Here is a 56,547-nt window from a genome sequence, read left to right on the forward strand (position 1 = left end):
GGCCCCACCGACATCGACCACCAGTGGCACACCGTCCTCGCTCCCGGCGAGTCGTTCACCACGGTCCCGGCGTCGGTGGCCGTCTCCTCCGCCGGGCCGCACGGTGTCCATGGCGGCCTGCACGGCGTCCATGGCGGCCTGCACGGCGTCCATGGCGGCCTGCACGGTGTCCATGGCGGCCTGCACGGTGTCCATGGGGGCCTACACGGGGCGGCGGCCGCGCTGACCGCCCACCGGCGCGCCCTGGTGCGCCCCCATCAGGACCGGACCCGCCTGCCCGTGGTCTTCAACGACTACATGAACACGCTCATGGGCGACCCGACGACCGCGAAGCTGATCCCGCTGATCGACGCCGCCGCCGAGGCGGGCGCCGAGGTGTTCTGCATCGACGCCGGCTGGTACGACGACGACGGCGACTGGTGGGACAGCGTGGGCGAGTGGCAGCCGTCCCAGACGCGGTTCCCGCGGGGCATCGAGGAGGTGCTCTCCCACATCCGCGAGCGCGGCATGGTCGCCGGCCTGTGGCTGGAGCCCGAGGTGATCGGCGTGCGCAGCCCGATGGCCGACAAGCTGCCCGCCCAGGCGTTCCTGCAGCGCGGCGGCACGAGGATCGTGGAGCACGGCCGCTATCACCTCGACCTGCGGCATCCGGCCGCCGTCGCCCACCTCGACGAGGTCGTCGACCGGCTCGTGGAGCAGCTCGGCGTGGGCTACTTCAAGCTCGACTACAACATCGACCCCGGCGCGGGCACCGACGTCGACGCCGCCAGCCCGGGCGCGGGGCTGCTCGCCTGCAACCGGGCCCACCTGGCGTGGCTGGAGGCGGTCCTCGACCGCCATCCCGGCCTGATCCTGGAAAACTGCGCCTCCGGCGCGATGCGCATGGACTACGCCCTGCTGTCGCGGATGCAGCTCCAGTCGACCAGCGACCAGCAGGATCCCCTGCGGTATCCCCCGATCGCGGTGGCCGCCCCCCTGTCCGTGCTGCCGGAGCAGTCCGCGAGCTGGGCCTATCCCCAGCCGGACATGGACGACGAGCAGGTCGCCTACAGCCTGTGCACCGGCATGCTGGGCCGCCTCTACCTGTCCGGCCACCTGCCCACCATGACCGCCGCGCAGCGCGAGTCGGTCAGGGCGGCCGTCGCCGCCTACCGGGGCATCCGCGCCGACCTGGCCGAGGCCGCACCCGTCTGGCCGCTGGGGCTGCCGGGCTGGGCCGACCCCTGGCTCAGCCTCGGCCTCGCCACCCCGGACCACACGTACGTCGGGGTCTGGTGCCGCACGGACGAACCGGCGGCGGCCTCGCTGTCCCTCCCGCACCTCACCGGGCGCCCGGTCGGCGTCGAGGTCGTCTACCCCCGCCACCTGCCCGCCTGGGACGGGGAGTGGGACAGAGAGGCGGGCCGGCTCGTCCTCACCAAGCCGATTTCCGGCCCTTCTGCCCGCATATTGCGCGTTTCACCCGTCTCATCATCCTCGCCCGATTCATCCCTCCCGCTCTGAAATCCCGGGCCTGCGGTCCGGGCGCCCCCAGAAGAGAGATCGACCCATGAAGAAATGGCAGACCCTGGCGGTCGTCGCCGCCCTCGCCGCGGGGGCCGCGGCCTGTAGCGACCCCTCTGTGGACCCCTCTGTGGACCCCTCTGTGGACTCCGCCGCCGACCCGGCCGGCGGCACCGCGGGCGGCCCGGCCGCCGCCGCCTGGCCCGAGCCGACCGCCAGGCTCGACGGCGTCACCCTGACCATCTGGGCCGCGCAGAACAGCAACGCCGTCCCCAAGCAGGTCGTCGACGCGTTCGGCAAGGCCACCGGCGCGAAGGTCGACATCGTCACCATCCCCGACCCCTACGAGCAGGGCGTGCAGACCAAGGTCGCCACCGGGGACAAGCCCGACCTGGCGTTCTGGCAGCCGACCGCGTCCATGCTCACGGCCGTCAACGCCAGGGCCAACCTGCAGCCGCTGGACCAGGCCCCCTGGCTGTCCAAGCTCGCGCCGCAGCTCAAGGACATCACCGGGATCCTGGACGGCACGCGGTACGCCGCCCTCATCACCAGCCCGGCCGTCGAGGGCGTCTACTACAACAAGGAGGTCTTCGCGGCCAACGGGATCACCGAGACCCCGAAGAACTTCGACGAGATGATCGAGCTGGGCCGCACGCTCAAGGCCAAGGGCGTCACCCCCTTCTACGAGATGGCCGGCGACCGGTGGGCCACGCAGTGGTGGGTCCAGGTGCAGCTCGCCGACGCGGCCGAGGACGGGCTCTGGGACAAGATCAACAAGGGTGAGGAGACCTTCTCCAGCCCGGTCGTGCTCGACGCGATCAAGAAGTACAAGTCGCTGATCGACGAGGGACTGTTCAACAAGGACATCAAGACCGCCACGTTCGAAGACCAGGGCAGGGCCCTGCTCGACGGCAAGGCCGCCATGGTCGTGCAGGTCAACTCGTTCTTCGGCCAGCTCCAGGCGACCGCCGACACCGCCACGCTCGACAAGAGGATCGGTTTCTTCCCGATCTCCCCCAGCGGCAACGTCGGCACCTTCATCCCCGACCAGTCCAACGCCCTGGTGGCGTTCAGGACCGGCGACGCCAAGCGCGAGGCCGCCGCGCGCCAGCTCCTGTCGTACTGGATGGGTCCGGGCTACAAGGACTTCGTCGCCGACCGCAACACCGTCTCCCTGGAGACCGACGTGCCGAGCCCGGCCTCGGTGCCCAAGGCCCTGCGGCAGGTGCACGACTCCCTCGGCGAGGCCGTCGGCTCCATGCAGGCCCTGGCCGTGGCCAACCCCGACCTGTACATCAATCTCGCCGACATGATCACGGGCACCATGACGCCCGAGCAGGTGGCCTCCGCCACCCAGGAGCAGTTCGCCCAGCTCGCCAAGGCCGCCGGGGCGGCCGGTTTCTGACGTCCGACGACACCCGCCCGGCACCTGAGGACACGCCATGCTGACTGCCACGGACACCCCCGTCCCGGACCGGCCGCTCGCGCCGCCGCCCGCCCCGCGCGGTCCCGCCGGCCGCACCCGCCGCAGGCCGGACCGGACCCACCCGATGTGGTTCATGGCCCCGGCGCTCGCGATCCTGCTGGTGTTCTTCTTCCTGCCGACCGCGTTCAACTTCGTCTACGCGTTCACCGACTGGTCGGGCTTCAAGAGCGCCATCAGGCCGGTCGGCTTCGACAACTTCGCCGACCTCGCCTCCAGCGGCACGCTGTTCTCCGCGCTGCGCATCACCGTGGTCTACGCCGTGCTCGTGGCGGTCTTCCAGAACCTCTTCGGGCTGGGCCTGGCCCTCCTGCTGGAGCGGGACACCTGGGTCAACCGCACGCTGCGGGTCTTCTTCCTCATCCCGGTGCTGATGTCGGCCCTGGCCGTCGGCTACGTCTTCCAGGCCCTGCTCAAGCCGGAGGGCAGCCTCAACCAGCTCCTGTCGCAGCTCGTCCGTCACGACGTGGACTACGCCTGGCTGGGCGACACCCGATGGACCATCGTCGTGGTCGCCGTGGTCCACGCGTGGAAGTGGATGGGCCTGTCCATGCTCATCTACCTGGCCGGGCTAAAGACGATCCCGGAGGAGATCATGGAGGCGTCCCGCATCGACGGCGCCTCGCGCTGGCACGCGTTCCGGCGGCTGCGCTTCCCGCTGCTCGCCCCCGCGATCACGTTCAACGTCGCCACCGCCCTGCTCGGCTCCATGAACGGCTTCGACATCGTGCAGGCCACCACCGGCGGCGGCCCGGCCCGGACGACCGAGATCCTCAACATCTTCATCTATCGGACCTTCGGACAGGGCCTGTTCGCCCAGGCCACGACCATGAGCCTGGTGCTGTTCCTGCTCGTGTCGCTCATGGCCTTCCCCGTCATCCGCATCCTGCGCAAGCGCGAGGAGATCCTGTGACGCCGCACGCCCCCGCCCGCCGGAGCCCTGCCCGCCGGGGCCCCGCAGCCTCCGGGCGCGCCTCGTTCGCGACCCGCCTGCAGCCGTTCACCGCCACGGCGCTCGCGCTGGTCACCATCGGCATCCCGCTGTGGCTCGTCGTGGCGACCGCGGGCAAGTCGCGGGGCGAGGCCCTCATCCCGAACCTCACCCCGCCCACCCACTGGCACCTGCTGGAGAACCTGGGCGAGGTGTGGCGCGAGGGCGAGGTGCCCGCGGCGTTCTTCGGCAGCCTCCTCGTCGTGGTGCCCGCCGTGATCGGCGTCCTGATCTTCGGGTCGATGGCGTCCTGGATCCTCGCCCGGCGCGCCACCCGGCTCAACGCCGTGCTGTACGCGCTGGCCATCAGCGGCGTCATCCTGCCGCCCGCGGTGGTCACGGTCGTGCTGCTGCTGCGCCAGCTCGGCCTCGCCGGCAGCGCCGTCGGGATGATCGGCGTCTACATGGGCATCTACATGTCCACCGTGATCTTCTTCGTCACCGGTTTCGTCCGCACCATCCCCGTCTCGCTGGAGGAGGCCGCCCAGATCGACGGCGCGGGGCCGGTGCGCGTCTTCTTCCACGTCGTGCTGCCGCTGCTGCGGCCGGTGCTGGCCACCGCCACGATCCTCGTCTGCCTCTACGTCTGGAACGACGTCTTCTACGCCTTCTTCGTGATCGGCGGCCGTCTCGACACCCTGCCGCTCAACCTCTTCCGCGTCGCCAGTGCCGGGCTCTACCTCGACAACTGGCACCTCATCTTCGCCTACGTCATCCTCATGAGCCTGCCGCTCGTCGTGGTCTTCGCCGTCGCCCAACGCAAGATCATCTCGGGCATCACCAGCGGCGCCGTCAAGTGAGCGCCGCCGGATAGCGACGGCGGGCGCTGTTTTCGCCTCCGATCCCGGCGGTGCCCGTCGAGCCCGCCGTACCACCCCCTCAGGGGCGCCCCGCGCGTCCCGGCAACCGGAGAGGACACCCATGCATCGACAAAGGTCATTCCGCCGTGCCCGTGTGACGGCCGTGACCGCGGCCCTCGCCGCGGCGAGCCTGACCACCGGGCCCGTCGCCGGACCGGCGGGCGCGGACACCGCCTCCCAAACCGCCTCCCAAAGCGCCTCCGAAGCCGTCGCCGACCCCGCCGCCGACCCCGCCGCCGACCCCGCCGCCGACCCCGCCGCCGACGTCGTCGCGGTGGACTTCGCGCAGCGCACCGGGCCGGTCCACGGCGGCGCGACCGGCATGCTGTACGGCCTGTCCGACCCGGGCGTCCCCGGAGACAGCCTTGTGGCCGGCGCCCGGCCGCGTACGGTCGCCCAGAAGGCCCCGGACGGCGACCAGCATCCCAACGGTGACGCGCTCAAGATCGCGGACGGCTTCTTCTCCGCGGGCGGCGAGGAGATCGTCGTCTACATGCAGGACGTCTACAGCAAGTGGCCCTACGAGAACCTCGGCATCGACGACTACCTCGCCAAGGTCGACGCGATGGTGCGCAAGGTCGTCGCGGAGCGTCCGCAGGACAAGGGCAGGTTCGCGTGGGTGCCGTTCAACGAGCCCGACGGCATCTGGTATCAGAACTGGTCCACGATGAAGCAGAAGTTCTTCGCCGACTGGAAGGCGGTCGTCGAGCGCATCCGCTCGATCGATCCCGGCGCCCGCATCGTCGGCCCCAACGAGGCCCGCTACAACCCCGGCCGCCTGCGCGACTTCCTCACCTGCGCCAGGGACACCACCTGCGGCGGCAAGACCTGCCTGCCGGACATCATGGCCTGGCACGAGCTGTCGCGTGGCAGCCTCGCCGCCTACCGGGGCCACCACGCGGACTACCGGCAGATGGAGCGCGACCTCGGCATCGGCCCGCTGCCGATCAACATCGACGAGTACGGCAACCGGCGTGACATGTCCGTCCCGGGCCAGATGATCCAGTGGATCACCATGTTCGAGGACACCAAGGTGGACGCCGACATGGCGTTCTGGACCTACGCCGGCAACCTGTCCGACCATGCCGTACGCACCCGCCAGGCCAACGGCGCGTGGTGGCTGCTCAAGTGGTACGCGGACCTGACCGGGCAGACGGTGAAGGTGACCCCGCCGCGGCCGGACGTCCCCGACACGGTGCAGGCCCTCGCGGCCGTCGACCCCTCCGTACGGCGGGGCACCGTGCTGGTCGGCGGCGGCGCCGCGCCGGTCCGGCTCGACGTCTCCGGGCTCGATCCGGCGGTCTTCGGCAGGCAGGTCGACGTCGTCGTGTCCAGGACGACGTGGACCGGATATGAGGGAGACGCCACGCAGCCTCCGGTCGTCGCGGCCACCCGGACCACCCTGCGCGACGGCACGCTGCGTATCGACCTCCCGGGCGGCGACGTGATGGCCGCCTACCGGGTCACGATCGTGCCGTCGAGCGGCGGGGCGCCCGCGGCCGGCGCCCCGTGGAGCGTCTCGGTGGAGGCCGAGTCGGCCACGCTCACCTCGGCCCAGGCGTACGACCAGGACACCACGGCCGACCCGCAGCTCTACGCGACCTCCGGCAAGCGGGACGTCGGCTCGATGAACACGGCCCGCTCCGCCGTCACCTTCCCGGTGACCGTGCCGCGCGACGGCCGCTACCGTCTGGGGATCTTCCAGGGCGCGAACAAGGCCCCCGGCAGGCACGCGCTGTTCGTGGACGGGAAGCTCGACCGGATCGTGCAGTATTCGGCGAACCTCGGCTGGACCTACCGCGGCCGCACCGACGTGGAGGTCGAGCTGACCGCCGGCGCCCACGAGCTGTCTCTGCGCACGAGCGCCGACGGCACGACCACGCTGCCGGGCAGCGACGTCACGCTGGACAGGTTCGACCTCACCGAGATCACCGGGCCCGAGCGGGCGGCGTACCCGGCCGACGAGGCCCGGCTGTCCGGCGGCGCGGGCGTCGTCCGCGAGGGCAGGGGGGCCGCCGTCACCCTCGGCGGCGCCGCCCGGGCCACGTTCTTCGCCGCCGTGAGCGAGGACGGCTACTACGACCTGACCTTCTCCTACAAGGCGGCCCGAGCGGGCGATCTCGACGTCCGCGTCGACGGGCGGCGGATCGCGGGTGTGCGGGCGACCCGTCCGGGTGAGGCGGCCTCCCGGGCCCGCGTCTACCTCCCGGCCGGCGTCTCGGTGATCGAGGTGGGCGGCCCGGCCGGCCTGCGGCTGCGCGGCCTGACCACGGTCAGGGCCGAGGAGGCGGACGCCGCGGCCCACCGGATCGAGGCCGAGCAGGCACAACTCGCCGGAACGGCCCGCGTGGTCACCGTCCCGGCCACGAGCGGCTCGAACGCCTCCGGGGGCGCCTATGTGGGCGACCTCGGCAACGGCGCGGGCAACACGCTCACCCTCACCAGGCCCGCCGGGTTCGGCCCCGGCGAGTACGTCCTCCTGGCGCACTACGCCAACGCCGACAGGAACACCGGTCACCCGTACAACACCGATGTGATCAGCCGGTTCCTCGACATCACCGAGACGGGCGGGGCGACGACGCGCGGCGTGTTCCGGCACGGCTACGCGTGGGACAACTTCTGGTCCTAGGCGACGCCGCTCACCCTGACGACCGCCTCCGGGGCGCTCGTGCTCGGCAACGCGACGGCGTACGCGCCCAACCTCGACCGGCTCGAGCTCGCGCGGCTCGTGCTGGAGGTCGACAACCAGGCCAAGTGACCGGGCCGGCCCGCCGTGCCCCGCGCGGCGGGCCGTCCGCTGCCGCGCGGCGCGAGGGCTCGGGTGTGCGGCGGCTCGCCAGGATCGCCGGGCTGCTCGCGTTCGACGTGCGGGCGGCCGCCCGGATCATGGCAGCCGAGGCGGGACGGACCGGGGCGGCCGTCGCCGCGCGCCGCCGCCGGGACGTGACGACGGCCGGGCTGCGGGGCGGCGGTCAGCCGATGCGGAGGGGAAGCGTGCGCGGTCCCCGCACCTGACCGGGGGCCCAGGTCACCGCCGAGGGGTCGGCGAGGCCGAACACGGGGACCCGCTCCAGCCAGACCTCCAGGGCGACCCGGAGCTCCATGCGGGCCAGATGGGAACCGACGCAGCGGTGGATGCCGAGCCCGAACGCCGCGTGCCGGTTGATCTCGCGGTCGATGATCACCTCGTCGGCCCGGTCGAACTGCGCGGGGTCACGGTTGGCGGCCGGGAACGACAGCAGGACCCAGTCGTCGGCCTTCATGTCGACGCCGCGCCAGTGCATGTCCTCCTTGACCAGCCGCGCCATCGTGACCGGCGCGTACGCCCGGAGGAACTCCTCCATCGCGGTCGGCAGCAGCCCCGGCTCGGCGACCAGGCGCTCGCGGTCGGCAGGGGTCTTCGCCAGGTGCCACAGCGAGGCGCCGATCGCGCTCCACGTCGTGTCGATGCCGGCGATGAGCAGCAGGGCCATCGTGCCGGCCACGTGCGAGGGTTCGAGCTTGCGGCCGTACAGCTCCGCGTCGATCAGATGGGTGGTGAGGTCGTCGCGCGGACTGGCGACGTGGTCGCGGATCTGCTCCAGCAGGTAGTCGAACAGCTCTGCCATGTTCGCGACCCGCTGCTCCGGCGGCAGGTTGACGCCTTCGAGCGCGTGTTCGACGAACTCCCGGAATTTGGGCCCGTCCTCGGGAGGGAAGCCCAGCATGTCGGAGATGACCCGCATCGGGATGTGCTGCGCGTAGTCACGGGCCGCATCGACGATCTCCGCGCCCTCGAACCCGTCGATCAGCGAGTGGCAGAACGCCCGCGTCGCCTCCTCCCGCTTCGCCACCTCCTTCTTGGTGAACGCCGGGAGCAGCAGTTTGCGCGCGTCGTGGTGGAACGGCGGGTCGGAGGAGATCGGCGGCACGGCTCCCACCGGCGCGATCTCGCGGGGCGGCCGGTAGTTGCTCATGACGATCGCCCGGGAGGAGAAGTGCTCGGTGTCGTAGGCGATCGCCGCGACGTCCTCGTATCGCGTCGGCAGCCACCCGCCGCCGAACCTCTCCGTACGCGCGATCGGGCAGCGCGCCCGCAGATCGTCCTGGATGGGGTACGGATCGGCGGCCCACTCGGGCTCGGTGTGGGAGAAGTCGGTCGTCCAGTCGGAGACCGCGCCGGTGATGATCTCGCTGCGCACGCCGAGGGGCTCCTCCTGCCCCTCTCGGAAGTCCCGGACGAAGCGATCGTCGACGGTCATGTCAGGCCTCCTCGGCGAGGACGATCGCCTTCTCCGGGCAGTTGGAGGCCGCGACCCGCGCACCGCGCTCGCCACCCGGCGGCACGACGCCGTCGCCGGCGACCTGGCCGTAGCCCTCGTCGTCCTCGGTGAACAGGTCGGGCGACAGGTCGTAGCAGCGGCCGTGTCCCTGACAGCGCGCGGGATCGATCTGCACTTTCACTGGTGCTCCCCTTGTTTCGGTGGCGTCCTCGGAGTGGGGTCGGTCGGGGCGATGGCGGCGACGAGGCGGGTCAGCAGGGCACTCCACTCCTCGTCGCCGACGGCGTGCAGGTCAGGGGTGAGCAGCGCGCTGCCCATCGCGAGCAGGAGGCACAGATGGGCGACGGCGCCGGGTGAGAGCGCCGGATCGATCTCGCCGTCGTCCTGGGCGGCACGGACGAGCCCGGCGAGCCAGCCGGCCCGCTCGCCGACGTAGTCGTGCATCGGACGGGCCACGTCCTGGTCGCGGCGGGCCGCGACCAGCGCCTCGGCGATCAGGGAGCCGCGGGCGTCGGGACGGCGCGGGAGCCGGCGGCCCACGGCGACGAACAGATCCGCGACCGGCAGGCCGGGGTCGGCGGCCAGCATGTCGGCCAGCAGCCGAGGCCCGTGGGCGCGCAGCGCGGCCACGATCAGCTCGGCCTTCGAGCCGAAGTGCGCGTACAGGGCGCCGTTGCTCACCCCGGCCGCCGCGGCGATGTCCGCCACGCGGGTGCCGTCGTACCCGCGCCGGGCGAACACGTCGGCGGCGGCGCGCAGCAGCCGCTCCCGCGTCTCGGCGGCGGTGACACCAGCGATACGGCCCACGGCAGAATTAAATGGTCGTTCATTTGATTGCGTCAAGACCGCGCCCGGCCGCATACAGGTAATCGCCCGGCAAAAAAGGAAGGTCAATGGACCAGAGCACCGGATAAAAGTCGCAAAATAGCAGAGTGTTGAACAAATGGGACGCACATCGCGACTGGCTGGTCGACGTGGCTCTGGCCGCGGCCGTCATCGCGTTCACCATCCCCACGACGCTCACCGGTTACAGCTTCTCCCTCTGGGGCGGTGCGCCGGACGCGATCGAGATCGCGGCAGGGGTGCTCACCGCGGCGGCCATGATGGTGCGGCGCCGCACCCCCTGGCCCGCGATCGTCAGCTCGGTCGTGTGCGCCTGCGTCACCGGGCAGGTCGTGCCGATGATCCTCGCCGTCTTCTCGATGACGGCCGAGCACCGCGTGCGCCGGTGGCAGTACATCGCCCTGGCCCTGACGGTCTTCTACTTCGCCGTCGACTACCGCAGCCCGCACAGCGACCACTCGGTCTACCTGAACATCGTCCGCGCGGTGACCCTCATCTATCTGCCCGCGGTCGTCGGCACCTGGGTCAACGCCTACCGCCGGCTCATCCGGGAGCTGCGTCTCGGCGTACGCGAACGCGAGGAGATCGCCGCCTCCGAGGAGCGCCGCAAGATCGCCAGGGAGATGCATGACACCGTCACCCACGCGGTCACCGCCATGGTGCTCAACGCGGGCATGGCCCGCGACGCCACCGAGCCGGACGAGATCCGGTCGCTGACGGCGACCATCGAGGACAAGGGCGTGCAGGCGCTCGGCGAACTGCGGCAACTGCTCACCGTGCTCCGGCGCGACGAGGGGGACCTCGCCGAGGGCACCGATGCCATCGCCCGGCTGGTCGGCGAGGCGAAGGCGAGCGGGCTCAAGGTCGATCTGCGCCTCCACGCTCCCCCGGGGGCGCTGCCGCGGCAGATCTCGCACGCGTGCTACCGGCTGGTGCAGGAGGGGCTGAACAACGTGCGCAAGCACGCGCCGGACTCCCTCGTCAAGGTCACCTGCGAGGTCACCGGCGACGAGGTGGACGTCTCTGTGGTCGACACACCGGACCGCGCCGACCCCGGCGCGAAGGCGGTCAAGCCGGCGCCCTCCCTCGGCGGCGGCTATGGCCTGGCCGGCATCAGAGAGCGCGTCTTCCTCGCACAGGGCCGGTTCTCCTCCGGCCCGACCCCCGAAGGCGGGTTCGCGCTCGCCGCCCGGCTTCCCCTCCGGGTCCCCCACGATTGAAGCGGTTTTTCCCCCATCCCGCGGGGTAGGTGCCTGTCGTACCCGCGGGTACAGCGGGCACCTGAGCCCGATGACACAGCGGCCCGGAACGCATCGGCCGGTTCGCACGGGCCCGGTTCGCATCGACGCCGGGCCGCCGTCGCGGAAGCGGGGCGGCGCGCCGCTTCGCACGCGCCAAACGATCTCGTTTGAGGGTAGCCATGAAAGCCGTGGTCTACGAAGGCCCCCGACGGGTCAGCGTCACGACCGTGCCGGACGCCCGGATCGAACGGCACACCGACGTGCTCGTCCGCGTCACCACCTCCAACATCTGCGGCTCCGACCTGCACATGTACGAGGGCAGGACCAGCTTCCAACCCGGCCGGGTCCTCGGGCACGAGAACCTCGGCGAGGTCGTGGAGATCGGGGACGCCGTCGACCGGGTCAAGGTCGGCGACATGGTGTGCCTGCCGTTCAACATCTCCTGCGGCTTCTGCGCCAACTGCGAGCAGGGCCTGACGGCCTTCTGCCTGACCACGAACCCCGCACCGGGCCTGGCCGGCGCGGCGTACGGCTACGCCGACATGGGCCCGTACAACGGCGGCCAGGCCGAGCTGCTGCGCGTGCCGTACGGGGACTACAACTGCCTCGTCCTGCCGGAGGACGCGCGGGAGAAGCAGACCGACTACGTCATGCTGGCCGACGTGTGGCCCACCGGCTGGCACGCGACGACGCTCGCCTGCGTGCATCCGGGCGACACCGTCGTGGTCTACGGCGCGGGCCCGGTCGGGCTGATGGCCGCCTACTCCGCGCTGCTCAGGAACGCGAGCGGCGTGATGGTCATCGACCACCATCCGGACCGGCTGGCCAAGGCCGAGGAGATCGGCGCGATCGCGATCGACGACTCCCGGTCCAGCCCCGTCGACCAGGTCCTCGAGCTCACCCAGGGGATGGGCGCCGACCGCGGCTGCGAGTGCGTGGGCTTCCAGGCGCACGATCCGGAGGGCGGCGAGCATCCCAACATGACCCTGAACAACCTGGTCAAGTCGGTGAAGTTCACCGGGTGCATCGCCGTCGTCGGCCTGTTCGTCCCCCGCGACCCCCGCGGCGGGAACGACCTCTACAAGCGGGGAGAGGTGTCCATCGACTACGGCACCTTCTGGACCAAGGGCCAGACGATGAGCACCGGCCAGTGCAACGTCAAGAACTACAACCGCCAGCTGTGCTCCCTTATCCACGAGGCCGGCGCCCGGCCGTCCTGGATCGTCTCCCAGGAGCTGGGCATCGCCAATGCTCCCGAGGCGTACGCGCACTTCGACGCGCGGGAGAAGGGCTGGACCAAGGTGGTGCTGCACCCGAACGGGACTTCCTGACCGCGCGGCGGTCCGGTGTCGCGTCCGATCACGATCGGCCGGGCCCGTGATCGGCCGAAGCGGACGGACCCTACCCTTGGGGAGGAAAGCCGCGCCGCGGAGGCGTTCGGCGCGACCAGGAAGGGACAGGCGTGCTCACCGTCTGCGTGGCCCCGGCGCACCCGCCGCTGATCGTCGAATCCGTCCGTGCCGCCGGAGGCGAGGTCGTCGGCGATCCCCACCGGGCGGAGGCGCTGGTCTGGACCGACTCGCAGCCGGAGGGCGTGCGGGATTACCTGACGGCGAGCGTGCGGTGGGTCCAGCTCCCCTCCGCGGGTGTCGAGCGGTGGACGCGGGAGGGGCTCGTCGACCCCACCCGGGTCTGGTGCTCGGCCGCGGGGGCGTACGCCCCGCAGGTCGCCGAGCACGCCCTCGCCCTGCTGCTGGCCGGGGTGCACCGGCTGGCCGCCGCCGCCCGGAGCCGTACGTGGCATCGCGACCAGCCCGGCACGCTGCGCGGGAGCACGGTGGCCGTCCTCGGCGCGGGCGGGATCGGCAGAGCGGTCATCCCCGCGCTGCGCGCCCTGGGCGCCGACGTCATCGCGGTCAACCGCTCGGGCGAGCCCGTCGAGGGCGCGGGCGAGACCGTGCCGTTCGAGAAACTGGCCACCGTATGGCCCCGCGCCGATCACGTCATCCTGGCCGCGCCCGCCACCCCGGAGACCTACCGGATGGTCGGGCGGGACCAGCTGCGGGCCCTGGGCCCGCACGCGTGGCTGGTCAACGTGGCCCGGGGTGAGCTGGTCGACACCGACGCCCTGCTCGCCGCGCTGCGCGCCGGGGAGATCGGCGGCGCCGCCCTCGACGTCACCGACCCCGAGCCGCTGCCGGACGGGCACGGCCTGTGGGCCGAGCCGAACGTGCTGATCACCTCGCACAGCGCCAACCCGCAGGACCTCCTCACCGAGAGCCTCGCCGAGCGGGTCCGTGAGAACGTCGCCCGCTACCTGCGGGGAGAGCCGCTCCTGGGCCGCATCGATCCGGCCCGAGGCTACTGACACGGCGCTGCCAACACGGCGCTGCCAACACTGCGCTACTGACACTGCGCTACTGACACGGCGCTGCTGACACGGGGCTACCGACGCGGCAGCACCGCACGTTTTGCATGGTTATGCGGCTTGTGCGGCGTATGTGGACCGGGCGGGCGCGGTCTGCGCGGACAGGGTGGGGTTTGCACGGACAGGGTGGGGTTTGCACGGACAGGGTGGGGTTTGCACGGACAGGGCGGGCGCCGCGAAGATCGCCGGATGGCCTCTCCCAGCCCGTCACGAGGGCGATTCGCGCTCTTCGCGCTCGCCGCCGCCGTCGTCTGCGTCTGCTTCCCGCTGGCCGAACCGGCACTGTGGAACGCTGACGGGAGCCTCACGTCGAAGCTCCTCATCATGTCCGACCAGACCGTGGAGCCGGTCGCGATCCTCGTGCTGGCGCTGCCGCTGGGAGTGCTGATCGACCGGACGCGACCCCGGTCCGTCCTGGTGCTGTCGGCGCTGCTGGGAGCGGCGGCCCTCGCGTCCGTCCCGGCGGCGGGGGCTCTCGGCGCACCCACCTGGCCGCTCCTCCTCGCGGTGATGCCGGCGAGCGGCGTCCTGGCGATGGTGACGGGACTCGCCCGGGACGCGTGCCTGCCGTCCGTCGTGCGGCCCGAGCGCCTGCTTCCGGCGAACGTCCTGCTGCTTGCCCTGCTGCCGCAGATCGTCGTCGTGCCGATGAAGCTGACGGGGGCCGTCTGGCAGGGGCCCGCGTTCCTGTTCGCGACCGGGCTGGCGCTCGCCGTCGCGGCGGCGCTGTTCCGGGGCGTCTCCACCGTCGAGGAGCCGCCGCCGCCCAGGGCAGGGCTGCGGCGGGAGACGGCGGAGGGGATCCGTTTCACGGCCCGGCATCCGGCGCTGCGGGCGATCGCGTTCTATCTGGTGCTGTCGGCCCTGGTCGCCGAGATCACCGCCGCGGCGGCGGGCGAGGCGTGGGAGACGGCGTTCCGCGGCCTGAACGGGGCCGGCAGCGGGCCCGCCTGGTGGCTGATGAGCGCGCCCGCGTACGTCCCGCCCGTCCTCGGGGCGCTGGTGGCCCTGCTGCTGCACCGCAGGCTCGGGACCTTCCGTCTGGCCTGGTGGGCGCTGATCGTTACCGGGCCGTTCACCCTGCTGCTCGCCCTGTCCGGCACCGGGCCCGGGTGGGTCTGGTACGTCCTCGGGGCGGTGGTCCCGAGGACCGGAAGCCTGGTCGCCTCCGTCGCCCTGCTCAGTCATCGGCAGACCGTCACACCCCGCCGGCTGCTCGGACGGACGGGCGCCGTGCTGGTCGTCCTCACCAGCGTGGCCGACGGTGTGGCGGGCCTCCTGGAGGGGCCCGCGGAGCGGCTGGCCGAGCTGGGCGGCGTCGCACCCGCGGCAGTCGCCACCGTCGCGGCGCTCGCGACCGCCGTCCCGCTGCTGCGGGCGCGGCGGTCCGCCGATCACGATGCCACGCGGCCGCCGATCACAGGAGTCCTCTCTTCACGAGATTCCCCATGAGATCGCGGACTCCGAAGTTCCAGGGTTCGCACTCCTCGGCGTGCCGCACGCGGTTCACCAGGGTGCCGAGCGCGCCGGAGCTGATCCTGACGATGTCGCCGACCTTGTGCGTGAACCCCTCGCCGGGGCGGTCGCGGTCCTGGATGGGCGCGAACATGGTGCCGAGCATGAGGACCGCGCCGTCGGGATAGTGATGATGCGGGCCGATCATCTGCCGCACCAGCGCTTCCGGATCACGTGACATCCGCGCCATCTCCGATACGGTCTCAAGGCGGAAGCCGTCCACGCCTTGGATGTCCAGGCCCACCACGAGGCCGCGTACCCGTTCCAGGTCGAACCGCTCGTCGAAGAGCCGGATCAACGGCCCCAGCGCACACGACGCGTTGTTGTCCTTCGCCCTTGGCAACAGCAGCGCGGATCGGCCCTCCACATCCCGGAGGTTCACGTCGTTGCCGAGGGTCGCCCCCACGATCCGGCCGCTCGACTGGACGATGAGCGCCACTTCGGGCTCCGGGTTGTTCCAGGTCGAGGCGGCGAGTACGCCGACGGGGACCGCGGTTCCCATGGCGGAGAGGATCTGACCCTTGGTGAAGATCTCGGCATCCGGTCCGATCCCGACCTCCAGGTACTGACTCCAGATGCCCTCGGCGACGAGAAGGTCCTTCAGCCGCGTCGCCTCCTCCGAGCCCGGTGACAGGCCGTGCAGGTCGGCTCCGAGGCCGGCGAGGATCCGCCGGCGGATGTCCGCCGCGAGCAGCAGGTCGCCGCGGGCCCGTTCTTCGATGATGCGCTCGATCATCGAGACGGCGAAGGTCACCCCGGCGGCCTTGAGCGCCTGGAGGTCGACCGGTGTGAGCAGCCAGGGGCGGGTGCGGTCCCGGTCCGCGGCGCCGGTGTTGGCGAGCACGTCCTCGAAACTGCCGACCCGCCGGCCGTCGAGCCCGGACACCACTGCGGCGGGGTCCGGCAGTTCACAGACGTCGCGGATGGTCGGGAACTCGGCGCTGATGTCGAGGACGTCGCCGTCGCGGACGACGACGGGTGACGGCCCTTCGACGCCGGGATCCCAGATCCGGCCGATCAGGATGCTCTCCTCGGCGTCGTCCGGCAGCGCGTCGGCGGCCGTGCCGAACCAGTCGGCCTCGGCGGGGTACGTCTCGGACGATGCCCGGCTCATACGTCGTCTCCCAGGTTGAAGAAGGACCGCTCGTCCGAGGGCCGGATGTCGAAGACGGCGTCCTGGAACATCCGCAGTGGGTGGGGTGTGAAGGGGTGCCGCGCGATCGCCTCGAGATCGAGTTCGATGCCGAGCCCGATCCCTGTCGGGATGATGACGTCGCCCTCCTTCGTGAGCACGAGTCGTTCGTTGGTGATCTCCGGGCGCCATGGCACGTCGGTCGCCATGATCTCCAGGTATCGGAAGTTGGGCAGGGTCGCCCCGAGTTGCAGCGTCGCCGCGGTGCTCAGCGGCCCGCTGGGATTGTGCGGGGCGAACCCGACGTAGCTGGTCGCGGCGAGCGTCGAGATGAAGGCCAGCTCGGCGATGCCGCCGGCGTGCGTCACGTCCGGCTGGACGAAGTCGACCGCCTGGCGGGCGATCGCCGGCGCGAAACCCTGCCGGCCGAACCAGCGCTCTCCGGCGGCGATGGGCACCGGAGACGCCCGGCGGATGTCGACGAGGGCGTCGAGGTTGTCCGGGGGGCACGGCTCCTCGAACCACACCGGGTCGAACTGCGCGATCTCGCGTGCGACCTTGATGGCGTGGCGGACGTCGAACCGGCCATGGCCCTCGATGAACAGCTCGACGTCGCGCCCGACCGCGGAGCGGACGGCGTCGATCTGCGCGAGCACGCGGTCCAGCTGCCGGGATGTGATCGTCAGGTCGAAATTCTCGAAGGGATCCCACTTGAGACCGCGGAAGCCGCTGTCGACGGTCCTCCTCGCGGCGGCCGCGTAATCCTCCGGCGTGACGGCTCCCGAGAACCAGCCGTTGGCGTAGGCGCGCACGCGATCCCGGGTGGCGCCGCCGAGAAGCCGGGAGACCGGGACACCGAGCTCCCGTGCCGAGATGTCCCACAGCGCCATTTCGAGCGAGCTCAGCGCGGTCATGATGACAGGGCCGCCTCGCCAGTACCAGTCTCTCGCCAGCTCGTACAGGATGCCGGAGATACGGGTGGGATCGAGCCCCACCACGGCTTCGGCGACTTCGGCGACGGCCCCCTGGACGGCGCGCTCCTTGCCCTCCAGCGTCGCTTCGCCGAGTCCGACGATCCCCTCGTCGGTGGCGACGCGGACGATCACGAGATTGGTGCGGTAGAAGTCGACGACGAGGGTGTCGACCGAGGTGATCTTCATGCTCCCGTTTACCCCTTCACGGCGCCGGCGGTCATGCCGGCCACCACATGCCTCTGCGCGAACAGGTAGAAGACGACGGCGGGCAGCGTGAACATGAAGGCGACCGCCATCACCGTCTGGATCGGCGTGCCCAGTTCGCCGATGAAGTTCGCGATCCCCACCGAGGCCGGCTGCTTCCCGGGGGTGAAGATGAATGTCACGGCGAACACGTACTCGTTCCAGGCGTGGAAGAACGCGATGACCGCGGTGGCCGCGATGGACGGCGCGATCAGCGGCACGTTGATGCGCGTCAGAACGGTGAGCGGCCGTGCTCCGTCGACACGCGCGGACTCCTCCAGCGCGCGCGGTATGCCGTCGATCGCACCCTTGAGAATGAGGGCGACGATCGGCAGGACGAAGGCGGAGTTGACCAGGATGAGGCCGCCCAGGGAGTCGAGCAGGCCGAACCGCCGGAAGAGCGAGAACAGCGGCACGACCATGAGCGCCTCGGGAAGCATCTGCGTGAACAGCAGAAGCACGGTCACGACGGCCTTGCCCCAGAACGAGAACCGCGAGAGCGCGTAGCCGAGCGGAATGCCGAGCGCGATCGAGAGGGCTGTCGTGCCGGCGGCGATCACCAGGCTGTTACGCAGCCAGCCCAGCGCCTTGCCTTCGGCCAGCGCGTCGATGAAGACCCCGAAGTGGGAGAAGTCGGGGACGAGCCGAGCCTTCGCGGCGAAGAGATCCGAGTTGCTCGACAGCGCCGTGACGATCATCCAGTACAGGGGGAAGACGGCGACGCCGAGCACGACGAGGACGCCGAGGATGCGCAGAGTCAGACCGATGCGAAGCGGCCTCATCAGCGGGCCTCCCTTTCGGCGGCGCGGGCGACGAACCGGCTGCCGGCGACGACGATGAGCGACACGATCACGCCGACCATGCCGATCGCCGCCGCGGAACCGAGTTGCTTGGAGTCGAAGGCCTGTGAGTAGAGGTCGATGACGAGCGTCTCCGTCGCGCCGACCGGTCCCCCCTTGGTCATCAGCCAGATGAGCTCGAACCGCCGCAGCGACCAGATGGTCATGAGGATGGCGAGCAGTCCGATGGTGGGCTTGATGACCTGCCAGGTGACGGCGCGGAAGGTCCACCACCGCCCCGCGCCGTCCACCGTCGCGGCCTCGGTCAGGTCCGGGGGCACGGACTGCAGCGCGGACAGCAGCACCACCGAGGTGAACGGGAACAGCTGCCAGATGGTCGTGACGAGGATCGCCGGAAGGGCGTACGTCGGGCTGTCGAGGATGGCGCCGCCCGGGACGCCGAGGCCGACCGCGTCCAGGAAGCGGTTCACGATCCCGTAGTCCGGGTTGAGCATCCACGTCGCGATGAGCGCGACCGCGATGCCGGGCGCCGCCCACGGAATGGTCACCAGCGCGCGCGCCCACCCCCTGCCGCGGAACCCTTTGTTGAGAAGCAGGGCGACGGCGAGCCCGGATCCCACCGCGCCGACGACACACACGATCACATAGATGAAGGTGGTGAGAAGGGTGCGGCGGAAGTCCTCGTCACCGAAGATGCGGGTGAAGTTGTCCAACCCCACCCAGGTGCTGTGCGTGGGATTCAGCAGCGACGTCCGCGTGAAGCTCAGGAAGATCTCCTGAACGAGCGGGACCACCTGGAAGACGAGGATGAAGATGGCGGCGGGCGCCAGGAAAAGGTAGGGCGTCCATTTGCTTCCCCGTGGGCTGCCTCGACGCCGGGTCTCGGTTCGAGACCCTGAGGTCCGCTGTTGTTTCGGCACAGTCATCGTGTTCGGTCCTTGTACGAGTAGGACGCCGCCGGCGCGAGGCGCACTCGCGCCGGCGGTCTCGTCCGATCAACCCACCAGTTGGGTCGCCTGCTCCTGGGCGCGGTCCAGCGCGGTCTTGAGGTCGACCGTGCCCTGAAGCGCCGCGATGACGTTCTGCACGACGATCTTGCGGATGTCCGGCGTCTTCGCCTCGAATCCCAGGACGATCTGAGGCAGGCTCGATTCGGTGAGGTCGTCGAACACCTTGAGGAACGGCGTCTCCTTGAGCTTTTCGGCGCTTCGCTGGGTGACCGTCGCCACGCTGCTCGCGCCGAGGATCTCCTGCAGCTTCACCTGGTTGGCCGGCTCGAGCGCCCAGCGGATGAAGGTGGCCGCCGCCTCCTTCGCCGGACTCGCCTCGTTGATGACGATGGGCGCGAGGATCGCACCCTGGCTGCGGACCGGGAACGGGATGGGCGCGACGCTGAAGTTCAGGTCGGGGTTCTGGCCGCGGGTCGCGGTCACGTAACCGCCGTTGTTGAGCTCCATGCCGACCTTGCCCTCGGCGAACATGCGGCGGAACGTCGCCGCGTCCGCGCCCCGGGGGATCACCTTCGCGTCGTACAGGTCCTTGTACGCCTGCAGGCCCTTGAGGTTCTCGGGCGAGTTGATGGTCAGGTTCTTGCCGTCCGACCACTTGCCGCCGAAGCCGTAGACGTAGTTGAAGATGTCCTGCCAGACGCCGGCCTCCTCGGCCTCCGTCTGACGGAACGCCAGGCCGTAAACGTCGCCCTTGGTCAGCGATCGCGCCGTCTTGGCGAACTCCTCGTAGGTCGTCGGCGGTTTCGGGATCAGGTCGGCGTTGTAGAACATCGCGTAGTTCGACGCCTCGAAGATGATCCCGTCCCGCCTGCCGTCGTGGACCATGAACTGGTCCGGCTGCTTGAGCAGGTCATACTTGCCGACGTCGATCAGGTCGTCGAGCGGCGCGATGAGGCCGGCGTCCGAGGCGGCCTCGAACTCGGGCATGTCGAAGCGGATCAGGTCGGGCCCCTGCCCGCTGCCCATCTGGGTCAGGACGGTCTGGCCGAAGGTCGGGTACGGCACTGCCGCGGCGGACACCTTGATCGTGCTCTGGCTCTTGTTGAAGTCATCGAGCCACTTCGTGAGCAGCGGCCCGCGGCCGGGGTCGCCGAACGTCGAGGCGGCGAAGGTCAGCGTGGTCACGCCGCCGGATCCGCTTCCGGATTCACTGTCAGAGCCGCAACCACTCAGGAAGGCGACGGCCGTACAGATGAGACTGGTCGCCACAGCCAGGCTACGGCGAACGCGATGATGCTCCATTAGTTACTCCCGTTTTCAACCGTTCGTTCCCCCCGAAACGCCGTTTTCTGCAACGATCGTAGCGACATGTGCAACGCTGTCAAGAAGTGCCCGGTTGCGTGCTCTATGCTCTACATTGCGCATAGTGCAACGCAGGGAGGGCAGGAGTGGCACAATCCATCCAGCGTGCGATCAACCTGATCCGGGTGGCGGCGGAGCATCCGCTGACGCTCACTGAGGCCTCGGACGTGCTGGGCGTCCACAAGTCCACGGCTTTGCGGATCTTGCAAGCGCTCGAGGCCGCACGGTTCGTACGCAAGACAGGAGCGGGGACCTACGTGTTCGGAAGCGGGCTCATCGAACTGTCCGAGCTCGCGCTCAGTTCGATGGACCTGCGCCAGCTCGCGTCCGCGCACCTGCGCCGGCTCCAGCGGCAGACGGGCCATACCGTCCACCTGGCGCAGCTGACCGGCGACGAGATCATTTATATCGACAAGGTCGACAGCCCCGCGTTCGACGCGGTGAAGCTGCCGTCTCGGATCGGCCGGGCCGTGTCACTCTATGCGAGCGCCGTCGGAAAGGCGATCCTCGCCTACCTCCCCAGAGAGGACCGCGATCGCCTGCTCGCACACGTTACCTTCGAGCGGCACACCGGCACGACCATCACTGATCGCGACTCCTTCGAAGCCGAACTCGCCCAGGTCCGCGAGCAGGGCTGGTCTGTCGACAACGGCGAGCACGACGCCTACGTCATGTGCGTGGCCGCACCGGTCAGGGATTCACGGGGCAAGGTCGTCGCCGCCGTCTCCGTCACCGCGATCGAGGTGATCGAGACCTTGGACCAGTTGAAGGAGAAACTTCCGCTGGTGCTGGAGACCGCGACGCTGATCTCAGAAGAGGCCGGATACACGCCGGAGCCGCCGCCGGCGAGCTGAGCCGCGGCCTGTGGAGCACTTCGAAGTGCCGTCGGCGTTGGCCTGACACGCCGACTTCTCTCCAGGACCTCCCCAGGCCGCATGCTCAGATGGTCCGGCGACCTTGCCGTGGCGCCCCCGCAGGTGAGAGGCGCCACGGCAAGGCCCTGCCGGGTTGGCGGGAGGAACCAGATCAGTCGACGGTCACCTGCGTGCTCTGTGATGCGTTGAACAGTTTGTCGCCCGGGTAGCGGGCGACGACGGGGCCGTCGAGAAGCGCGCGGTCGACCGCCTTGCGGAAGGTGGCCACACCGTTCTTGACCGGTGCGGATCCGAGGTGGGTGTCACCGGCGTAGAACTCGGCCTTGCCGGTCGGGGAGGCGACGTTGGCGGTCACGGTGCCCACCGCGGCGGTCGCCGTGAGCCTGACGTTGTGGGAGTTCCCGGCGGGCGTGGCGGTGACGTCCAGGCCCGTCGTGGTGGTGCGGAACGCCACGTTACGCAGATAGAAGTCGAGCATCGGACGCCAGACATGCCAGGTGTGCATGCCGTCGACGTAGTACTCCTTGATCTCGACGCCGGCGGACCGCAGCGCCTCGGCGCGGGTGTGCAGGCTCTGGGCGCTGGTGCCGTCCTGCCGTCCGGTGCCGAAGAGGAGGCCGCCGGGCACCGTCTTCAGGCGGTCGATCTGCGCCTGCGAGGCGGCCGGCCCGCCGATGCTCCAGGCGGCGTCGTAGGCGAACAGGTCGGTGTTGTCGTACATGATGGTGAACGCACGGCTCCCGCCCGCGGAGAACCCGCCGAACGCGCGGTCCTCCGGCCGGGTCGAGACGTGGTAGTTCTGCTCCACGAACGGGATGACGTTGTTGCGCAGCTCGTCGGCGTACCCCTGGTTGCCACCGGGCAGGCCGTTGAAGTCGGTGGACACGACCACCATCGGCTGCACCACGCCGTCCTTGATGGCGTTCTCCACGATGTGGTGGGCCACGCCCTGCATCGTCCAGGCGATCGAGCTGTCCCCGGCGCCGTGGCTCAGATACAGCGTGGGGTAGGGCGTCGCCCGGTTCGGGTCGTAACCGTGCGGCGTGTAGACGACGATGTCATGCACCCCGGCGGGGTTGGTCGACAGCGGCGACGGATACCGCCGCGACTCCAGTTTCCCGGCCTGGTCGGCTTTGACCGGCGCCTGATAGCCGTTGTCGTAGGTGGGGAACTTCTCGCTGCCCGGTACGTAGATCGTGCTGCGCACCGCGCCCGGCGCGCTCGGATACTGGGGCTGCACTTCCCACCGGTTGGCCGGGTCGTCGTGCAGCGCGCAGCCGGTGGCCTCCACATTGGTGCAGTCGTGGGTGAAGGCGTAGCGGAACGTTCCGGCGGGTAACGGGACCGTGATCTCCCATATCCCGTCGGCGCCGAGCTGCATGGGCAGGATGCGCCAGGGAGTGGCCGCGGTGTCGCCCGGCTGCCACTGCGACGGCGGGCGGTTGTCGCCGACGTTGTCGGGCTGAGCGAAGAACCAGTCGCCGTAGATTTGTACGCTGTCGACACCGGCGGGCGCCTGGTATCGGAACGTCACCGCGTACCCGGTCGGGGGTGCGTCGGTTTTGACCAGCGCCGGACCCAGCGGCTTCGCCGGTGCCGCCGAGGCCGGAGTGGCCGGCACCCCCACCCCGGCCACCGCTGCGGCGACCGTCAGGCCGGCCAGGAGCGACCTCAGCCTTCTACCTCGTTGGATCCTCGGTGGACGATGGGGACAGGCGACGGGCACGTTGCTCTCCCTCCGAAGAGTGAAATGTGGTCAGACGTAACGAATCGGACCTGACCGCTGCCGTGATCGTATGTGGCTGATCAACGATGTCAAGAGCAAATTGCATATGACGTTCCATGCGTTGCAACATATGCAATGAATTCGGCGAGGACCGTCCGCATCCTGCTCGATCAGCACGCGGGTCCTCGATCTGCGCCAACTGCGACACGGCGCCGCGGCCCACCTGGGGCGAGACCTTTATCCCAGTCCAGCGCGACTTTCATCGGTTGACCCACAAAGTTTGCTTATGTTAACGCTATCTTTCGCTGCCTTCGGAGGTTATGGTCTGCGTTCAAGGCCCGGACAGGGTGCCTCACGTGTCCACGGCGACTGGATCAAGGAGAATCGATTGAGATCGCGACAACAAAGATCGCGTCGCAGGCTGGGTCGCGCAGGCAGAGGTGTCGCGGGCCTGGCGCTGGGTGCGCTTCTCTCGGTCTCGCTCGCGGCGACGCCTTCCCACGCTGCCGAGGAGCAGCTCGACGAGGGTCTGGTGCACCACTTCGCCCTCGACGAGACCGGTGGGACGACGCTGGTCAACTCGGGTAGCGCGGGCCCGGCGGCGAACGCCACACTCGTGCATCCGGAAAAGGCGACCTTGACCGGCGATGGAGTCAGGTTCAACCCCGACTCTTACGAGAGCGCACTCGACGGTGCGTACGTGGCTCTGCCGGACGACATCACCGCCGGCATGTCGAACCTCACCGTCGACTATGACGTGTGGATCGACCCGGCGAACGTCGGCGAGCACCAGATGTGGAGCTTCGGCGCGAAGTCCGGCTCGTGCGACGCCGACACCGGCGCCCAGGGCTCCATCTTCGCGTCGAACACCCAGCGGTTCCGCATCGCGGTGGGTTCGGCGAACCTCCAGCAGAATCGGGTCCGCATGCCCGAGCGAGCGTGGACGCACGTCACCTACACCCAGTCGCTGAACGCGAACGGTACGAGCTGGACCGGCAGGCTCTACCTTGACGGCGTGCTGCACGCGACGTCGGCGAACCTGACCACGCCGCCGTCGCTGAACGCCGCCGGGACCAACTGCAACTTCCTCGCTCGCTCGCAGACGTCGGGCCACTACTCGTTCCGCGGAACGATCCGGGACTTCCGGGTCTACGACCGGGCAGTGAGCCTCGACGAGACGCTCGCCCTGGCGAAAAGGACCGTCTCCGATGGCGTGCGCGCCGACGCCGAGGCCATCGACCTCGGTCTGACCAGCGCGATCGTACGCGACATCGTTCTGCCCAAGGTGGGCTCCGTGGCGGGCTCGGCCATCACGTGGACGAGTTCGGACCCGTCGGTCGTCGAGGTCCGCACCCCGCCGGCCCTCCCCAGCGCACGCAAGGTCGCGGTGATCGGCAAGATCACCCGGCCCGCGCAGGGACGGCCCGACGCGACGGCCACGCTCACGGCGACTGTCCGCAAGGGCGCCCAAGAGGTCACCACACGGGAGATTCCCGTCGTGGTGAAGGCCGAGTTCGACGACGCACAGGCGGTCGACCGTGACACGTTCGACCTGACTCTGCACGCCACCGACCACGTGCGGGGAAACATCGACCTCCCCGCCACCGGCGAGTTCGGCTCGGCGGTCACCTGGAAGTCGACCACCGACCTCGTCACCCCGACGGGTAAGGTGACCCGCCCCGCCTTCGGCCGTGCGGACGTCAACGCCGTCCTGACGGCGACCATCACCAAGGGCTCGGCCTCGAAGACGAAGTCGTTCCCGGTGACCATCACCGCCATGCCCCGTTCCGAGGAGTACGAGCGGTACTTCATGGGGTACTTCAAGGGCGAGGGGATCGCCGACGGCGAACAGATCATGTTCGCGACGTCCAACGGGAACACCGCCCTGGACTGGACCGGTCTGACCGGAGGCCGGCCGTCGCTCATCTCGCAGCTGGGCGACCAGGGCCTTCGTGACCCCCACATCGTCCGCTCGCCCGACGGCGACACGTTCTACATGATCGCCACTGACCTGAACTGGTACGACCAGGGCGGATACGCCATCAACGACACCCAGTACATCGAGGTGTTCGAATCGCACGACCTCGTGCACTGGACTCCCCAGCGACACGTGAAGATCGCGCCCGACAACGCGGGCAACGCCTTCGCACCCGAGTCGCTGTGGGTCGACGAGATCGGCGCCTACGCCGTCTTCTGGGCACAGTCGCTGTGGAACGACCCGGTGAACCGCACCGGTCAGGGGAACGCGCAGATGTGGTACACCACGACGCGCGACTTCCAGACGTTCTCGGAACCGCAGGTCTGGCAGAACCCGGCCCCGCTGTCACGGATCGACACGACCGCCATACGAGTCGGTGACCACTACTACCGCGTGACGAAGAACGAGGCCGGCAACCAGGGTTCGGACATCTTCTCGGAGAAGCACACCGATTTCCTGGACAGCGACATCGACCACTGGACGTTGGTCGCTCCGGCGCTGGGGCGCACGACGTGGGTCGCCAACCAGGGATACGAGGGGCCGATCATCTTCAAGGCCAACCCCGGCGACACCTCCTGCCCCGGCCAGTTCTACCTCTGGGGTGACCGGTACACGAACGGCGGCGGATACCAGGCCGCGTGCCACGAGAACATCGAGGCCCCGACCTGGAACGCCAAGGCGATCACGATGACCAACGCGGGCGTCGCCCGTCCGCGGCACGGCACCGTGATTCCGATCACCCTCCGCGAGTGGAACGACATCCGCGGGATCCCGAACAGCGACGTCACGACCACCGCCGAGGTGGCCGTCGAGCCGTACGCGACCGGGGCCCAGACGACCACGGCCACCGCCACGGTCAAGGCGGGCGACGGGTTCGAGACGGGCGGTCAGGTGCGGTTCAGCGTCGGCTCGTGGTCGAAGCTCGCCCACCTGGAGGACGGCACGGCCACGGTCACGCTGCCGGCGGACCTGCCCGCGGGTGCCCGCACGGTCAAGGCCGAGTACCTCGGCTTCGACTACCTGAAGGCATCGGAAAGCACGGCGTCGTTCCAGGTGCCGTCCGGCCCGAACGCCGTCAAGGTCAAGGCGAAAACCGCGCCGGCGTCGGTTGTCCGCGGGAACACGTTCACGCTGGACGTGACCGTCGGGCCGGCGGGCGGGCAGAAGAAGAACGCTCCGACCCCGACCGGCGAGGTCACCGTCACCTTCGGCGGCACCGTGCAGGTCGTGCCACTGGCGGACGGCAAGGCCGTCGTCACACTGCGGACCGCCGATCTGCAGCGCGGGGTCTACCCGGTCCACGTGGCCTACTCCGGCAACCCGGCCTACCAGCCGCACGCCGCCGACTACCAGAAGTTGACGGTGCGATAGCGGCAAGTGGCGGGCCGGCGACCTCGTCTCGCCGGCCCGCCACGAGCGGCCTGTGCGGGCCGGCGACCACGGCGTCTATCGTTCCCGCATGAAGGTCTGTTCCATCGCCGCTCCGGCCTCGGCGGAGGAGGCGGAGGCGATCCAGGACGCCCTGCGGCCCCGGCTGGACCTGACCGGCCCGGGTCCCCGCGACCCTGCCCTGGTGGCGGGGGTGGACGTGGCCTACGCCGACGACCTGCTGGCCGCCGCGGTCGTGGTGCTCGACGGGACGAGCCTGGACGTGGTCGAGCAGGTGACGGTGCCGGGACGGCCGGCCTTCGGCTACGTGCCCGGTCTGCTCGCCTTCCGCGAACTGCCCAGCCTCGTCGAGGCGCTGGAGCGGCTCACCGTCACCCCCGACCTGATCGTCTGCGACGGGTACGGCCTGGCGCATCCCCGGCGGTTCGGCCTCGCCTGCCACCTCGGGGTGCTCACCGGCCTGCCCACGATCGGCGTCGGCAAGACCGCCTTCGTCGGCTCCTTCGAGCCGCCCGGCCGGGAGCGCGGCTCGTGGAGCGAACTGCTTCTGGACGGCCAGGTGGTCGGCCGGGTGTTGCGCACCCAGGACGGCGTGAAGCCGGTCTTCGTCTCCGTCGGGCACCGGGTCGACCTGGAGACCGCCTGCCACGACGTGCTGGCCCTCACCCCGCGTCACCGGCTCCCCGAGACGACGCGCGCCGCCGACCGCCTGTCCCGTTCGGCGTTGAAGGCCGCTCTGGCCGCCTCCGGTGGTCCACGCCCCCGGCAGTGATCAGGAGGCGCCTTCGGCCAGGTGGCGTTCGACGGTGGCGACCTTGGCGTCGAGCCTGCCCTCCCCGGCACGGGCGTCGGCCTTGAGCACCAGGCTGACACGGGAGCAGCGGGCCTCCACGGCGGCGACCGCGTCCTTGACGACGGCGAGCACCTCGTCCCACGTCTCGCCCTCGACCGTGGTGAACATGGCGTCGGTGCGGTTGGGCAGCCCGGACGCGCGGACCACGCGCACCGCCTCCGCCACCATCTCGCCCACGTCCTCACCGGCGCCGATCGGCGTGACGCTGAACGCGACGAGAACCGACATGGAACCTCCTCGAAGATCGCATCCCCGGGCCACGCTAACACCCGCCGCCCGGCGGCGGCGGGGGCCGGGTGGATCACGCCCGGGCGGTGCGCTCACCCCTCCTGTGACGGGCGGCCGCGCGGGCGTGCGCGCCGGTGAGGAGAGCACGCACCTGCTCGGCGGTGCCGTCGCCGGGGTTGAGCACGCAGATCCACGACTGGGCGGCGTACAGGGGGTGCGGCAGGATCCGGTCGGGCACGCGGTAGTCCAGCGCCTCCTGGTGGTCGGCGTGGGCGGCCGGCGGATAACCGAGCAGTTCCTCGAACACGGCGCGGCCGACCGCGACGTTGACCCGGAAGACGCCGGGCCGGTTCAGGTCGGAGGCGGTGTCGAACCCCTCGTAGTCCTTCACGACGACGGTGGCGAAGGGCATCTTCCGGTTGGCCGGCTGGTCGTCGGGGTCGTAGTGGAAGAAGGTGTCTCCCCAAGCCGCCTGCGGGGCGCCGTTGTCCTCCGCGGCGGTGAAGGCGACGACACCCCGCAGGCCGGTCACGAATTCGATGACGTCGTTCTCGGTCACACGAGGTCCTTTTCTCGCTGGATTTCCTCCTTCAAGTTTCTCATTCAAGTCCTTTGTGAGACTTTCCCGGGAAATCCGCTGACGACCGTACATCAACCCTCAACTCGGGAGTGGAACCTCCGCGCTCAGCTCCGGGGAGCCCGCACCACGGCGACGGGGCAGCGCGCGTGGTGCAGGACCGACCTGCTCACCGAGCCGAGCACCGCCGCTCCGACGGCGCCGCGCCCGCGCGACCCCACGACGAGCAGGTCGGCCTTCTCCCCCGCCTCCGCCAGCGCGGTGACCGGATGCCCGCAGACGGCCCGCATCTCGGCGGTGACGTCGGGATACCGGTCCCGGTGGGCCCGCAGGGCGCCCGCCGCGTAGTCCTCCTGGGCCTTGCGCACCTCGTCGACGTCGTAGGCGATCTCCGGAGCGAAGGGGTGCACGGGAAGCTGCCAGGCGTACAAGGCCAGCAGGCGGCAGTCGCGCAGCCGCGCTTCCTCGAACGCGTAGGTCAGGGCGGCGGCGGCTTCGCCCGAGCCGTCGACGCCGACGACGACCAGCCCGTGGGGCGCCGACACCCCGGCCCGCACCACGACGACGGGGACGTCGACCTGACCGGCGACGTGCATGCCGACCGACCCGAGCAGCATGCCGGTGAACCCGCCGTGGCCCCTGCTGCCGATCACGATCTCCGCCGCGTTCCCGGCCTCCTGGCGCAGCACCCGCGACGGGTCGCCCTCGATCATGGCGGTGGTCACGCGTACGGCCGGGTGGGTCTCGCGCACGGCCTGTCCGGCCTCCTCCAGGATTCGCCGGCCGGCCCGGTCGAGCTGGTCCTCGATGGGGATGGGATAGCGCGCGATCTCGTACGGCAGGCGGTCCACCGCGTGGACGATCCGCAGCGGCAGGCCCTTGCGTGCCGCGTCGCCCGCGGCCCATTCCACCGCGGCGGCCGCGGGGCGCGAGCCGTCGGTGCCGACGATGACGGGTTCGGCCATGACTCCTCCTTCTGCTCCTGCCTCTATCCGACCGCCCGCGCCTCGTCCGGGGCAGGGCCGCTGGTCCCTGCCCGGCGGGACCTTTCTCCTCCCCGCATCGGGGTTCGTGGGCGGGCATGAAGCGGCCGGCTCGCGCGGTGACGGGGCGCGCGAGCCGGCCGGAGGCCGGGAACGGGAGTGGGGAGCAGAGACTCAGGAGCAGAGGTCAGGAGCAGGTGAACCCGCTCGCCCCCGGCGAGGAGGGGCCGGACGCCTGGAAGCCGAAGCTCGTCGACGCGCCGGGCGCGAGGTTCGCCGCCCACGAGGGCGCCTTGGCCGTCCAGCGGGTGCCGCCGGCGGTCACGGTCGCGCTCCAGCCGTTGACGAGGCTCACTCCGGACGGCATGTCCCAGGTGACCGTCCAGTTCTGCCAGGCCGTCGTGCCGGTGTTCTTGACGGTGACGTTCGCCGTGAACCCGTCCTGCCAGGAGCTGGCCACCTGGTAGGTCACCTGGCAGGTCCCCGGCTTCGCCGACGGTGACGGGCTGGGGCTGGGCGACGGAGAGGGGGACGCGGAAGGAGACGCCGACGGCGAGGCGGACGGCGAGGGCGAAGGGGAGGGGGAGGGGGAGGGCGAAGCGGACGGCGACGGTGACGGTGACGGTGAGCCGCTGGGCGTGGTCGTGGTGTAGCTCGCCGCGGTGTAGTCCGCGCCGCACTGCGATCCGCAGGACGCGGGCAGGACGAAGCTGTAGACCCGGCCGCCGTTGATCAGCGCGTCGGACACGTCGCGCACCCGGATCTGGAACTGCGTCGAGCCCTGGGTGACGCCGCCGATGATGTACGACTGGCCCATGTCGGAGTTCATCTGGGCCGGCTTCCAGGCGCCGTCGGCGTAGTACTCCACCCCGTGGATGCCGTTGGGCAGGTGGGAGACGGCGATCGCGGGCCACCACGCCTGCGCGCCCTTCATGAACCCGATCCTGATGTCGCCGCTGTAGCCGGGCGCCGGGACGAACGACCAGGTCACGTGGCGGTTGTTCCAGTGGTTCGGGTACATGTCCCCGACCGGCGCCCCGTTTTTGGCGAACTTGTTGAGCGACGGCTTCGACAGGTCCAGGTGATAGCGGTCGTCACGGCACCAGCCGTTGGAGTCGCCGCAGCTGTCCGCGACGAGCATGGTGAGCGTCGCGCCGTTGTACGCGTCGGAGACCCACGAGCCGTTGCGGCAGAACGCCTGGCCGGGCGCGCCGTCGTTGACGCCGGTGCAGTAGTCGGAAATCGTCACCTGCACATACCGGCCGCAGTTGAGGCCGTTGTTCCACAGCCCGGCCTTGGACGCGTTCGCGCCGGTGAGCGGCCGGGGGTAGAAGGAGTAGTCGCCGGGCGTGTCGTACACGTTGAGCGCGACGAAGTCCTGCGAGTCCAGCTCCGACTGCGGCAGCCCGCAACCGCCGTACGGCGAGCCGAGGGCGTCGAAGTAGGTGGCGCTGCCGGTCACCGGAGCGGGCGGGTCGTCGACCGCGCCGGCGGGTGTCGCGGCGGGCCAGGCGGTGAGCAGCACCGCGGCGACGGCGGCCGCCCAGATGCGGCGTCGGACGGAAATCGGGCGGCCGTTCATCGGGCTCCCTGCGCTTACGGTCGGGCGTGGAACGCGCAGATCGTGGCGCGGGGCGGCGGCCCGGTCAAGGCGCGCTCGCGGGTCGTCCCGGTGAGCTGGGCGATCCTCGGCGAGTGCCTGTACCTTTCATCGGCGCGCCGAACCGGAGACGTGCACGCGGCACAGGTGCACGCCGAGGTGCGCGACCGCGGCCACGACGTCCGGGGGCCCGCCCTGCGAACGTTGCCGTTCGAGGGCGACGCCTGACCGGGGTGTCCGCCCGGTGACCGCCGCCGCGGCTCTCAGCGCGACTCGTGCAGCCGCGCCAGGTCGCTCTCCATCTTGGCGATGACCCGCTGGTACCCCTCCCAGCCGTACAACCGGAACAGCTCGGACTTCATGCGGAGCGTCTCCTCCTGCACCGCCTCTGGACCCTGGCGGCGTAGGGCGTCGAGTGCGAGACGCGCCTGCCGCTCCCGATCGGTGGTTCCGGCGAGATCCTCGCGTCTCATCTCAGGAGTAGGCATGGGGCTCTGCCCTCCGGGTCTGGACGAACGGTGCCTACACCTGACGCGCCTCGACGGCCCCAGGTTGACCGCTGTGAGAAAAACTTCGAAACAACTGCGTACCGGCCAGTAGATGTGACCGGTTTCGCCGATGACCGGTCAGGGCGACTCGCCGCCGGGGACGTCGACCGCGATCTCCCCGCCCAGCCGGTGACCCCCGCCGAGCGCCAGGTTGTCACCGCTCCAGAACCTCCCCGGGTCATACCAGTTGGGGCGGCGGCCGGCGGGCAGCAGGCCCATCGCCTCGTACGTCACGGCGACGACCTCGGCGCAGTAGGCCGTCTCCAGCGCACGATCGATCGCGCCGTTCCGCGTGCCCTCGGTCGCGCCGTTCCGCGCCGCGCGGCGCGGCGAGGGCAGCCGCCCGCGCAGCCAGCGCCCCGCCAGACGGGCGGTGGACGGGAACGACGTGCCGTCCAGCCGCGCGATCGTCCGCAGGACGGCGTCCTCCATCTCCCTGGTGGCGGAGGGCTCAAGCTGCCGCAGCCAGGCGCGCTGGCCATACCTGGCCGCCCAGACGCAGACCGCGTCGCGCATGTCGTGCAACTGGACGCCGCGCTGATGCGTGCCCGACCACATGTCGGGCAGCGACCGGCCGAGCTCGGCGTGCCACATGAGCGGCGGCAGGTCCTCGATGACGACGGCCATGCCGACGTGGTTGACCGGACTGTTGGTGGTGACCTGGATGGCGCGGTCAGGTGCACTGCGTCCGCGGAACACCCAGAGGTCGCCAGTGCGGGCGAGTTCGAGCGCTTTGTCGAGACTTATCCGCGTATGAGCCACGGCAGTAGCCTAGGCACATGCGCTGGTGGAAGATACTCGGTCTCGCGGCCTTCGCGGGTGTCGCGGCGACCGGTGTGGTGATCGCCCGGGCCGAGCGGCGGCGGCGTGCGTACACGCCGGAGGAGATCCGGGAGCGCCTGCGCACCCGGCACGCCGAGGCCGTCGCCGCAGCGGAGCCGCCCGGGACCGCCGCTCAGGCGCCGCGGTAGGCGTCGACGCCGAGCTTGACCGCGACCGCGAGGCCGCACAGGGCCGCGGCGAGGCGCAGCGTCCGGCCGGGCAGGCGGCGCGCGACCGCCGGGCCGAGCCAGCCGCCCGCGAGGAACCCCACGGCCAGCGGGCCCACCGCCGCCCAGTCGACCGGGCCGAGGAAGGCGAACCAGAGGGCGGCGACGGCGTTGGCGAGCGCCGAGACGACGTTCTTGACCGCGTTGACGCCCGCCGCCGGCCGGTCGAGCGCCGCCGCGAGCACGGCGAACATGATGAGCCCGCCCGCGGCGCCGAAGTAGCCCGTGTAGACGGCGACGCAGAAGACGCCCGCGCGCAGCGCCAGACCGCTCTCCCCGCCGAGGCCCATCTGCCCGGGACGTTGCGGGCGCAGCAACAGCAGCGAGGCGCCCGCGATCAGCCACGGGGCGACCATCTCGAACGTCCGCGACGGCGTGACCAGCAGCAGCCCGGCGCCGGCCGCGCCGCCCAGCCCGGCGGCGAGCCCGAGGCGGCCGAGGAGACGTCCCTGGCCTGCCAGCTCGGGCCTCGACCCGGCCGCCGCTCCCACGCCGGTGAACAGCAGCGCGACCGTGTTGGTGACGTTCGCGGCCAGCGGCGGCAGGCCGAAGGCCAGCAGCGCGGGGTACGACACGATCGAGGCCAGGCTCACCACCGTGCTGATGACTCCGGCGACCAGGCCGATCCCGGCCAGCTCCAGCACGTCCACAAGCACAGAGGCACCCAACCACACGGGTTTCGGACGGCCGATACCGGCCTCCTCCTCATGCCCGGCGTCCGTCAGGAGGCGGGAAAGCGCAGCACCCAGCGGCGCTGCCAGGGGGTCTCCACGGCCCGCGGGTGATATTCGGCCCGGGCCCAGGCGACGGCCCGGTCGGCGGGCAGGCCCGACAGTACGGCCAGGCACGCGATCACCGTGCCGGTGCGCCCGACTCCCCCGCCGCAGGCGACCTCGACCCGGCGGCCGGCCCGCGCGTGCGTGTGCAGCTCCCGGATGCGGCCGATCGCGTGCTCGTGGTCCCGGGGCAGGAGGAAGTCGGGCCAGTCGATCCACTCGTGCGGCCAGGTGAGGGCGTCGTCGTGCTTGCCCCTGAGCCGCCGGCCGCCCAGATAGAGGCCGTGGTCGGGCAGGGTGGTGCCCGGCGGCGTGGGCCTCCTCAAGCCGCGGCCCCGCACCGGAGTGCCGTCGGGGAGCCGGATGGCACCGGGAAGATCATCGATGGGCATGCCCTCATCCTGCCCTCCGAGGCGCGGCCCCTGCAGCGGATTTCCGGGCTCATCCGGCCGCGAGGTCGAACTCGTCCCGCAGGATGGAGAACAGGAGCTGGTCGTGCCAGCGCCCGCCCCGCCACTGGGCGCGCCGGACCACGCCCTCCAGCCGGAACCCGATCTTCTCCAGGCACCGGATCTCGGCCGTGTTCTCCGGGTCGGTGGTCGCCTGGACGCGTTCCACCCGCGTGTGCGTGAACAGGTAGCGGACGAGCTCCCGCTGTGCCCGGGTCCCGACTCCCCTGCCCCGCCAGTCGGGCAGCAGGCCGGCGGCGATCTCCCAGCACAGCGACGTGTCACGGCGGCCCCAGCGCCGCTCCAGCCACTCGACCCGCCCCGCGAGCTCGCCGTCCACGGTGACGGCGAGCATGTTGTCGGCTCCGGCCAGGAGCCCGCGGATGCGCAGCGCCTCCCGCAGCGCGATGGTCGGAGTGAATCCGAACCACTGGTGCGGTGTCGCGCCGCTCTCGCTCTGGAAGGCCGCGTCGAAGGCGTCCAGGTCGGCTTCCGTGACGGGCCGAAGGGTCAGATGATCAGGCATTACCGGCGGTCTTCCTCACGTGTCGTCGGGTGATGGCGGCCTCGTGCCGGGACGTTCACGTGTCCGCTCCGGCGGCGTGGGCGCAGCCCGGATCATCGCATTCCGGCCCGTCCCCGACGCCGCCCGGCCGCCCCCGACAAACCGGAGAGCGCTCTCCACTTCGTGCTATAAATGGCTGCATGAGCACCGATCTCCCGCACACGTCGGGAGCCCCCACGCTGGAGGATGTCGCCCGTGTGGCGGGGGTGTCCCGGGCGACCGTGTCGCGTGTGATCAACGGAATCCGCAACGTCGCGCCGGACATCCAGGAGGCGGTGCACCGCGCCATCGAGACGACCGGCTACGTGCCGAACCGCGCCGCCCGCTCGCTCGTCACCCGTCGTACGGGAGCGGTCGCGCTGGTCGTGTCGGGCGCGGGCGACGCGAAGGGCGGCGAGCCGTTCGAGTCGCGCGTCTTCGCCGACCCGTTCTTCGGCCGGGTCGCCGGCGGGGTGGTGGGATATCTGCGGCCCCGGGGCATCCATCCGGTGCTGATGCTCGCGGACTCGGCGCAGACCCGCGACGACGTCGTGTCCTACCTGCGGCAGGGCAGCGCCGACGGCGCCCTGGTCGTCTCGACCCACGCGGAGGACCCGCTGCCGAAGCTGCTGGTGGACGCCGGGCTGCCCGCCGTGCTGTGGGCGCGGCCCGCCCGGCCGATCCCGATCAGCTACGTCGACCTCGCCCACCGGGCCGGCGCGGCGCTCGCGGCCGACCGCCTGGTGGCGCGCGGCTGCCGCCGGGTGGCCACCATCAGCGGCCCCTTCGACGTGCCCGCCGCGCAGGACCGCTTGTCGGGGTTCCAGGAGGCCATGGCCGGGCACGGCCACCCGTACGTGCCGGCCGTGGAGGGCGACTTCATGCCCGCCAGCGGAGAGGCCGGCATGCACCGGCTCATGAAGGAGCACCCGGACATCGACGGCGTCTTCGTCGCCAACGACCTCATGGCGCAGGGCGCGCTGCTCGCGCTGCGCGACCTCGGGCGCCGGGTGCCCGAGGACGTCGCCGTCATCGGGTTCGACGACAGCGCCGCGGTGACCTGCCGCCCGCCGCTGACGACCGTGCGCCAGCCGATGGAGGACATGGCCGCCGAGATGGCCCGCCTGCTGCTCGCGCACGTCGCGGACCCGGACCTCCAGGTCACCTCGGTCATCGTGCGGCCGACGCTGGTGGTCCGCCAGTCGGCCTGACGGACCACCGGCGCCGCGTCTGTCACGCCACGCGCAGCCCCTTGCTCGCCTTGACGATCTCGGCGTAGCGATGGCCGCTCGACTTCACGGTCCGCGCCTGGGTCTCGTAGTCGACGTGCACCAGGCCGAACCGCTTGTCGTATCCGTACGCCCACTCGAAGTTGTCCAGCAGCGACCACGCGAAGTAGCCCGCCACCGGCGCCCCCTGTTCGATGGCCCGGCCGCAGGCCGCGATGTGGTCCTCCAGGTAGGCCAGGCGCTCCGGGTCGTCCACCGTCCCGTCGGGGCCGACCGTGTCGCGCCACGCGGACCCGCTCTCGGTGACGTACAGGCGGGGCGCGTTGTACTCGCGGGCCAGGCGCACCAGCAGGCGCTCCAGACCGGTCGCGTCGACCTCCCAGCCCATGGCCGTGGTCGTCGCCCCCGGCACCTCCAGCTGCCGCGCGTACGGCACGGGCCCCTCGGGGTCGGCCGCCACCACCTGGCGGAAGTAGTAGTTGACGCCCAGATAGTCGAGCGGGGCGGCGATCGTCTCCAGGTCGCCCGGCCGGATCGGCAGGTCGACGCCGTACACCGCGAGCATGTCCTCGGGGTAGCCGCGGCCGGTCACCGGGTCGAGCCACCACCGGTTGACGTGCCCGTCGAGGCGGCGCGCGGCGGCGTGGTCCTCCTCGCTGCCGGTCGCGGGGTCGATCGGGCTGAGGTTGTTGACGATCCCGATCGACGGCGTGAGCCGCGCCGCCGCCCGTACGGCCTGCACCGCGAGGCCGTGCCCGAGGTGCAGGTGATAGGAGGTGCGGACGGCCGCCTCCAGGTCGCGCACCCCGGGGGCCATGGAGCCCTCCAGATGGCCGTGCCAAGAGCAGCACAGCGGCTCGTTGATCGTCGTCCAGTCGGCGACGCGGTCGCCGAGCCGTTCGGCCACGACGGCGGCGTAGTCGGCGAAGCGCTGGGCGGTGTCGCGCTCGGGCCAGCCGCCGCGGTCCTGCAACGCCTGGGGCAGGTCCCAGTGATAGAGGGTCACGAACGGCCGGATGCCGGCGTCGAGCAGGGCGTCGACGAGGCGGTCGTAGAAGGCGAGCCCGCGCGGGTTGACCGGTCCCGTGCCGTCGGGCACCACGCGGGGCCAGGCCACCGAGAAGCGGTAGGCGTCGACGCCGAGTTGCCCGAGCAGGCCGACGTCCTCACGCCACCGGTGATAGTGGTCGCAGGCCACCTTCCCGGTGTCGCCGCCGTCGATCGCCCCGGGCACCTCGCAGAAGGTGTCCCAGATCGAGGGCAGCCTGCCGTCTTCGAGGGTCGCGCCCTCGATCTGGTAGGCCGAGGTGGCGACGCCCCAGACGAAGTCGGTGAAAGCGGTTACATCGGGGACATGGCCGCGCTGCGGCTCCATTCGCTGGTTCTCCTTGATTCGTCGGTGATGGTGGTGAAGGTGAGCGTTCACTTCACGGCGCCCGCGGTGAGCCCCTGCACGAGGTAGCGCTGCAGCAGCAGGAACCCGGCCACCACGGGGACGCTGACGACCAGGGAGGCCGCCATGATCTGGTTCCAGTAGACGTCGTTCTCGGTGGCGTACCCCTGGAGGCCGACGGCCAGGGTGCGGCTCGACTCGTCGGTCATGACCGACGCGAACAGCACCTCTCCCCAGGCGGTCATGAACGCGTAGATGGCGACGGCCACGATACCCGGGGTCGCGGCGGGCAGGACGACCCGCAGCAGTGCCCCGATCGGGCCGCTGCCGTCCACCTGCGCGGCCTCGTCCAGCGCGGTCGGGATCGAGTCGAAATATCCGGCCAGCATCCAGATCGAGAACGGCAGCGAGAAGGTCAGATAGGTGATGATCAGCCCGGTGCGGCTGGCATACAGCTCGACCCCGAGCGCGGTCCCGAGGTTCACGTAGATCATGAACAGCGGGAGCAGGAACAGGATGCCGGGGAACATCTGCGTCGACAGCACGGTGACCGAGAAGATCCGCCGGCCCGGGAAGCGGAAGCGGCTGATGGCGTACGCCGCGAAGATCGCGATGAGGACCGACACCAGCGCGGCCACCGACGACACGATCAGGCTGTTGGCGAAGTAACGCGCCAGCGGGACCGTCCGCCACATGTCGGCGAACGGCCGCAGCGTGATCGTCGTGGGGATCCAGTCGAAGTCCCCCTGCACGTCCTGCAGCGGCTTGATCGCCGACGTCAGCATCACGTAGAGCGGGGTCAGGGTGAACAGGCCGAGCAGGCCGAGACCGGCCCACCGCGCCCACGGCAGCCAGCGGGGGTCACGCATCGCTCCTCCTCCGGGACGTCGCCACCAGATACACGGCGGTCACCACCAGCAGGAACAGCAGGAGCAGCACCGACATGGCCGAGCCCGAGCCGAAGTTCCAGGTGACGAACGAGCTCTGGTAAATGTGGATCGAGATCAGGTCCGCCTCGTGCGGCGCCGACTTGCCGAACAGCACGTACGGCGTGTTGAAGTCGTTGAACGTCCACAGGAACAGCACCAGGACGAGCACCTGGTTGACGGGGCGCAGCATGGGCAGCGTCACCGCGCGCAGCCGCCGGCCCCAGCCCGCGCCGTCGATCGCGGCCGCCTCGTACAGGTCGCCGGGGATGTTCTGCAGCCCGGCCATCAGCACGAGGAAGGCGAACGGCCACGACCGCCAGACGCAGACCACGATGATTGACCAGAAGCTGTTGGACCCGATCAGCCAGAACGGCCGCTCGCCGAACAGGTGCAACTGGTCCACGAGCACGTGATTGACCAGCCCCGAGTCGCGCTGGAGCAGGAAGCTCCAGGTGATCACCCCGGCGTAGACCGGCAGGGCGTACGGCACGAGGAACAGCGCGCGCAGCACGGCCCGGCCCCGGAACGAGCCCTGCATGAGCACCGCGCCGCAGATGCCGAGCAGCCACGCCAGCCCGACGGTGAGCACGGTGAACACGACGGTGACGAGGAACGAGTGCAGCAGCGAGCGGCCGACCGCGCTGTCGAAGTCGACGGCGACGGTGTAGTTGTCCAGCCCCGCGAACGGCGCGGCCGACCAGTTGCGCAGGAAGAACTGGGTGAGCTTCAGGAAGCTCATCCCGATGCCGATCAGCATCGGGACGAGGTGGACGAGCAGTTCGAGCAGCACGGCCGGGAGGATCAGCAGGTAGGGCAGGGCGGCGCGGCGCACCCGCACCGGCACCCGGTCCGCGAACCCCCGCCTCCCGCCGCCCGGAGACAGAGGTTTTTCCGGGGACGTGGAGCTTCGCGAAGGCCTTCGCGGAGACGTAGGGGTTTCCGAGTGGGGCCGGGGCGTGGTGGACGACATGGTCGACACCGCCGCCGCATCCGGCGCCGGGTGGGGGGAACGCTTGCCGCCCGATGCCGTCCTAGTGCGCCCGGCAGGGGCATCGGTCAGGGCTTGGCCGTCGTCTGCCCCGGCCGCCTCGGCCGGGGACAGCGAGAAGCCGTCCTCTTCAGGGGACGGAGGAGTCACGGACTTCCTCTCGATGTCGAGGGTCTGCGTCGGGGCGCCGGGCGGAGCCTCCGCCCGGCGCCGGGTCATCGGGCCGCTCAGCCGCCCATCTGCTGGTCGGCCTCGGTCAGCTTCGCCTTGACGGCCTCCGCCGTGACCGCCTTGCCGCTCGCGGCGTCGGCGAACAGCTGGTTCATCGCGTTGCCCACGAGCGTCTCGAACTGGCTCTCCTGCGCCACCTGCGGCAGCGGCGCGGCCGTGCTGGACAGGATCTGCTGGAACGTCTTGATCGTCTGGCTCTCGAACGCCGGGTCGTCGTAGGCGTCCGTGACGGTCGGCAGCGAGCCGTACGCCTTGTTGAGGTTCTGCTGCGTCTGCTTCGACGTCATGAACTGGGCGAACTTCAGCGCCCCGTCCTTGTTGGCGGCCGTCTTGAACACGGCGAGGTTGATGCCGGCGACCATCGCGTTGACCTGCTTGCCGCCCTGCGAGGGGCCGGGCAGCGGGATCGGGGCCAGGCCGTAGTCGTCCTCGGTCCAGCCGGCCTGCTTGAGCTGGGTGGCGATCGACTGCCACATCAGCATGCCGGCCTTGCCGGAGACGAAGTCCTGCACCGCCTCGGTGCCGTTGGCATATTCGGCGTTGCTCGGGTTGACGATCTTGTGGACGGCCATCAGGTCGAGGTACTGCTTGATGGCCGCGACCTCCTGGTCGGAGTCGAACTGCGGCTTGCCGGAGGCGTCGAACAGCTCCGCGCCGTGCTGCTGGCCGAAGATGAAGGCGTGGTGGGCGTTCTCGCTGACGCTCGCGCCCTCGACCGCGAGCCCCCACTTGCCGTCCTTGGTCAGCTTCTTGCCGTCCGCGATCAGCTCGTCCCAGGTCGCCGGCGGCTTGTCGATGCCGGCCTCCTTGAACATCTTCTTGTTGTAGAAGAGGCCGTAGGTCATGCCGTAGATCGGCACGGCGGTGGGCGGCTGACCGGGGGCGCCGGTCGCGGCGAGGCTGGGTCCGAGGAAGCGCTCCTTGCCGCCGAGCGTCTTGAGCAGGGCGTCGTCCCAGGGCACGAACGCCCCGGTCACCTGCAGCGAGGCCGACCAGGTGTTGCCGATGTTGACGACGTCCGGGCCCTTGCCCGACGTGGTCGCGGCGAGGATCCGGTTGAGCAGGTCGGCCCACGGGACGACCTCCAGGTTCACCTTGATCCCCGTCTCCTTGGTGAACCTGTCCAGCTCGGGCTTGAGCACCTCCTTGTCGTTCTCCAGGCTGGTGCCCTGGTTGGACGCCCAGTAGGTGATCGTCTGAGCCGCGCTCCCACCGGCCGAGCCGGCCGTGGACGACGAGTCGTCGGCGCCGCAAGCCGTCGCGGCGAGCACGAGGGCTCCGGCGACGGCGAAGAGATATGGCTTGCGTCTGCGCACGGGTGTTGTCCTCACTCTTGCGGTGCGACCGCCCGCCCGTGGAGGCGGCGGCCTGGGGGGTGAACAGTCCTCACGCCGGTGACAGCGCGGTTCCGGACGGCACGAGCCGTCACAGCGCGCGCCGTGACAGCACGTGCCGATGAACAGCGCGCCGTCACGGCGTGGTCCTGCGGCAGCACGGTGCGGACGGCCCCGCGGCCGCGGGCGTCGTCCCAGGTGAGGGGTGCCGGTCAGGCGAGCACCGGCTCTCCTCACCGCCGTCGGCTTGGAGAGCGCTCTCCAAGAAGGGGAGTGTCGCGGAAGGCGGAGAGTGTCAAGGGGCGGCCCTCCCCCGCGCCCGGGCAGCCGTCCGGCCCGGTCCGATTTCACCCAGATGACCTGCGGGTTTCCCTGGTGTTGAGAGCCGGCCTTGACAGGGCGGCCGCCAGGCTTCACGCTCTGGGAAAGCGCTCTCCCACCCGCTCTCCCACCGGCTCTCCACGCGTTCTCCACCCGCTCTCCCGCATCTCCGCTCGAAGCTCTCCGTATCTCCACTGAAGAGAGGCCGCCGTTTCCCCACCGCACGCCGGCACGCCCCGGCCATCCCCGCCGCCCCGTGGCACACCACCCCCGCCCGGCCGTACGCGTCTGTCCGCAACGCACGTGACCCCGCTCAATACGTCGAGCCGGCCGCCATCGGCGGCAGGCGCCGTACGTCCGGATCGGGCACGGGGTTACGATCAAGAAAACGGACGGATCAAGGGGGGAGCGTCGATGGCGCGAGGGACCAGGCCGTGAGGGCCGCCCGGCTGCACAAGGTGGGCGACATCGGGCTGTCCGAGGAACCTCGCCCCGTGCCGGGGCCCGGCGAGAGCCTCGTGCGGGTCACCGCCGTCGGCCTGTGCGGCTCCGACCTGCACTGGTACTCCGAGGGAGGCATCGGCGACGCGGTGCTGGACGATCCGCTCGTCGTGGGGCACGAGATCGCCGGAGTGATCGAGGGCGGCCCACGGCACGGCACGCGGGTCGCGGTGGATCCCGCCATCCCCTGCGGCCGGTGCACGGTGTGCGCGACGGGATACGGCAACCTGTGCCCGGACGTTCGCTTCGCCGGGCACGGCACGCTCGACGGCGGCCTGCGCGAGTATCTCGCCTGGCCCGACGACCTGTTGCACCCGCTGCCCGACGCGCTCTCCGCCGCCGACGGGGCCATGCTCGAACCGCTCGGTGTGGCGATCCACGCCGTCGACCTGGGACACCTAGGGCTCGGGGCGCCCGTCGCCGTCGTCGGCTGCGGGCCGATCGGGCTGCTGGTGGTCCAGCTCGCCCGGCTCGCCGGCGCCTCGACGGTGGTCGCCGTCGATCCCCTGCCGCACCGCCGTGCAGCCGCCCTGCGGCTCGGCGCCGACCACGCCCTGCCCCCGGCGGAAGCGGGACCGGCCGCGTGGACCGGTATCGACGGGCTCGACGGCCTCGGCGTACGGGTGGCCTTCGAGGTGGCGGGCAACGACGACGCGGTGCGCACGGCCATGACCGCGGCCCGGCCCGGCGGCCGTGTCGTGCTGGCCGGCATCCCCGACGAGGACCGCACGTCGTTCCCCGCGTCGCTGGCCCGGCGCAAGGGCCTCACGCTCGCGCTGGTCCGGCGGATGAACCTCACCTATCCCCGGGCGATCCGCCTCGTGGAGAACGGGTCGGTGGACGTGTCGTCGCTGGTCACCGACCGCTTCCCGCTCGCGGCAACGCCGGAGGCCTTCGCCGCCGCCGTCTCCCGGCGCGGGCTCAAGGTCGTGGTCGAACCCACGGCCGCCCCGTCCTGACGCCACAAACCGGGCAGACACGGTCGAGTTGACGGTCACTCCGACGCTGCCGCGACGACACGCGTCAAGGTTCCCGCGAAATCCCGGTGCTGCGGACGCGGAACCGGGCATGTTCTGACCATCGCGCAAGCGAACACAGGCTAATCCGGGGCTCTTGCCCCCGAGGGCGCGGTCTTCTGGGCCGCAAGCTGCGCCACCTCATCGACATCGGGCGGCCCGGCTGTCTCAACCGCTGGTCGTCCTGTGTGGCGGCGCAGGAGCCGCCGCGGGCCGAACGCGTGGCCTGAGCCGTCGCCGCACATCTGCTCGACAGCGGGCACAGCCTGGCCGGTGTGCAGCGCTGGCTCCGCGCCGGCCACCTCAACCTGTCGGCGACGGACCTGGTCGCCGAGGCATCCGCCCTGCTGGCCCGGCCGCCGCGGCAGTGGCGGGTCGTCGTCCCCTTCCGCGCGCTCAGCCGGCACGAGGACCTGGCGGTTGGCTGCCCAACTGGCTGACGGCCGCGCCGCGGCGCTCGTCGCCTGTTCCTGGCCGCGCGCCGAGCTCACCGCACTCTCCTATCGGGTGCGGAAGGTGGTGCTCCACGGCGGTTCGACCGGCGGCGTCGCCCTTCCCGCCACCCCTCGGGCCCGGCCTGTGCGATCTCATCGACTGAGGAACTGGTCGTACCCGAGCTTGGCGACCAGGGCGGCCACCACGCACAGCAGGACGACGCGCACGAACCCCGCTCCCCGGTTGAGCGCCATCCGCGCGCCGACCTGCGCTCCGGCGATGTTGCAGACGGCCATGGCCAGGCCGAGCGCCCACACCACGTGGCCCTGCACGGCGAAGACGACGAGCGCCCCGAGGTTGGTGCCGGTGTTGACGACCTTCGCGGTGGCGGACGCGTGGACGAAGTCCATCCCGAGGATCGAGGTGAACGCGATGAGCAGGAACGTGCCGGTGCCCGGCCCCACGATGCCGTCGTAGAACGCGATGCCGACGCCCGCGACCGCGACCCCCGTCACCACCCGGGCACTCGTACGCAGCTGCGGGTGGGGCAGGCGGCCGAACCCCGGCCGCAGCGTCACGAACGCCCCCACGCCCAGCAGCACGACCATCACCAGCGGCTTCAGCACGTCCGCGTCGAGCAGCGCCGCCGAGGCGGCGCCGAGGCCGGCGAAGGCGACCGCGAGCGCCGCGGCCGGCACCGCCACCGCCCGGTCGAACTTCGTCTTTCTCGCGTAGGTGATGGCGGCCGACCCCGTCCCGAAGATCGCGGCGGACTTGTTCGTCGCCAGCGCCTGGACCGGGGTGAGACCGGCCAGCAGGAGCACCGGAAGCTGGAGCAGCCCTCCCCCGCCCACTACGGCGTCCACCCATCCGGCGGCCACGGCGGCGAGAAGCAGGAGCACCACCTCTCCGGCACCCATATGGCTCTTCCTTCCTCTTTGCCCCCATTTGACGGATCCGACGAGCGAGCCTATCGGGCGACCGGAAGCCCGGCGTTGGCCAGGATCTCCTTTCCGGGCAACACCGTGCTCTCGGCGGCCGTCAGGCCCGAGGCGGCGAGGTGGGCGTCGACGATCCGCAGCCCGACGGGATAGCCCGCGTGGTCGGGCAGGCCGACCGGCGTCTGCCCCATCAGCTCCGCCGTGGCGTCCCCGTGCACGTACGCCGTGAAGTTGTGCATGCCGGTCAGGTTCACGGCCCCGGCGATCGCGGCGCACGCGGCGTCGAGCGCGGCCCCCTGGAGGGAGGTGCTCCAGGGCCCGAGCCCCTCCGGTCCGTACAGCTCGCGGACGAACGCCTCGGCGAGCCCCTCGGAGACGACCCGCTCGCCGAGGGTGACGGCGGCGGGGTCCTCCCAGGGGACGTTCGACGTCCTGATGTTGTGGTTGAGCTCGTGCACGGCGCAGTGCCCGAGGCGGCCGAGGTTCTCCTCGGCCGGCCAGACGAGAAGGTAGACCAGGCCCTTGCCGCTCATGCCGAGGTAGCCGTGGTTGCGCCGCACCAGGTGCTCCGCGTCCGGGTCGCCGAGGACGATGTAGACCTGCAGCGTCTCGGGGCGCCGGATGCCGGGAACGGCCTCGCACTGGTGCTTCCACGCGGCGGTGAGCGCGTCGTGGACCTGCTCCCACACCCCCGCGTCGCGCATCCGCCGCAGCGCGGGCGGGTAGCGCTCGTCGTCCCGGTCGACGCGGAAGCCGAAGCCCTGGTGATGCATCCCGACGACGTCGGTGACCGGCATCCAGGGCACGGCGTCCCACATCGGGCGCAGCATGGCGGTGAGCGCGGCGGGCCGTTCCGCGAGGGGTGCGGCCAGCAGCTCGGCCATCGCGGGGGCCGTGTCGTGAACGATGATCTCCATGCCGCCGACGCTAGAAGCTCACGCAACGTGAGGCTCAAGCGGCTTTTCCCCCGCGCGGGGGATGCGGGTCCCGCCCCGTGGGGAGGCCCGGCGGGGCGACGACCGCGAACCTGGAAGTCATGGAAACCACACACCTTCGCCGGCCCCCACGGCCCACGCGCAGCGGCGCGCTCGCCACCGCCGCCATGGCCGTGGCCGGTCTCGCGCTGGCCGGCACCGGGGCGAGCGGGATCGCCTTCGACATCGTGGGCGGGATCATGGCGGGGATCGAGGCGGTCACCGGGGAGCCCGGCGTCGTCGACCTGGGCGTCGACCTGCCGATGGCCGCCGCCCGCGCCGCCGCACTGGCCGTAGGCACGACTCTCCTCGTCACCGCCGTACGGCGTCGCCGCCGTGCGCGCGGCGCCTGCGAACGCTGCGGGCAGCGGCAGGCCCACGGCGCGACCGGCCACGGCACGACCGGCCGCGATGCGGCGGGCCGCGAAGAACGCGACGACGCGGGCTGCCCCTCTCCCGCCGGCGGGGGCCGGGAGACGTGGCAGGGTCAGGGATCGTGGCAGAGGCTGAGCGTCCGCGCCGGATACCTGACCGTGCTGCTCGCGGCGGGGTACGGCGCGCTGAAGGTGCAGTGGGGCCTCGGGGGCACGGTCGGCCTCACCGATCCCCGCGCGTTCGGAGACGTGCACCTGTGGACGCCGGGGCTGGGCGACACGGGGGTGCTCGCGCTGATCGGCATGGCGCTCGGGCTCGGTTTCGCCCGGACCTGGCGGCCGCCGCTGCGCATGCCGCGATGGATGCCGCTGACCGCCGCCTTCGTGGGGAGTGTGATGCTGGTGCCGGTCGGCGTCCTCGGCACGGGACTGCGCGTCGCGGTCGCCCTCGGCCTCGCGAATCCGTCCCTGGAGGGCATCTCTCCCTGGGTGTTCGACGTCATCTATCCCTGGTTCCTCGCCTGGGGCCTGGCGATGGGGACGGCGGCCGTCGGCTACCACCACCGCACGCGCGGCGTCTGCCGCGCCTGCGGCCGGGGGCGTCCCGCCTTCGTACGGCACGCCCGCGTGGAGGGGGCGACGGCGCGGGAGGGTGCAGCGACGACGACACTGTGATCAGAGGGACGAACGGTGAGGAGCTGACGTGACGTCGTGGAGCGACCACGCGATCTGGTGGCATGTCTACCCGCTGGGTTTCACCGGCGCCCCATTGACGGCGGCGCCCGAGGGAACGCCGGTCTCGCATCGGCTGCGGCGTCTGGAGAGCTGGCTCGACTACGCCGTGAACCTCGGCTGTTCGGGTCTCCAGCTCGGCCCGATCTTCGCGTCCGAGACGCACGGATATGACACGGTGGACCATTTCCGTATCGACCCCCGGCTCGGGGACGACGACGACTTCGACCACCTGGTGGCGCAGGCGCGGCGGCGCGGGCTGCGGGTGCTGCTCGACGGCGTGTTCAACCACGTGGGCAGGGGGTTTCCGGTCTTCGCGCGGGCGCTCGCGGAGGGGCCGGACTCCCCCGCCGCCCGCTGGTTCCGTCCCGGTGACGGCGCGGACGGCTTCGCCGTGTTCGAGGGCCACGATCATCTGGTCGCGCTGAACCACGCGGAGCCCGCCGTCCTCGACCACGTCGTACGGGTGATGGGCCACTGGCTCGACCGCGGCGCGTCCGGCTGGCGGCTCGACGCGGCCTACGCGGTGCCGCGCGCCTTCTGGCGGGAGGCCGTCACCCGGGTGCGGCGGGAGCATCCGGACGCCTGGTTCGCCGGCGAGGTGATCCACGGCGACTACACGGCGTACGTGACCGAGGGCGGGCTCGACTCGGTGACGCAGTACGAGCTCTGGAAGGCCATCTGGAGCTCGCTCAACGACGGCAACTTCTTCGAGCTCGCCTGGGCGCTCGACCGGCACAACGGGCTGCTGGATGTGTTCGCGCCGATGACGTTCGTCGGCAACCACGACGTGACGCGCCTGGCCAGCAAACTCACCGATCCGCGGCACCTGGGGCACGCGCTGGCCGTCCTGCTGACGGTGGGCGGGGTGCCGAGCCTCTATTACGGCGACGAGCAGGCGTTCCTCGGGATCAAGGAGGAACGCGCCGGGGGCGACGACGCGATCCGGCCCGCCTTCCCCGACGACCCGGGCGACCTGCCCTCACAGGGCATGCCCGTCTACCGGCTGCACCAGCGGCTCGTCGGCCTGCGCCGGCGGCACCCCTGGCTGGTCCGCGCTCGCACGAAGGCCGAGCACGTCGCCAACAGGGCCCTCGCGCTGCGCAGTCAGGGAGCGGAGGGAGAAGTGGTCACGCTGCTCAACATCGGCGACGACGCCTATCGCTTCCCGCTGGACCTATCCCGTCTGACCGTCGCGGACGGCTGTGCCGGGGCGGGCGGCCCGGACGGGGATCCCGCTCTCGTGCCCGCGCACGGGTGGCGGGTGCTCGTCCACAGGCCGTGACCGGACGGCACCGCACTCGCCCCGGGTGCGGCACCATCGGACCGTGAACCGTGTCCTCGCCCCGCTGCTCGACAGGCTCACCTACCGCAGGTGGGCCTGCCTGATCGTCGGCGGGGCGCTGCTCATGCCCTACATGATGGCCGGAGAGGTCGCGACGGTGCTGTGGCGTCCGGTGCCGGACGTCGGCGACCCGTTGCTGTCGGTGCAGCCGTTGATCTTCATCGGGGTGCTCCCGGCGGTGGCCGCCTCGGGGCTGTTCCTGCCGGTCCGGGCCTTCGAGGCCACCGCCGCCCGCGCCCTGCTGGGCGTGGCGGTGGAGGCCCCGCCGTCCTCCGTACGGCGGACCTGGTCAGAACGCCGCCGGACGGCGGCATGGTTCACCCTGCACCTCGGGATCGGCGGTCTGGTGAGTGGGATGACCCTGGCCGTTGTGCCGTTCGCGGTCTGGCTCGCGGTCCTGCCGCTGGCCGGCGATCACCTCGGGCTCGTCGATCACGGGATTCGCGGCGGCCGGGCGACGATGTGGGGCCCCCTCGCAGGGGTGGCGGTCCTCGTCTGCCTGCTCTTCCTCGCGATCGGCGCCGGTGCGCTCCTCGCCCGCCTGGCCCCCGCCTTCCTCGGGCCGTCCGCGGCCGACCGCCTCGCCCTGGCGCGCCGGGAGGCCCACCGGCTGGCCGTTCGCAACCGGCTCGCCAGGGAGCTGCACGACTCGGTGGGCCACGCCCTCAGTGTGGTGGCCGTGCAGGCCGCCGCTGCCGGGCGGGTGCTCGACCGGGATCCCGCCACCGCCCGGGCCGCGCTGGAGGCGATCGAGACCTCCGCCCGGAGCGCGCTGGACGAGCTCGACCACGTGATCGGCGTGCTGCGGGAGGGCGGTGGGCGGGCCTCGCCGGAGCCGTCCCTCGACGACCTTCCCGCGTTGCTCGACTCCGCCGGCCCCGGGGACAGGCCGGTCATCCGGCGGCTGGGCGAGCTGTCCGGGATCCCTCCCGTGATCTCCCGGGAGGCCTACCGCGTCGTGCAGGAGGCGGTGACCAACGCGATCCGCTATGGCACCGGTTCCATCGAGGTGGACGCCGGCGTGCGCGACCACGTCCTTGAGGTGTGCGTGCGCAACGAGGTCCATGCAGACCCCGGGCGCGGCCTGCCCGGCCCACGCCGGCCCGGCGGGAGCAGCGGCGGGGCGACCGGCGACGGGAGCGGCGGGGCGGGGCACGGGCTGGACGGCATCCGCGAGCGGGTGACGCTGCTCGGCGGCCGGGTGAAGGCGGAAGGCGACGGCGGGATGTGGCGGGTCGAGGTCCGCGTTCCTCTTCCGGGCGCGGACACCGCCCGGCTCCCCGGCGCCCGCTCGGCAGACGCGGGCAAGGGCATGAGCGAGGACTCCGGCGAGGGACGGGCGGGGATATGAGCACGAGCATCGGGGTGCTGCTGGCCGACGACGAAGACCTGATCCGCACCGGCCTGCGGATCATCATCGAGTCGGAGCCCGGCCTGAGAGTCGTGGGTGAGGCGGCCGACGGCGCCTCGGCGGTGTCGCTGGCCCGCTCGCTCCTGCCCGACGTCGTCCTGATGGACGTACGCATGCCCAGGGTGGACGGCATCCAGGCGACACGAGCCCTCACGGCCGCCGAGGGCGGGCCCAAGGTCGTGGTGGTGACGACGTTCGAGAACGACGACTACGTCTACGAGGCGCTGCGGGCCGGCGCGAGCGGCTTCCTGCTCAAGCGGGCGAGGGCGGACGAGCTCGTCCAGGCGATCCGGGTGGTCGCGGCGGGCGACTCGCTGCTGTTCCCCGCCGCCGTCCGGTCGCTGGTCGCGGCCCGCGGCACCGCCCGCGCCTTCCCCGGCATCGAGCGGCTCACCGGGCGTGAGGGGGACGTGCTGCGGCTGATGGCACGCGGCCTGTCGAACGCGGAGATCGCCGCCGAGCTCGTCGTCGGGACGGAGACCGTCAAGACCCACGTGGGAAACGTCCTGACCAAGCTGGGCGCCCGCGACCGCACGCAGGCGGTGGTCGCCGCCTACGAGTCGGGCTTCGTCTCCCCCCGCTGAGCCCCCGTTCCGGCCCCGCTGATGCAAGGCGAACCCGCGTCACCCGCCGGCCGGACGCCACAGCGGGCGCGGCCGGGTTCAGCCTTCCGGCCGGACCAGTGGGATATCCGGCGGGATTCGCTCTCACCGCCGGCGTGCTGTTCGCCGCGCCCGCGCCCGCGTGGCCCTGCGCGACCCGCTCTACGACGGCATGGTCCGGATCGTGGTGACGCCGACATGGGCGAAGCTGATCGACTTCGAGACGACCCTGCCGAGCGCGGTCGAGGAGCTGGTCCGGCAGCGGGCCGAGCGTGAGCGCCTCGCCCGCCGGTGACCGACGGTCCGTTCGCCGAGACCACGGACCTCATCGCCGACCGGATGATCATAGACGTGGAGTCCTGGGACCGCGCGGTCCAGCTCGCCGGGCATGTGGCCGGACGACCTGCCGGGCGGCCCCAAGGCCGGCTGATCGGCCTGGCGCAGGTTCCTCGACGCCGCGCCGGCACCTCCCGGCAGCACCGCGAGGTACGCGTCGAGCTCCTGCGCGAACGCGCCTGGACGGTCTAGAGGCTCCGCGGGTCGCGCACCCGCAGGCCGAATGCCGACAGGCCCTGCTCGTGGTGCTCGATCAGCCCGAGGCGACGGTAGAAGGCGTGGTTGGCGGGGCCTTCCGAAGTGGATTCGTGGTCGGTGGTCAGGACGAAGTAGCGGCAGTGCGCGTACCGGTCCTTGAGGTGCTCCAGCAGCCGGCGGCCGACGCCCTTGCCGTGGTGCTGGGCATTGACCAGCAACTCCTGCACATAACAGACGATCTCGTCGTCAGACACCGTCCGTGCCAGGCCGAGCAGTCGGCCCGACTCGTCTCTGGCGGTAATGACCAGGTGCGAGTTGGCCAGGCTCCGGCACACCCGAGCGACATCGCGCGTCCATGGGTGCCAGCCGACCGAGTCGTAGAGCTCGAACACCTCTGCCTCGTCGAACGCCGTCTCCTGAGCGATGATCACCAATTACGGGCCTCCCTGATCTTTTCGACATGTGGCGACGCATCCGAGCCTATTGCCCTTCGGATAGACGCCCACGAGGTTCGCACGGCGCTCTGCGACACGCGACCACGGACCGGTGAGGAGCGGGGGCGGGCAGCACGGCACGGACAAATCTTCCGCGGCTTTTTGGTTGATCGTCACGCCTGACCGAAATGGTGGCACTGCGGCAGCGTGAGAACCGGAAAGCGCACCGCCATGAAGGACGCGTCGGTGCGGCCAGCACAGAGCAGGGGGTCGTCGATGGGAGACGGGATCAGGGCGCGGGTGCCGGTCACCGGGCTGGGCGCCACCACACCGCTGGGCGGGGACGTGGCCGGCACCTGGGCGGGCCTGCTGGAAGGACGGTCGGGCATCCGCCTGATCGAGGAGGACTGGGCCGAGGACCTGCCCGTACGCATCGCCGGCCGGCTGTCGGTGGATCCCGCCGAGGTGCTGGGCCGGGTGGCGGCGCGGCGGCTCGACCGCTGCCAGCAGGCGGCGCTGGTCGCCGCGCGGGAGGCGTGGGCGGACGCGGGCGCGCCCGCCGTCGAGCCCGAGCGCCTCGCCGTGGTGATCGGCACAGGGGTCGGCGGCGTCCTCACCACGCTGACGCAGAACGAGATCCTCGAAAGGTCAGGACCGCGCCGGATCTCGCCCTACACCGTGCCGATGCTGATGCCCAACGGCCCGGCGGCGGTGGTCAGCATCGAGCTGGGCGCGCGCGGAGGCGCGCACACGCCGGTGAGCGCGTGCGCCACCGGCGCCGAGGCGATCGCGATGGGCCTCGACCTCATCAGGCTCGGGCGCGCCGACGTGGTGATCGCGGGCGGCGCGGAGGCGTGCGTGCACCCGCTGACCCTGGCCGGGTTCGCCCAGGCCAAGGCCGTGTCCACGCGCAACGACGCGCCGCAGGAGGCGTCGCGGCCGTTCGACGTGGGCCGCGACGGCTTCGTGCTGGGCGAGGGGGCCGCGCTCGTGGTGCTGGAACGCGAGGAGTTCGCCGCCGCCCGCGGCGCCCGGGTGCACGCCGCCCTCGCCGGCGCCGGGGTCACCTCCGACGCCCACCACATCACCGCCGCCGACGCGGCGGGACAGGCGCGCGCGATGCGGCTCGCCCTTGCCGACGCCGATCTCGACGCGCTCGACGTCGGCTACGTGAACGCCCACGCCACCTCGACCCCCACGGGCGACCTGACCGAGAACGCCTCGATCGCCCAGGCGATCGGCACGCACCCGGCGGTCACCGCGATCAAGTCGATGACCGGTCACCTGTGCGGCGCGGCCGGGTCGCTGGGCGCGATCGCCACCGTGCTCGGCCTTCGCGACGGGATGATCCCCGCGATCCGCAACCTCGACGTCCCGGACCCGGAGGTGAAGCTCGACCTGGTCGCCGGCGCGCCGCGCAGCGGCCGATGGGCGGCCGGTCTGGTGAACTCCTTCGGCTTCGGCGGGCACAACGCGTCCCTGGTGTTCACCAGCGCCTGACGGGTGCGTCAGATGGGGCCGCGGCCGTCGAAGAGCTCATCCGGCCAGGGGCTCTCGCTGCCGTCGCCGCTGCCGGACGGACCGGGGGAGGGCTGCTGCGGCTCGGGCGAGGCGGGCTCGGGCGGCGGGGTGGGCACGAACTGCGTGTTCGGCAGCGGCCGGGGCGGCTCCGCCTCTTCCTCGCTGCGGAACAGCAGCATCCAGGTGACCAGCAGCAGCGCGAGCACGAGCGTGGCCAGCAGCGTCGAGGCGAGCACGACCGCGCGCCGGGTGGCCACCGGCGGCGGGGGCGGCGCGGGCGGGGCGGGCAGCGCGGGAGTCCGGTCGCCCAGCCAGTAGTGCGCGAAGTCGGGCCCGTGCCGCCGCCCGATCAACGTGCCGGACACGGTGACCGGGTCGAGGAACCGCTCGGCCCCCGGGCCGTTCGGCACGTACGGCACGGCCACCCAGGGCGCGGGACCGCCCTGCATCGCCAGGACGGGTGGCGTGTCGGGGGGCACCCGGCCGCGCACCCGGTCGACCAGGGAGGCGCCCCACCCGCGTACACCCGTCCAGCCCTGCGCCTGCCTGACCGCGGTGACGAACCGGTCCCTGGCGGCGGCGTCGAGGGCGGCGCCGCTGGACAGGACGGCCACCGACACCACCCGGCCGTCGGGCGCCTGGCCGAGGTAGACGAGCCCGGCCGGGGCCGTCTGCAGCCGTGCCTGCAGCGCGAACGGCCCCACGTGGGGCGGATCGCCGTACTGCAGCGGAGTCACCATCCCTCACATGAAAACACACGGGCGCGGCAGGGGGTGTGGCACGCGCCGGGACGGGCAAATGGGAGAGAAATGGATTCTCCAGCCGAGTCACGATTGAATAACGAGCATGACCGTTGCCGATGAACGCAGTGACCCGGAGCCCGGCGAGGGCGTGACGGAGCAGGAGGAGGGCGAAGCGCGGCTGGACGCCCTGCGGGAGGCGCTGGCCGAGGTCCGGCGAGTGATCGTCGGACAGGAGCACATGGTCGAGCGGCTGATGGTGGCGCTGCTCGCCCGGGGGCACTGCCTGCTCGAAGGCGTCCCGGGGGTCGCCAAGACGCTGGCCGCCTCGACGCTGGCCACCGTCGTGGGCGGCACGTTCGCCCGCATCCAGTTCACCCCCGACCTGGTGCCCAGCGACATCGTCGGCACCCGCGTCTACCACCCGAGCTCGGAGCGGTTCGACGTCGAGCTCGGGCCGGTGTTCGTCAACTTCCTGCTCGCCGACGAGATCAACCGCGCTCCCGCGAAGGTGCAGTCGGCCCTGCTCGAGGTGATGGCCGAGCGGCAGGTCACGCTCGCGGGGCGCACCCACCCGCTGCCCCGGCCGTTCATCGTGCTGGCGACGCAGAACCCGATCGAGTCGGAGGGCGTCTACCCGCTGCCCGAGGTGCAGCGCGACCGGTTCCTGTTCAAGGTGCGCGTGTCCCACCCGAGCGCGCACGAGGAGCTGGAGATCCTGCAGCGGATGAGCGTGCGCCCGCCCGTGCCCAGGCCGGTGCTCGACCCGGCCACGCTGGTGCGGCTGCAGGACCTGGCCGAGGAGGTCTCGGTGCACCAGCTCGTGGCCGACTACGTCGTACGGCTGGTCATGGCCACGCGCACCCCGGTGGACTACGGCCTGGCCGACCTGCAGGACACGATCGAGATCGGGGTGAGCCCCCGGGCGACGCTGGGCCTGATCGCCGCGGGGCGGGCCCTGGCCCTGCTGCGCGGGCGCGACTACCTGCTGCCCGACGACGTCCGCGACGTGGCGGTCGACGTCATGTCGCACCGGCTGATGCTCACCTTCGACGCGCTGGCCGACGAGGTGGACCCCGAGGACGTCGTACGCCGGGTGCTGCAGGCGGTGCCGCCGCCGCTCGTCGTGTGGAACCAGGGCATGCGATGAGCGGGGCGAACCCCGACCAGGCGCTGCGGCGGCTGGAGCTGACGGTGGTGCGGCGGCTCGACGGGCTGCTGCAGGGCCGCCACCAGGGACTGATCCCCGGGCCCGGCAGCGAGCACGGCGACACCCGCGTGTACGTGCCCGGCGAGGACGACGTGCGCCGCATGGACTGGGCGGTGACGGCGCGCACGACCGTGCCGCACGTGCGCGACCTGATCGCCGACCGCGAGCTGGAGACCTGGGCGGTGGCCGACCTGTCGGCCAGCATGGAGTTCGGCACGGCGGGCATGTCCAAGCGCGACCTGGTCATCAGCGCCGTCGGGGCGATCGGGATCCTCGCCAGCCGGGTGGGCGACCGGTTCGGCGCCTACATCCTGTACGGCGACGACGTGCACCGCTATCCGGCCAAGCCGGGCCGCCCCCGGCTGTACGCTCTGCTGCACTCGCTGCTCAGCGCGCCGCCCGCGCAGGGCGCGGTTGATCTCGGGGAGGCTCTGGAGATGATGGCGACGGCACACCGCAAGCGCGGGCTGCGGGTGATCGTCTCCGACTTCCTCGACTCGCCCGACTCCTGGGAGCCGCCGCTGCGCCGTCTGGCCGCGCGGCACCAGGTGCTCGCCGTGGAGATCATCGACCCCCGCGAGCTGGAACTGCCCGATGTCGGGTTCGTCACCCTCGCCGACCCCGAGACCGGGAGCTCGCGCGGCGTCCACCTGTCCCAGTCGCTCAGACAGCGGTACGCCGAGGCGGCGGCCTGGCAACGGCAGGACACCCGGGCGGCGCTGCGCCGGGCCGGGGCGGCCCATCTGGTGCTGCGCACCGACCGCGACTGGGTGTTCGACATCGCCGAGTTCGTGCTGCGGCAGCGGCGGGCCTCCCACCTGCTGCGCCGGGCCGCGAACAGGAAGGCGGGCGCATGACGTTCCTCGCCGCCGCGTGGCTGTGGCTGTTCGTCCTGGTCGCCGCGCTGGTCGCGGCGTACGTCGCGGCGCAGTTCGCGCGCCGCCGCTACACCGTGCGCTTCACGAACCTCGCGCTGCTGTCGCTGGTGGCGCCCGAGCGGCCCACCTGGCGGCGGCACGTGCCCGCCGTGCTGTTCCTCGTCATGATGAGCCTGCTGGTCCTCGGCGCGGCCCGGCCCGCGGGCGAGGTGAGGGTGCCCCGCGACCGCGCCACCATCATGGTCGCCGTCGACGTGTCGCTGTCGATGGAGTCGGCGGACGTCCCGCCCAGCCGGCTCGTCGCGGCCAAGCAGGCGGCCCAGCAGTTCGTGAAAGACCTCCCCGAGCGGTTCAACGTCGGCGTGGTGGCCTTCGCCCGATCGGCCGCCGTCGTGATCTCCCCCACCACCGACCACGCGGCCGTGAACACCGCGATCTCCAGCCTGACCACCCGGCCCGGCACGGCGATCGGCGAGGCCGTGTTCAACTCGCTCGACTCGATCAGGTCGTTCGACCAGCGGGCGGTCACCGATCCGCCCCCGTCCGCCATCGTGCTGCTGTCGGACGGCGACAACACCTCCGGGCGTTCGGTCAACGAGGCCATCGAGGCGTCGGTCAGCGCGAAGGTGCCGGTCTCCACGATCGCGTACGGCACGCCCGACGGCACGGTGACGATCGACAACCGGGCGGTGCAGGTGCCGGTGAACAAGACCACGCTGAAGTCGCTGTCGGACGGCACCGGCGGCCGGGCGTACACCGCGGAGTCGGGCAGCGAGCTGCGCGACGTGTACACGCAGATCGGCACCTCGCTCGGCTACAAGGTGGTGCACCAGGAGATCACCCAGCGGTTCCTCGTCGCGGCGATCGTCGCGGGCCTGCTGGCCGCCGTGGCCGCGATGCTCCTCGGCGCCCGCATCCCCTGACCGCGGTCAGCCGACCCGCACCGCCTGGGGCGGCTCACCGGCCTTGTCCGCTGCCGCGCGCCGGGGCGGCCGGGCGAAGGCAAGCCCGGCAGCCAGGCACGCCACGGGCACGACGGGCAGCACGTAGCGGTGGTCGAAGTCGAGCACGGCCACCGGCGCGACCAGCAGCGTCACGGCGACCGCCCACGGCAGCAGCGCCGCCGTCCGCGACGACCGCCGCACCGCCCCTACCGCACCCAGCAGCAGAACGGCGGCCAGCAGCGGCCCGCGCAGGTAGGCCGGGTGCTGATAGGCGATCAGCAGGTCGGCGTACGGCCGGACCGAGCGCATGCCGGTGAGATCCGGGTCGTACTCCCGTCTCGCCTCGTCGGCGAGCGGCTGATCGGCGGGCAGCGGCCAGGTGCCGAGTGCGAAGCCGAACGCGGGAACGGTCCGGGCCGGATGGGCGACCGGGGTCCAGGCGAACGCGAGCGCGGTGTCCTTCGCCACCTCGCGCAGGTAGTCGAAGGGCTGGGCGGCGATGGCGCGCAGCGCGAAGGCGCGTGCCCGGTCGTTGAGCGCGAGGTGTCCGCCGGGAAGCCGGTTGAGGGAGGACTCCTTCGCCCACACGTACTCCCCCGCGGCGTCGAGGACGGTCCCGTTCGGGCACAGTGGCGCGAGATCCTGCGAAGGCCGGATGACCGTGCAATCGGCGAAGGGCATCGAACGGGCCCACAGGGCCACACCGTCCGTGCCGCTGACGCCGATCCGGCCGTGGACCCCGCCATACCACGCCGCGTACGCGGCGACCGGCAGCAACCCGGTCAAGGCGAGAATGGCCAGCCGGCGCCAGGGGACGCGGCGGACGGCGAGCACCAGCAGGACGAGCAGGATCAGCGGCAGCGTGATGGTCCGGGTGAGGGCGGCGCCCGCGAGCAGCAGGCCGGCCATCGCGGCGGCACGCGCGGACGGCACCGGCCGGCGGACCAGCAGTGCGGTGGCGGCGACGACCAGCAGGATGAACAGCGTGTCGGACACCACGGCGTGCTCCAGCCGGAGGAACGACGCGTCGAACAGCACCGGCGCCGAGGCGGCCACCGCGGCCCAGCCGGGCAGTCCTCTGCCGCGCAGCACCGCAAAGACGATCGCTCCCGTCGCGAGGCCCATCGCGTGCTGCACGGCGACGACCACCTCGACGCTGTGGAAGGGCAGCAGGGCACGCAGCAGCAGGGGGTATCCGATCGGGTGGAATCCCTGCTCCGGCCGCAGGTGAACGGCGTTGTGCAGGTAGGCGAACGAGTCGTACCAATAGAGCCGGGCGGGCGGATAACCGAGCATGGTGACCACCCGGAGGGCGGCCGCCGCGACGAGCGCGACCATGAAGGCCCGGTGGCGCCTCATCGCGGCGAG

The 56,547-nt window shown here is 71.4% G+C and carries 54 protein-coding genes and 1 pseudogene (2 of these 55 running past the window's edge); 28 read left to right on the plus strand and 27 right to left on the minus strand.

Annotation, left to right across the window (positions count from 1 at the left end; translation table 11 throughout):
• The 6 genes from FLX08_RS08045 to FLX08_RS08075 form a co-directional block, all read left to right on the plus strand.
• Window positions 1–1,503: the 3' portion of an alpha-galactosidase gene (locus FLX08_RS08045; protein WP_208761321.1), read on the plus strand. The gene continues 732 nt to the left of window position 1, outside the view; the window shows 1,503 of its 2,235 coding nt (coding positions 733–2,235); the start codon falls outside the window, past its left edge; the stop codon is at window positions 1,501–1,503.
• Window positions 1,504–1,549: 46 nt separating this feature from the next.
• Window positions 1,550–2,908 carry an ABC transporter substrate-binding protein gene (locus FLX08_RS08050; protein WP_142617584.1) on the plus strand — a complete coding sequence of 453 codons (1,359 nt, stop codon included), beginning with the start codon at window positions 1,550–1,552 and terminating at the stop codon, window positions 2,906–2,908.
• Window positions 2,909–2,945: 37 nt separating this feature from the next.
• On the plus strand, window positions 2,946–3,899 hold the full coding sequence (locus FLX08_RS08055) for a carbohydrate ABC transporter permease (protein ID WP_208761322.1): 954 nt from the start codon (window positions 2,946–2,948) through the stop codon (window positions 3,897–3,899).
• Window positions 3,896–4,777 (plus strand): carbohydrate ABC transporter permease, encoded by an 882-nt coding sequence (locus FLX08_RS08060; protein ID WP_208761323.1) that lies wholly within the window; start codon window positions 3,896–3,898, stop codon window positions 4,775–4,777. The genes FLX08_RS08055 and FLX08_RS08060 overlap by 4 nt, the downstream gene beginning before the upstream one ends.
• Window positions 4,778–4,931: 154 nt before the next feature.
• Window positions 4,932–7,466 carry a CBM35 domain-containing protein gene (locus tag FLX08_RS08070; RefSeq protein WP_167530314.1) on the plus strand — a complete coding sequence of 845 codons (2,535 nt, stop codon included), beginning with the start codon at window positions 4,932–4,934 and terminating at the stop codon, window positions 7,464–7,466.
• 125 nt (window positions 7,467–7,591) lie between these two features.
• Window positions 7,592–7,852 (plus strand): hypothetical protein, encoded by a 261-nt coding sequence (locus FLX08_RS08075; protein WP_142617586.1) that lies wholly within the window; start codon window positions 7,592–7,594, stop codon window positions 7,850–7,852.
• Here the strand turns inward: FLX08_RS08075 and FLX08_RS08080 are convergent.
• From FLX08_RS08080 to FLX08_RS08090, 3 genes are read right to left on the minus strand one after another with little or no spacing between them, the layout of a single operon-like run.
• On the minus strand, window positions 7,810–9,078 hold the full coding sequence (locus FLX08_RS08080; RefSeq protein ID WP_142617587.1) for a cytochrome P450: 1,269 nt from the start codon (window positions 9,076–9,078) through the stop codon (window positions 7,810–7,812). The genes FLX08_RS08075 and FLX08_RS08080 overlap by 43 nt on opposite strands.
• Before the next feature lies 1 nt (window position 9,079).
• Window positions 9,080–9,280, minus strand: coding sequence for a ferredoxin (locus FLX08_RS08085; protein WP_142617588.1), 201 nt, complete (start codon window positions 9,278–9,280; stop codon window positions 9,080–9,082).
• Window positions 9,277–9,906: a TetR/AcrR family transcriptional regulator gene (locus FLX08_RS08090; RefSeq protein WP_142617589.1), complete on the minus strand. Its 630-nt coding sequence runs from the start codon at window positions 9,904–9,906 to the stop codon at window positions 9,277–9,279. The genes FLX08_RS08085 and FLX08_RS08090 overlap by 4 nt, the downstream gene beginning before the upstream one ends.
• A gap of 125 nt (window positions 9,907–10,031) precedes the next feature.
• On the opposite strand from FLX08_RS08090, the gene FLX08_RS08095 reads away from it, so the two are divergent.
• The 4 genes from FLX08_RS08095 (at window position 10,032) to FLX08_RS08110 (ending at window position 15,063) form a co-directional block, all read left to right on the plus strand.
• Window positions 10,032–11,162, plus strand: a complete 1,131-nt coding sequence (locus FLX08_RS08095) for a sensor histidine kinase (RefSeq protein WP_142617590.1) — start codon at window positions 10,032–10,034, stop codon at window positions 11,160–11,162.
• Window positions 11,163–11,362: 200 nt separating this feature from the next.
• Complete coding sequence (locus FLX08_RS08100) at window positions 11,363–12,514, plus strand: glutathione-independent formaldehyde dehydrogenase (RefSeq protein WP_142617591.1); 1,152 nt, start codon at window positions 11,363–11,365, stop codon at window positions 12,512–12,514.
• A gap of 131 nt (window positions 12,515–12,645) precedes the next feature.
• Window positions 12,646–13,551 (plus strand): D-isomer specific 2-hydroxyacid dehydrogenase family protein, encoded by a 906-nt coding sequence (locus FLX08_RS08105; RefSeq protein WP_142617592.1) that lies wholly within the window; start codon window positions 12,646–12,648, stop codon window positions 13,549–13,551.
• Between the two features lie 249 nt (window positions 13,552–13,800).
• Window positions 13,801–15,063, plus strand: coding sequence for an MFS transporter (locus FLX08_RS08110; protein ID WP_142617593.1), 1,263 nt, complete (start codon window positions 13,801–13,803; stop codon window positions 15,061–15,063).
• Here FLX08_RS08110 and FLX08_RS08115 read toward each other — a convergent pair.
• The 5 genes from FLX08_RS08115 to FLX08_RS08135 form a co-directional block, all read right to left on the minus strand.
• Window positions 15,029–16,240 carry a fumarylacetoacetate hydrolase family protein gene (locus FLX08_RS08115; RefSeq protein ID WP_142617594.1) on the minus strand — a complete coding sequence of 404 codons (1,212 nt, stop codon included), beginning with the start codon at window positions 16,238–16,240 and terminating at the stop codon, window positions 15,029–15,031. The two genes, FLX08_RS08110 and FLX08_RS08115, sit on opposite strands and share 35 nt — an antisense overlap.
• A complete protein-coding gene (locus FLX08_RS08120; RefSeq protein WP_142617595.1) occupies window positions 16,237–17,418 on the minus strand; it encodes a mandelate racemase/muconate lactonizing enzyme family protein in 1,182 nt (393 codons plus the stop codon). Before FLX08_RS08120 ends, FLX08_RS08115 begins: the two co-directional genes overlap by 4 nt.
• Window positions 17,419–17,426: 8 nt before the next feature.
• The gene (locus FLX08_RS08125; protein ID WP_142617596.1) at window positions 17,427–18,257 is read right to left on the minus strand and encodes a carbohydrate ABC transporter permease; all 831 of its coding nucleotides are present in this window, start codon (window positions 18,255–18,257) and stop codon (window positions 17,427–17,429) included.
• Entirely contained in the window at window positions 18,257–19,069 is an 813-nt protein-coding gene (locus FLX08_RS08130) for a carbohydrate ABC transporter permease (RefSeq protein ID WP_208761324.1), read from the minus strand. Before FLX08_RS08130 ends, FLX08_RS08125 begins: the two co-directional genes overlap by 1 nt.
• Before the next feature lie 201 nt (window positions 19,070–19,270).
• A complete protein-coding gene (locus FLX08_RS08135; protein WP_167530315.1) occupies window positions 19,271–20,410 on the minus strand; it encodes an ABC transporter substrate-binding protein in 1,140 nt (379 codons plus the stop codon).
• Between the two features lie 263 nt (window positions 20,411–20,673).
• Between FLX08_RS08135 and FLX08_RS08140 the strand changes: the two genes are divergently transcribed.
• The gene (locus FLX08_RS08140) at window positions 20,674–21,441 is read left to right on the plus strand and encodes an IclR family transcriptional regulator (RefSeq protein ID WP_142617599.1); all 768 of its coding nucleotides are present in this window, start codon (window positions 20,674–20,676) and stop codon (window positions 21,439–21,441) included.
• Window positions 21,442–21,613: 172 nt separating this feature from the next.
• Here FLX08_RS08140 and FLX08_RS08145 read toward each other — a convergent pair whose 3' ends face one another.
• Window positions 21,614–22,996 (minus strand): alpha/beta hydrolase-fold protein, encoded by a 1,383-nt coding sequence (locus tag FLX08_RS08145; protein WP_142617600.1) that lies wholly within the window; start codon window positions 22,994–22,996, stop codon window positions 21,614–21,616.
• Between the two features lie 724 nt (window positions 22,997–23,720).
• On the opposite strand from FLX08_RS08145, the gene FLX08_RS08150 reads away from it, so the two are divergent.
• Window positions 23,721–26,537 (plus strand): immunoglobulin-like domain-containing protein, encoded by a 2,817-nt coding sequence (locus FLX08_RS08150; protein WP_167530317.1) that lies wholly within the window; start codon window positions 23,721–23,723, stop codon window positions 26,535–26,537.
• An 88-nt stretch (window positions 26,538–26,625) separates the two neighbouring features.
• The gene (locus tag FLX08_RS08155; RefSeq protein ID WP_142617602.1) at window positions 26,626–27,327 is read left to right on the plus strand and encodes an endonuclease V; all 702 of its coding nucleotides are present in this window, start codon (window positions 26,626–26,628) and stop codon (window positions 27,325–27,327) included.
• Here FLX08_RS08155 and FLX08_RS08160 read toward each other — a convergent pair whose 3' ends face one another.
• The 4 genes from FLX08_RS08160 to FLX08_RS08175 all read right to left on the minus strand — a co-directional run bounded on the left by FLX08_RS08160 (window position 27,328) and on the right by FLX08_RS08175 (window position 30,778).
• Window positions 27,328–27,636 carry an MTH1187 family thiamine-binding protein gene (locus FLX08_RS08160; RefSeq protein ID WP_142617603.1) on the minus strand — a complete coding sequence of 103 codons (309 nt, stop codon included), beginning with the start codon at window positions 27,634–27,636 and terminating at the stop codon, window positions 27,328–27,330. It abuts the gene before it with no gap.
• A 73-nt stretch (window positions 27,637–27,709) separates the two neighbouring features.
• Complete coding sequence (locus tag FLX08_RS08165) at window positions 27,710–28,195, minus strand: DUF6194 family protein (RefSeq protein ID WP_142617604.1); 486 nt, start codon at window positions 28,193–28,195, stop codon at window positions 27,710–27,712.
• 125 nt (window positions 28,196–28,320) lie between these two features.
• Window positions 28,321–29,178 (minus strand): universal stress protein, encoded by an 858-nt coding sequence (locus FLX08_RS08170; RefSeq protein WP_142617605.1) that lies wholly within the window; start codon window positions 29,176–29,178, stop codon window positions 28,321–28,323.
• 205 nt (window positions 29,179–29,383) lie between these two features.
• Window positions 29,384–30,778, minus strand: a complete 1,395-nt coding sequence (locus tag FLX08_RS08175) for a cellulose binding domain-containing protein (RefSeq protein WP_142617606.1) — start codon at window positions 30,776–30,778, stop codon at window positions 29,384–29,386.
• A gap of 42 nt (window positions 30,779–30,820) precedes the next feature.
• Here FLX08_RS08175 and FLX08_RS08180 point away from each other — a divergent pair, with 42 nt between their 5' ends.
• Window positions 30,821–31,024 (plus strand): hypothetical protein, encoded by a 204-nt coding sequence (locus tag FLX08_RS08180; protein ID WP_142617607.1) that lies wholly within the window; start codon window positions 30,821–30,823, stop codon window positions 31,022–31,024.
• Window positions 31,025–31,059: 35 nt separating this feature from the next.
• Here the strand turns inward: FLX08_RS08180 and FLX08_RS08185 are convergent, their stop codons facing one another.
• On the minus strand, window positions 31,060–31,269 hold the full coding sequence (locus tag FLX08_RS08185) for a hypothetical protein (RefSeq protein WP_142617608.1): 210 nt from the start codon (window positions 31,267–31,269) through the stop codon (window positions 31,060–31,062).
• Window positions 31,270–31,422: 153 nt separating this feature from the next.
• Window positions 31,423–32,106: a hypothetical protein gene (locus FLX08_RS08190; protein ID WP_142617609.1), complete on the minus strand. Its 684-nt coding sequence runs from the start codon at window positions 32,104–32,106 to the stop codon at window positions 31,423–31,425.
• A 17-nt stretch (window positions 32,107–32,123) separates the two neighbouring features.
• Between FLX08_RS08190 and FLX08_RS08195 the strand changes: the two genes are divergently transcribed.
• Entirely contained in the window at window positions 32,124–32,315 is a 192-nt protein-coding gene (locus tag FLX08_RS08195; protein ID WP_142617610.1) for a hypothetical protein, read from the plus strand.
• On the opposite strand, the gene FLX08_RS08200 is transcribed toward FLX08_RS08195, so the two are convergent.
• The 3 genes from FLX08_RS08200 to FLX08_RS08210 form a co-directional block, all read right to left on the minus strand.
• Window positions 32,300–33,049 carry a sulfite exporter TauE/SafE family protein gene (locus FLX08_RS08200; protein ID WP_244312482.1) on the minus strand — a complete coding sequence of 250 codons (750 nt, stop codon included), beginning with the start codon at window positions 33,047–33,049 and terminating at the stop codon, window positions 32,300–32,302. The genes FLX08_RS08195 and FLX08_RS08200 overlap by 16 nt on opposite strands.
• Before the next feature lie 65 nt (window positions 33,050–33,114).
• Window positions 33,115–33,561, minus strand: coding sequence for a protein-tyrosine phosphatase family protein (locus FLX08_RS08205; RefSeq protein WP_142617611.1), 447 nt, complete (start codon window positions 33,559–33,561; stop codon window positions 33,115–33,117).
• 49 nt (window positions 33,562–33,610) lie between these two features.
• Window positions 33,611–34,144: a GNAT family N-acetyltransferase gene (locus FLX08_RS08210; protein ID WP_142617612.1), complete on the minus strand. Its 534-nt coding sequence runs from the start codon at window positions 34,142–34,144 to the stop codon at window positions 33,611–33,613.
• Between the two features lie 179 nt (window positions 34,145–34,323).
• Here FLX08_RS08210 and FLX08_RS08215 point away from each other — a divergent pair, with 179 nt between their 5' ends.
• Window positions 34,324–35,373, plus strand: coding sequence for a LacI family DNA-binding transcriptional regulator (locus FLX08_RS08215; RefSeq protein ID WP_142617613.1), 1,050 nt, complete (start codon window positions 34,324–34,326; stop codon window positions 35,371–35,373).
• Window positions 35,374–35,395: 22 nt separating this feature from the next.
• On the opposite strand, the gene FLX08_RS08220 is transcribed toward FLX08_RS08215, so the two are convergent.
• From FLX08_RS08220 to FLX08_RS08235, 4 genes are all read right to left on the minus strand, one after another.
• The gene (locus FLX08_RS08220) at window positions 35,396–36,766 is read right to left on the minus strand and encodes a GH1 family beta-glucosidase (protein ID WP_142617614.1); all 1,371 of its coding nucleotides are present in this window, start codon (window positions 36,764–36,766) and stop codon (window positions 35,396–35,398) included.
• A 47-nt stretch (window positions 36,767–36,813) separates the two neighbouring features.
• Window positions 36,814–37,653, minus strand: coding sequence for a carbohydrate ABC transporter permease (locus FLX08_RS08225; protein WP_142617615.1), 840 nt, complete (start codon window positions 37,651–37,653; stop codon window positions 36,814–36,816).
• The gene (locus FLX08_RS08230) at window positions 37,646–38,557 is read right to left on the minus strand and encodes a carbohydrate ABC transporter permease (protein ID WP_244312483.1); all 912 of its coding nucleotides are present in this window, start codon (window positions 38,555–38,557) and stop codon (window positions 37,646–37,648) included. Before FLX08_RS08230 ends, FLX08_RS08225 begins: the two co-directional genes overlap by 8 nt.
• A gap of 371 nt (window positions 38,558–38,928) precedes the next feature.
• Window positions 38,929–40,248, minus strand: coding sequence for a sugar ABC transporter substrate-binding protein (locus FLX08_RS08235; protein WP_142617616.1), 1,320 nt, complete (start codon window positions 40,246–40,248; stop codon window positions 38,929–38,931).
• Window positions 40,249–41,021: 773 nt separating this feature from the next.
• Between FLX08_RS08235 and FLX08_RS08240 the strand changes: the two genes are divergently transcribed.
• Entirely contained in the window at window positions 41,022–42,047 is a 1,026-nt protein-coding gene (locus FLX08_RS08240) for a zinc-binding dehydrogenase (RefSeq protein WP_142617617.1), read from the plus strand.
• Window positions 42,048–42,379: 332 nt separating this feature from the next.
• On the plus strand, window positions 42,380–42,544 hold the full coding sequence (locus FLX08_RS40465) for a hypothetical protein (protein ID WP_167530318.1): 165 nt from the start codon (window positions 42,380–42,382) through the stop codon (window positions 42,542–42,544).
• Between the two features lie 147 nt (window positions 42,545–42,691).
• Here FLX08_RS40465 and FLX08_RS08245 read toward each other — a convergent pair whose 3' ends face one another.
• Together FLX08_RS08245 and FLX08_RS08250 are read right to left on the minus strand one after the other, a co-directional pair.
• The gene (locus FLX08_RS08245) at window positions 42,692–43,459 is read right to left on the minus strand and encodes a sulfite exporter TauE/SafE family protein (RefSeq protein WP_142617618.1); all 768 of its coding nucleotides are present in this window, start codon (window positions 43,457–43,459) and stop codon (window positions 42,692–42,694) included.
• Window positions 43,460–43,509: 50 nt separating this feature from the next.
• A complete protein-coding gene (locus FLX08_RS08250) occupies window positions 43,510–44,397 on the minus strand; it encodes a DUF2268 domain-containing putative Zn-dependent protease (protein ID WP_142617619.1) in 888 nt (295 codons plus the stop codon).
• Window positions 44,398–44,516: 119 nt separating this feature from the next.
• Between FLX08_RS08250 and FLX08_RS08255 the strand changes: the two genes are divergently transcribed.
• The 6 genes and pseudogenes from FLX08_RS08255 to FLX08_RS43235 form a co-directional block, all read left to right on the plus strand.
• A complete protein-coding gene (locus tag FLX08_RS08255) occupies window positions 44,517–45,503 on the plus strand; it encodes a hypothetical protein (RefSeq protein WP_142617620.1) in 987 nt (328 codons plus the stop codon).
• Window positions 45,504–45,531: 28 nt separating this feature from the next.
• Window positions 45,532–46,845, plus strand: a complete 1,314-nt coding sequence (locus FLX08_RS08260) for an alpha-amylase family protein (protein ID WP_142617621.1) — start codon at window positions 45,532–45,534, stop codon at window positions 46,843–46,845.
• Window positions 46,846–46,888: 43 nt separating this feature from the next.
• Window positions 46,889–48,256 (plus strand): sensor histidine kinase, encoded by a 1,368-nt coding sequence (locus FLX08_RS08265; RefSeq protein WP_208761325.1) that lies wholly within the window; start codon window positions 46,889–46,891, stop codon window positions 48,254–48,256.
• Window positions 48,253–48,900 (plus strand): response regulator, encoded by a 648-nt coding sequence (locus FLX08_RS08270; protein WP_142617622.1) that lies wholly within the window; start codon window positions 48,253–48,255, stop codon window positions 48,898–48,900. The genes FLX08_RS08265 and FLX08_RS08270 overlap by 4 nt, the downstream gene beginning before the upstream one ends.
• A 160-nt stretch (window positions 48,901–49,060) precedes the next feature.
• On the plus strand, window positions 49,061–49,213 hold the full coding sequence (locus FLX08_RS08275) for a hypothetical protein (protein WP_244312484.1): 153 nt from the start codon (window positions 49,061–49,063) through the stop codon (window positions 49,211–49,213).
• A pseudogene (locus tag FLX08_RS43235) lies at window positions 49,201–49,446 on the plus strand (hypothetical protein); the annotation flags it as partial. The gene FLX08_RS08275 and the pseudogene FLX08_RS43235, both read left to right, overlap by 13 nt.
• Here the strand turns inward: FLX08_RS43235 and FLX08_RS08285 are convergent.
• The gene (locus FLX08_RS08285) at window positions 49,443–49,883 is read right to left on the minus strand and encodes a GNAT family N-acetyltransferase (RefSeq protein WP_244312492.1); all 441 of its coding nucleotides are present in this window, start codon (window positions 49,881–49,883) and stop codon (window positions 49,443–49,445) included. The pseudogene FLX08_RS43235 and the gene FLX08_RS08285 sit on opposite strands and share 4 nt — an antisense overlap.
• Before the next feature lie 279 nt (window positions 49,884–50,162).
• Here FLX08_RS08285 and FLX08_RS08290 point away from each other — a divergent pair, with 279 nt between their 5' ends.
• Window positions 50,163–51,386 (plus strand): beta-ketoacyl-[acyl-carrier-protein] synthase family protein, encoded by a 1,224-nt coding sequence (locus FLX08_RS08290; protein ID WP_142617713.1) that lies wholly within the window; start codon window positions 50,163–50,165, stop codon window positions 51,384–51,386.
• A gap of 8 nt (window positions 51,387–51,394) precedes the next feature.
• On the opposite strand, the gene FLX08_RS08295 is transcribed toward FLX08_RS08290, so the two are convergent.
• Window positions 51,395–52,147 (minus strand): hypothetical protein, encoded by a 753-nt coding sequence (locus tag FLX08_RS08295; protein ID WP_142617623.1) that lies wholly within the window; start codon window positions 52,145–52,147, stop codon window positions 51,395–51,397.
• A gap of 106 nt (window positions 52,148–52,253) precedes the next feature.
• Between FLX08_RS08295 and FLX08_RS08300 the strand changes: the two genes are divergently transcribed.
• The 3 genes from FLX08_RS08300 to FLX08_RS08310 are packed head-to-tail and all read left to right on the plus strand — an operon-like array spanning window position 52,254 to window position 55,158.
• Entirely contained in the window at window positions 52,254–53,297 is a 1,044-nt protein-coding gene (locus FLX08_RS08300; RefSeq protein ID WP_142617624.1) for an AAA family ATPase, read from the plus strand.
• Complete coding sequence (locus FLX08_RS08305; protein WP_142617625.1) at window positions 53,294–54,214, plus strand: DUF58 domain-containing protein; 921 nt, start codon at window positions 53,294–53,296, stop codon at window positions 54,212–54,214. Before FLX08_RS08300 ends, FLX08_RS08305 begins: the two co-directional genes overlap by 4 nt.
• Window positions 54,211–55,158 carry a VWA domain-containing protein gene (locus FLX08_RS08310; RefSeq protein WP_142617626.1) on the plus strand — a complete coding sequence of 316 codons (948 nt, stop codon included), beginning with the start codon at window positions 54,211–54,213 and terminating at the stop codon, window positions 55,156–55,158. Before FLX08_RS08305 ends, FLX08_RS08310 begins: the two co-directional genes overlap by 4 nt.
• Window positions 55,159–55,164: 6 nt before the next feature.
• Here FLX08_RS08310 and FLX08_RS08315 read toward each other — a convergent pair whose 3' ends face one another.
• On the minus strand, window positions 55,165–56,547 hold the 3' portion of the coding sequence (locus FLX08_RS08315; RefSeq protein WP_208761328.1) for a hypothetical protein. It continues 27 nt past the right edge of the window; the window shows 1,383 of its 1,410 coding nt (coding positions 28–1,410); the start codon falls outside the window, past its right edge; it ends in the stop codon at window positions 55,165–55,167.

This window comes from Microbispora hainanensis, from assembly GCF_006874475.1.
Lineage (GTDB): Bacteria > Actinomycetota > Actinomycetes > Streptosporangiales > Streptosporangiaceae > Microbispora > Microbispora hainanensis.

What these genes read in the sequence shown, in the direction of transcription:
- FLX08_RS08170 (WP_142617605.1), bottom strand. Translation starts at nt 29,178, where the DNA reads ATGGCCGAACCCGTCATCGTCGGCACCGACGGCTCGCGCCCCGCGGCC.
- FLX08_RS08270 (WP_142617622.1), top strand. Translation starts at nt 48,253, where the DNA reads ATGAGCACGAGCATCGGGGTGCTGCTGGCCGACGACGAAGACCTGATC.
- FLX08_RS08305 (WP_142617625.1), top strand. Translation starts at nt 53,294, where the DNA reads ATGAGCGGGGCGAACCCCGACCAGGCGCTGCGGCGGCTGGAGCTGACG.
- FLX08_RS08185 (WP_142617608.1), bottom strand. Translation starts at nt 31,269, where the DNA reads ATGAGACGCGAGGATCTCGCCGGAACCACCGATCGGGAGCGGCAGGCG.
- FLX08_RS08290 (WP_142617713.1), top strand. Translation starts at nt 50,163, where the DNA reads ATGGGAGACGGGATCAGGGCGCGGGTGCCGGTCACCGGGCTGGGCGCC.
- FLX08_RS08210 (WP_142617612.1), bottom strand. Translation starts at nt 34,144, where the DNA reads ATGCCTGATCATCTGACCCTTCGGCCCGTCACGGAAGCCGACCTGGAC.
- FLX08_RS08295 (WP_142617623.1), bottom strand. Translation starts at nt 52,147, where the DNA reads ATGGTGACTCCGCTGCAGTACGGCGATCCGCCCCACGTGGGGCCGTTC.
- FLX08_RS08300 (WP_142617624.1), top strand. Translation starts at nt 52,254, where the DNA reads ATGACCGTTGCCGATGAACGCAGTGACCCGGAGCCCGGCGAGGGCGTG.
- FLX08_RS08080 (WP_142617587.1), bottom strand. Translation starts at nt 9,078, where the DNA reads ATGACCGTCGACGATCGCTTCGTCCGGGACTTCCGAGAGGGGCAGGAG.
- FLX08_RS08125 (WP_142617596.1), bottom strand. Translation starts at nt 18,257, where the DNA reads ATGAGGCCGCTTCGCATCGGTCTGACTCTGCGCATCCTCGGCGTCCTC.
- FLX08_RS08205 (WP_142617611.1), bottom strand. Translation starts at nt 33,561, where the DNA reads ATGCCCATCGATGATCTTCCCGGTGCCATCCGGCTCCCCGACGGCACT.
- FLX08_RS08155 (WP_142617602.1), top strand. Translation starts at nt 26,626, where the DNA reads ATGAAGGTCTGTTCCATCGCCGCTCCGGCCTCGGCGGAGGAGGCGGAG.
- FLX08_RS08310 (WP_142617626.1), top strand. Translation starts at nt 54,211, where the DNA reads ATGACGTTCCTCGCCGCCGCGTGGCTGTGGCTGTTCGTCCTGGTCGCC.
- FLX08_RS08110 (WP_142617593.1), top strand. Translation starts at nt 13,801, where the DNA reads ATGGCCTCTCCCAGCCCGTCACGAGGGCGATTCGCGCTCTTCGCGCTC.
- FLX08_RS08195 (WP_142617610.1), top strand. Translation starts at nt 32,124, where the DNA reads ATGCGCTGGTGGAAGATACTCGGTCTCGCGGCCTTCGCGGGTGTCGCG.
- FLX08_RS08050 (WP_142617584.1), top strand. Translation starts at nt 1,550, where the DNA reads ATGAAGAAATGGCAGACCCTGGCGGTCGTCGCCGCCCTCGCCGCGGGG.
- FLX08_RS08225 (WP_142617615.1), bottom strand. Translation starts at nt 37,653, where the DNA reads ATGCGTGACCCCCGCTGGCTGCCGTGGGCGCGGTGGGCCGGTCTCGGC.
- FLX08_RS08245 (WP_142617618.1), bottom strand. Translation starts at nt 43,459, where the DNA reads ATGGGTGCCGGAGAGGTGGTGCTCCTGCTTCTCGCCGCCGTGGCCGCC.
- FLX08_RS08120 (WP_142617595.1), bottom strand. Translation starts at nt 17,418, where the DNA reads ATGAAGATCACCTCGGTCGACACCCTCGTCGTCGACTTCTACCGCACC.
- FLX08_RS08160 (WP_142617603.1), bottom strand. Translation starts at nt 27,636, where the DNA reads ATGTCGGTTCTCGTCGCGTTCAGCGTCACGCCGATCGGCGCCGGTGAG.
- FLX08_RS08255 (WP_142617620.1), top strand. Translation starts at nt 44,517, where the DNA reads ATGGAAACCACACACCTTCGCCGGCCCCCACGGCCCACGCGCAGCGGC.
- FLX08_RS08220 (WP_142617614.1), bottom strand. Translation starts at nt 36,766, where the DNA reads ATGGAGCCGCAGCGCGGCCATGTCCCCGATGTAACCGCTTTCACCGAC.
- FLX08_RS08055 (WP_208761322.1), top strand. Translation starts at nt 2,946, where the DNA reads ATGCTGACTGCCACGGACACCCCCGTCCCGGACCGGCCGCTCGCGCCG.
- FLX08_RS08175 (WP_142617606.1), bottom strand. Translation starts at nt 30,778, where the DNA reads ATGAACGGCCGCCCGATTTCCGTCCGACGCCGCATCTGGGCGGCCGCC.
- FLX08_RS08215 (WP_142617613.1), top strand. Translation starts at nt 34,324, where the DNA reads ATGAGCACCGATCTCCCGCACACGTCGGGAGCCCCCACGCTGGAGGAT.
- FLX08_RS08115 (WP_142617594.1), bottom strand. Translation starts at nt 16,240, where the DNA reads ATGAGCCGGGCATCGTCCGAGACGTACCCCGCCGAGGCCGACTGGTTC.
- FLX08_RS08100 (WP_142617591.1), top strand. Translation starts at nt 11,363, where the DNA reads ATGAAAGCCGTGGTCTACGAAGGCCCCCGACGGGTCAGCGTCACGACC.
- FLX08_RS08250 (WP_142617619.1), bottom strand. Translation starts at nt 44,397, where the DNA reads ATGGAGATCATCGTTCACGACACGGCCCCCGCGATGGCCGAGCTGCTG.